The following is a 54,785-nucleotide window of genomic DNA, read 5'->3' as shown; positions in this document are numbered from 1 at the left end:
GCTGCGATCAAGAACGGATCCTGCCCGATCGTGATCATGTCATCTTCAGTCAGCGGGTCACCATAGCGAGCCAGCACGATCTGAACCGCATCCAGGTCGCTGCCCTCGGTAAGCATCAGCGCCTTCTTCGTCGCCGCGTTGTGCATCCATGCCGCCAGCTCGTCCTTGCCGGCCTCGACCTCAGCGTAAATTTCCTGCGGCATCTTGATTGTGCCCGCTTCGCCATGATGGAGCAGCCAGCGCCAGAACTCGGGGACGCGCCTGTGTCCGTACCAAGTGTTATGCGCGGTGATCAGCGCATTAGCATCCAGCAGGTAGAGCATCAGGCCGTCGCCCGCCGCGGTTCAGCGAGAAGCGGATAGACGTTCATCGGCTTCACCCCCAGCATCCTCGCCGCGCGCGTCGGCGTTAGGGAGCCATCGGCCATTCCCTGCCGTGCGACCTCTAGGATCGCCGAGCCGAGCCGGTGCCGGCGCACGACATACCAGTTGGGACCACCGTCCTTGTTGCGGTTCCGTTCGCGCTCACGGTCCTTCTGTGCGACCCAAAGGCGGCGGAACGTGTCGCGCAGCTCGGTCCAGCGACCCTCGTCGATCACGCCGACGCGGAACAACTGATAGGCAACCATAGACTGGCTAATGCGCGCTTGATCGGCGAACGTGCCGATCACCTTGATGTCGCCGTCGGCCCCGCGCAGGAGCCGCTGCAGATCGACAACCTCGGTGCGGTCGACCAGCACGGCTGCAGCAGCATCATTGCACAACTGCTCAACCCCAGCCGCCGGCGCCCCGCCGCTGACACCTGTCTCACCGAGAAGGAGGTGGGCCAGCTCGTGCAGCAGGGTGAACGCCCAAGCGGCCTTGGCGTCCTGATCGTTGATCACGATGAAGGGCGCCAGGCGGTCGGCAATCGCGAAGCCACGGAAGATGCCAACTTCGATCGCGGTGGACCAGTGCCCACAGTCACCCGCCAGCAGGACGAAAACACCCTTGGCCTCCACGAGCGTGCGGAGATACGCGAACGCCTCGTCATTCTTAGCGTGCGCGCGGTATACAGCTCGGTCGAAGCCTATCGCGCGGGCGATCGCGGCACCGAGGCCGGCGGCGTCTCGGATTCCTTTGGCGGAGCCGACGAGTTCGACCTCGACGGCGTCGTCATCGTCCTCAAGCGTTTCACGCACGAGCGCCTGCCTCGCCTTGACGTCGCGTAGCAAGGTCGCGAGCAACACGTTGGATTCGTCGCCCTGATCCGGCAGCGTGCGAAAATCTTGCCCCAACTCCGGCGGTGCAGGCACCTTCGGCAGGTAGAAGGTCAGGATCGGGCGGTGATACCTATCAGCCATCCGGCGAAGCAGCGGCGCGCTAGGCACCACGTCGCCGGCTTCAATAGCTGCCAGCCGCTCCGCCCCGGACAAGCCGCGCGCCGCGTTGAGCTGTATCTTGCGGGCAGCCGTCTCCAGATCAAGACCAGCGGTCTTGCGTGCCCAGATCAGGATCTCGGGGTTTATCCCTGCCACGGCGACACAATGCACAAGCAGCTGTTAACGCGCCACTGCGATTATCGAGGATCGTAATCTGAACGAACGGCGGCTTTCGGGATCGCTGGGATTGCCGCCGAACGTCCGAAACTAGGGCGCTGAGCCGCTATCCATCCCCCCTCAAAACACCGCGATCGCCGCGTGGAGCGTCAGCGCGACCAGCGCCAGCGTGGCGAGCGCGAACAACGCGAAGCGGACGATGACCCGGTTCGTCGTTACCTGGACGAGGCTGTGGGCGATGCGCAGCGCGACATAGGCCCAGGCAAGCGCGAGGTTGAACCCGCCGCCCCAGCCGGTCAGCGCCAGCACGATCGCCACCGCATAGAAGATCGTCGGCTGTTCGAGCAGATGGTTGTAATTGTCGGCGGGCCAGCCGGCGCGTGCGTCCAGCCGCTGGCGCAGGTCCGCGCCGGTGCCGCCGACCAGCGTGGTGGCATCGATGCCGGCGCGGCGCATCGCCGGGATGCGGCGGACGTACATCCATCCCCACATCACGAGCGTCCACGCGGCGAGCGCGACGACGGGCGCGAGGATCGGGCTGTGGCTGGTCATGGTGATGCTCCCCCCTTGTGTTCGGGGGCAGCGTGGCGGGATGCGTTGCGGATTGCAACGGGGTTTGGGGGTGGGGGTGCGGGTCCTTCGATAGCGCCCCTTCGACTGCCTGCCGGGGCAGGTGCTCAGGACAGGCCTCGCCAGGCGCAGTTGCCACTCAGGATGAGCGGACACCGATAACATGTTTGCCGTCGCCCCGGGGCTTGACCCGGGGCCTCGCTGCCTGTTCCGGCGCGAGAATCAGCGGGACCCCGGGTCAAGCCCGGGGCGACGCGATGGAGGAGTACGCCGATGGCGCTGTGACTGCTGCGCCGTGGACCCCGGCACGAGGCCGGGGTGACGGTTTGCGCTGATTTCGGTGGGGTTCGTCGATCCGGACAGGCCCCACCCGAACCCCTCCCCTGAACGGGAGGGGCTTGAGCGTCGCGCGATCAGGCGAACAGCTTGGCCCAGCCGCGCTTAGGGCGGTTCTTCCACGCGCCGCGGTGCCAGGCGTCGCTGGCGAGGAGCGGCATGACGCTGCCGGCTTCGGCAAAGACCATCTGTTCGTGCACGGTCTGGACCTTGCCCCAGCTCGCCGCTTCCTGAAGCGTCGAGGATGAGCACGCACCATCACGCACGTCGGCGACGGTGATCTGCACGGCGTATTTGTGCATCTCGACATCGTCGTGACCCAGAATCTCGGCGCAGACGACGGTGTCCTGGATGAAGTTCTTAGGGACCCCGCCGCCGATCATCAGCAGGCCCGAGGCGCCGGCCGCGATCTTGATGTCGGTCAGCTCGCGGAAGTCGGCGATCGCGTCGAGCATCATGTAGGGCTTGCCTTCCTTCATCCGCTCGACCTGGTGCTTGACCAGGCCGAACCCGGCGGAGGAGTCGACGAATGCCGGGCAGAAGATCGGCACGTCATGCTCATAGGCGAGCTTGACCAGGCTGTTGTCCTTCTTGCCGTGCTCGACGAGGTACTTGCCCATCGCGGCGATGAACTCGCGGCTGGAATAGCCGCGCGGATCGAGGCTGTCGGCGATGCGACCGATGGTGTGGTCGCAGTCCTGGAGCTGCTCTTCGTCGATATAGGTGTCGTAGATGCGGTCGATGTAGAGCGAGCGCAGCGTGTTGTCGTCAGGGATCTCGCGCGCCTGATAATGCTTGTGGCCGAGCCCTTCGAAGAAATCCATGTCGACGATGCTGGCCCCGGTCGCGACCACCGCGTCGACCATGTTGGAGCGCACGAGTTCGGCATAGAGGTCCATGCAGCCGCCCGCGCTGGTCGAGCCGGCGATGACCAGGAAGATGGTGCAGTCGGGATCCTCGAGCATCATGTTGTAGATGCCGGTCGCGCGCGCGAGGTCGCGGCTGGTGAAGCTCATCTTGCCCATCGATTCGATGATCGGGCGCGCGTCGAAGCTGCGGATGTCGACATGCTCGACCTGATGCGCGAGCAGTTCGGCCTTGCGCTGGTCGTTGACGGGGGCGGTGAGGGTGTCGGTCATGGTCATTCCCTATCAAACAGCGTCGCCCCGGCGCAGGCCGGGGCCGCTAAGTTCGTGGCACAGCGATCGCCAACGGTCCCGGATCGGCTGGCAATCCAGGAATGGCTAACGGCCCCGGCCATCGGGATCCCATCAAAGTACGACTTTGATGGGAACCCTTCGCCGGGGCGACGTTGATGGATCTGCGTTACAGGCTGAAGACGTTCGACGCCACCATCGGCGCGGCTTCATCCTCGACGTAAAGGCTGGTCATCGGTTCGTCGTCGACGACCACCGTGTCGCCGGCACCGAAGCCGTTGAATGCGGTGCGCATCGCCGCGCCATACGCGCCGAGCATGCCGACCTCCAGATAGTCGCCGGCGCGCACGTCGGCGGGCAGCATGAACGGACCCGTCATGTGATCGAGATCGTCGCAGGTGGGCCCGTAGAAGCTGAACGCCATGTCGCGCGCATTCGAATCCGGCTCGCGCAGCAGACGAACGGGGAAGCGCCAGCCGAGATGCGCCGCATCGAACAACGCGCCATAGGCCCCGTCGTTGATGTAGAGCTCGTCCCCGCGGCGCTGTTCGACGCGCACGACGATCGAGCTGTATTCGGCGCACAAGGCGCGGCCCGGTTCCGCCCACAATTCCGCCGAGTAGCTGATCGGCAGGCTTTCAAAGGCGCGGTGGATGGTCGCGAAATAACGGTCGAGCGGCGGCGGTTCCATGCCCGGATAGCTCGACGGGAAGCCCCCGCCGACATCGACCACGTCGACGGTGACGCCGGCATCGACGATCGCGATGCGCACACGCTCCATCGCGTTGGCATAGGCCTCCGGGCTCATCGCCTGGCTGCCGACATGGAAGCAGATGCCGAGCGCGTCCGCCGCCTGGCGCGCGGCCATCAGCAGCACGCGGGTGTCGCCCTGGCCGACGCCGAACTTCGACGCGAGGCTGAGCTTCGAATGGTCGGACGACACGCGCAGCCGCACGCACAGCGTGAGGTCGGTCGCGGCGTTGCCGGCTTCGTCGGTGGTCGCGCGGACGATCTTGTCCAGCTCCTCCATCGAATCGAGCGAGAAGACGCGCACGCCATGCGTGAAATAGGCTTCGCGGATCGCCTCGGGCGCCTTGACCGGGTGCATGAAGCACAGGGTCGCCTCGGGCGCGACGCCCGCGACCAGACGCACCTCACCGATCGACGCGACGTCGAAATGGGTGATGCCGGCATCGAACAGGATGCGGATCAGGTCGGGCGACGGGTTCGCCTTCACCGCATACATCGACCGGCCCGGAAACTTCTCGACGAAGTAACGGGCCGCACGACGGGCGGCGTGCGGGCGAACAAGCGTGACCGGCTGAACCGGCGCACGATTTGCGATGTCGATGCCGCGAACGGCAATCGAATGGGGAATCGCTAACCCCAGCGCGCTATGGTGCTTGGCCAATTCAAGGGACCTCCAATTGCCTTTCGGCATACGGTGACAAAAAGCTGCCTTGCGGTTGGAAGTCCCATGGGGCAGCGGAAGCGCCACATAGGGTTGACCCGGGGGTGTGTAAAGCGTTTTTGGACCCCGGAACGCCAGCCGAGGATCATTTGTGACGATTTTGCGACAGCCCACCCGCGCAGGGGTCCGCGACGCGGCGGCCAAGCTGGCGGCGGTGGTCCCGCCGACCCCGATCTTCGTCCATGAAATCAAGGGCGTGGCCGTCACGTTCAAGGCCGAATCGCTGCAGCCGATGGGGGCGTTCAAGCTGCGCGGCGCATGGCACCGGCTGACCGCGATCGAACCCGCGCAGCGCGCCCGCGGGGTCGTCGCCTTCTCCTCGGGCAATCATGCCCAGGGCGTCGCCTGGGCCGCGCGCCGGCTGGGCATGCCGGCGGTGATCGTGATGCCCGCCGATGCGCCGCGCGTGAAGCGCGAGTCGACGCTGGCGATGGGGGCCGAAGTGGTCGATTACGATCGCGCGACCGAAAGCCGCGAGAAGATCGCCGCGCACCTGGCCCATTCGCGCGGTGCGGTGCTGGTGCCGAGCTTCGACGATCCGTGGGTGATCGAGGGACAGGGCAGCGCGGGGATCGAGGCGGCGGAACAGATGCGCGCGATGGGCCTGGGCCTGCCCGCGCATGTCGTCACGCCATGCGGCGGCGGCGGGCTGGCGGCCGGGCTGGCGCTCGCGCTGCCCGACGCGCGGGTGACCGTGGTCGAGCCCGAAGGATGGGACGACATGCGCCGTTCGCTCGACGCGGGCTGGATCGAGCCGGTCGGGGCCGATGCCCCGCCGACCGCGTGCGATTCGCTCCAGACCAAGGAAGTCAGCCCGCTGACGTTCGAGGTGCTGGCACGGCGCGGCGCGACCGGCGTCGCCGTCAGCGAAATGCAGGTCCGCGAGGCGCAACGCTGGGCAGCGCGCCACCTGCGGCTGGTGGTCGAGCCGGGTGGCGCGGTCGCGCTCGCCGCGCTGCTCGGCGGACAGGTCCCGGTCGAGCCGGGGATGCTGGTGATCCTGTCGGGCGGCAACGTCGATCCCGATGCCTATGCCGGGGTGCTGGCGGGCGAAATCATGCAGCGCGCGCACGAGACGATTTGACGGTCGTCAAAGCGGTACGGCCGCGCCGACGCTAGGCCGCTTCCAACAAGAGGAGGCGTCCCATGACCCAGCACCATCCCAAAGCCGTCTTTGCCCAGGCCGACCTGATCGTCGCGCCGCCCCAGCCGCAGGTGCCGCCCGTCCCCGATCGGGCACAGCGCAGCTTTGACCTGCACCCGGCGATCTTTGCCGGCATCTTCGGATGCTTTGCGGCCTATCTCGGCATCATGGGCGCGACGTTCATGGGGCCGGAGCTGGTGATCCCGTTCGCCATTTTCGGCGTGTTCCTGGTGATGTTCTTTGCGCTGCCGATCTGCTGGGCGCGCGTCACCGGCGACAAACCGGGCACGCCGCAGGGCTGGCACGATTTCATGCGCGAAGGCGTGATGACCGGCAGCGGCCACGCGACCGCCGGCGCGGCGCTGGCGCAGATTTTCACCCTGTTGCTGTTGATGGTCGGTTGGGGCGTCGCCGTCGCGGTGATCGTGGCGACGTTGTAAAAACGGGACGGCGTGCAGCAACCCGCGCTGCATGCGACGCCGGGCGGCTGGCCATCAACCCAGGCCAGCCGCCCGGTGCAACATGCCGACATCGCAAATGACCAGGTGCCGCAAACCGTCACGGCGGACGATGCCTTCGGCTTCGAGCGCGCCGATCTGGCGGCTGATCGTCTCGATCGTGGTGCCGAGCAGTGCGGCAATGTCGCCACGCCCGAGCGGCAGTTCGAGCCGCAGGCCGTTATCTGCCGGACCGTCGCAATGCTGATCGACGAGCAGGCACAGCAGTCCCGCCAGCCGTGCGCGCGCATCATTGCGCCCGATCAGCTCGATCAGCGCGTGCGACTGGGCCAGCTGATCGGTCGTCGCGGCGAGCACCCGCGCCATAAACCCGGAATGCGCGTGCATTTCGCGCTCGACATCGCTGCGCGCGAACAGGCAGAGTTCGACATCGGTGAGGGCGATGGCGCTGCTGTCGAGCGTCGGCGCGAACAGCCGGGCGAGGAAGCCGGCGGGATAGACCAGCCCGAGCATCCGTTCGGTCCCCTGTGCGTCGATGCGCGCAAGCTTGAGCGTGCCGCTGACCAATGTCGCGCAGGCGATGCTGTCATCCCCGGCCGCGAATATCGTCCGCCCGCGCGCAAAGCGCCGCCGCCGGCCCAGCCGCGCCAGGTCGCGGCGCTCCGCTTCGCCCATCCCCGCGCAGACCGCGATGTCGCGGACCGGGCATTCGGCGCAGTGCAACGGGTCGTGTTCGGCCATGCGGGGGTGTTAGGACTGGCCGGTCGATGCGGCAATGGCTTCGCAAGCGGGGCGGGCGCGGCTAGTCGTGAGCCCGACGCCAAGCAATCGACAGGAACGACGCGCGATGAACGAGTTGCCCGCTATCGCATCCGCCGCGCTGGCGGTGATGATGATCGCCGTCTTTGCGCTGACGATCGGTGCGGTGGTGCTGATCCGGCGCGGCGATTGGCGCAAGGGCGGGCTGATGCTTGCGGCGGCGGCGGTGATGCTGGGCAATGTGCTTATCTGGACGGTGTGACGAGGCGGGCACCGGCACGGGCGAAGCCCGTGCCGTCGGTCGGCGCGTTGCGCCGCCGGCCGTGATCGTCGCCGAGATGCGGATTAGCTTCTGCTAATCCGCTGCGACGATCAACGGATCGGCGAGTTCGGGTCGAGACGCATGTCGAGATACTTGTCCACGCTGCCCATGAGCTGATCCATTTCATGTTCAAAGAAATGGTTGGCGCCGGGGATGGTGTCGTGGTGAATGGTGATGTGCTTTTGCGTGCGCAGCTTGTCGACCAACTTCTGCGTCGCGCTGGGCGTCACGACTTCGTCGGCGTCGCCCTGGATGATGATGCCCGAGCTGGGGCAGGGCGCGAGGAAGGTGAAGTCGTACATGTTGGCCGGCGGCGCGATCGAGATGAAGCCGCGGATTTCGGGCCGGCGCATCAGCAGCTGCATGCCGATCCATGCGCCGAAGCTGAAGCCCGCGACCCAGGTGGTCTGCGCCTCCGGGTGAAAGCTCTGCACCCAGTCGAGCGCGGCGGCGGCGTCCGACAGCTCGCCGATGCCGTTGTCGAACACGCCCTGGCTCTTGCCGACGCCGCGGAAGTTGAAGCGTAGCGTGGCGAAACCGCGGCGCTGGAACGTCTTGTAGAGATCCTGGACGATGCGGTTGTTCATCGTGCCCCCCGACTGGGGATGCGGGTGCAGGATCATCGCGACGGGCGCGCGCGGACGCGGGGCGGGCGCGAAACGGCCCTCGAGACGACCTTCGGGACCGGGGAAAATGACTTCGGGCATGGGGCTGGACGCTGACCTGTCTTGCAAGCGGGAACCGCGCTGGCGCGGATGGATTGCACGGCTATATAGACGCCAGGCGCAGCCGCGCAATCATTGGAGCCGAAGTTGAGCGATCGTCGATATTTCGATCATGCGGCGACCACGCCAATGGTGCCGGCGGCGCGCGACGCGGTGATCGCCGCGATCGGCGACTGGGCCAACCCGTCCTCTCCCCATGGCGAAGGCCGCGCCGCGCGCGCCGCGATCGAGGCGGCGCGGGCCGCAATCGCGCGCGGCTATGGCTGGCCGGGCGAGGTGATCTTCACCAGCGGCGCGACCGAGGCGATCGCGATCGGTATCGGCCGGGCACAGGTTGCCAGCCGGATGGTCGGCGCGACCGAGCATGACGCGGTGCTGCGCGTCGCGGGCGATGCGGTGCGGCTGCGCGTCGACCCCGATGGCGAGATCGACCTGGACGTGCTGACCGAGGAACTGGCGCGCGCCACCGCGCCGGCGCTGGTGTGCGTGCAATGGGGCAACAGCGAGACCGGGGTGCTGCAGCCGATCGCGGCGATCGCCGAGCGCGTGAAGGCGGCGGGCGGCGTCCTGTTCGTCGATGCGGCGCAGATGCCGGCGCATTGGGACGACGGCGACCGGCCGCAGGACCACGCCGACCTGATCGCGGTGTCGGCGCACAAGCGCGGCGGGCCGCCCGGGGTCGGCGCGCTGCTGGTGCGCGACCTGGCGCAGCTGCTGCCGAGCGGCGGGCAGGAGCGCGGCTATCGCGGGGGGACCGAGAATGTGCCGGGCGCGGTGGGGTTCGCGGCGGCGCTGGAGGCGCCGGAGGACCTCGACACGCTCGCCGAGCTGCGCGAGCGGATGGAGGACGCGATCGTCGAGGCGGGCGGCGAGGTGATCGCCGAGGAAGCGCGGCGCAGCCCGTTGGTCGGCGCGTACCGGATGCCGGGGGCGAAGGCGGCGGTACAGCTGATCCGGTTCGACGTGGCGGGGTTTGCGGTGTCGGCGGGCAGCGCGTGCTCGTCAGGCAGCATGCGGCCCAGCCATGTGCTGGCGCATATGGGCATCGACGCCGACCTGGCGGACGAGGTGATCCGGATCAGCTTCGGCCGGTCGACGACCGCCGAGGATGTCGATGCGCTGGTCGCGACCTGGACGACGATCGCCGAGGAGATCGCGCACGGCCCGACCGCGGGCGAGATGATCGCGTGACCTATCTCGACTATCAGGCGACGACGCCGCTCGCGCCCGAGGCGCTGGGGGCGATGCTGCCGTGGCTCGCGCAGCAGCACGCCAACCCGCATTCCGCGCACGCACCCGGCCGGGCGGCGAAGGCGGCGGTCGAGGCGGCGCGCGCCGACATCGCCGCGCTGTTGCCGCCGGGCGGCACGGTGAGCTTCACCAGCGGCGCGACCGAGGCGCTCAACTGGGCGATCAAGGGGGTCGGGCCGGGGGGCGTCGTCACCTGGGCGAGCGAGCATGCCGCGGTGCTGGACACAGTGCACGCGGCCGGCGCGGGCACGACGGTCCTGGGCGTCGGCGCGGACGGGCGCATCGACCTGAAGCTCGCGCGCGCGATGATCGAGCCGGGCACCGCCCTGGTCGCCGCGATGCTGGTCAACAACGAGATCGGGACGATCCAGCCGATCGCCGAACTGGCGGGAATCGCGCATGACGCGGGCGCGCTGTTCCTGTGCGACGCGGTGCAGGGCTATGGCCGGATTGCGGTGCCGGAGGGGCCCGACCTGATCGCGATTTCGGCGCACAAGATTCATGGGCCGAAGGGCATCGGCGCGCTGTGGGTGCGCGACGGCGTCGAGCTCGCGCCGCTGATGCATGGCGGCGGGCAGGAAAAGGCGGGACGGTCGGGCACCTTGTCGCCGGCATTGTGCGCTGGGTTCGGCGCGGCGGCACGGCTGGCGCGCGCGCAGATGGACGCCGACGCGGCGCATGTCGCGCGGCTGGCGGAGATGGCGCTGGCGCGGCTGGGGCCGGAATGGGTGCTCAACGGGTCGCGCGACCATCGTTATCGCGGCAACCTCAATCTGCGGCGCGCGGGGCTCGACGTCGCGCGGCTGATGAGCGAGCTGCGCGACATCGCGTTTTCGGCCGGCTCGGCGTGCGCCAGCGGATCGGGCCGGGCGAGCCATGTGCTGCGCGCGATCGGGCTGAGCGAAGGCGAGGCGCGCGCGTCGATCCGCCTGGGCTTTGGCCGATACACGACGGAGGAGGAAATGATGGCCGCGATCGACCGGATCGACAGCGCCGCGCGCGCCCAGCGGGTGGCGGCATGATCCGCGTGCGCTTCGTCAGCGCCGACGGCGGCGCGGTGCGCGAGGTCAGCGCCGAGCCGGGCGCGGTGCTGCTCGACGTGGCCCAGGCCGACGGCCAACCGCTGGAGGGCACGTGCGAGGGCCAGATGGCCTGTTCGACGTGCCACGTGCTGATCGCGGCGGAGGATTTCGACCGCCTGCCGCCCGCGCGCGAGGAAGAGGAGGACATGCTCGACCTGGCGGTCGGCGCGACGCGGCACAGCCGGCTGGCGTGCCAGATCATGCTCGACGCGACGATGGACGGCATGACGGTGCGGATGCCGCCCGCGCACCGCAACATGCAGGGGCGCTGACGCATGGCGGAGGTTTCACGCCGCGCGGTCGTCGCCGCCGGAATCGGTGCGGGTGCCGCGATGCTGCTGCCGCGCGCGCTTCACGCCCAGGCGCGCGACATGCTGGGCGACATCACGGCGGAGATCGGCGGGCGGCTGGGCGTGTCGGTGTTCGACACCGGGCGCGGCTGGCGGCTGGGGATCGACCCGGACACGCGCTATCCGCTGTGTTCGACCTTCAAGCTGCCGCTGGCCGCCGCGATCCTGGCGCGCGCGGACATGAGCCAGCTGCCGCTCAATCGGATGATCCGCTATTCGGAGGCCGACCTGCTCGATTACGCGCCGGCGGTGCGTGCCAACCTAGCGGCGGGGCAGATGAGCGTGCTCGAGCTGTGCGAGGCGGCGGTGGTGCTGAGCGACAACAGCGCCGCGAATCTTCTGCTGCCGCAGATCGGCGGGCCGGCGGGGCTGACGCGCTTTTTCCGCGCGCATGGCGACCGGCTGAGCCGGCTCGACCGCGACGAGCCGACGCTCAACATCTTTCGCCGCGAGGACCCGCGCGACACCACCACGCCGCTGGCGATGACGATGCTGATGGAGCGGCTGTTGATCGGCGAGGCGCTCCAGCCGGTCTCGCGCGGGCGGCTGATCGAGTGGATGGTGGCGAGCCAGACCGGCGCGAAGCGGCTGCGCGCCGGATTGCCCAAGGGCTGGCGGACGGGCGACAAGACCGGGACGAGCGGCGCGGGCCAGTATAACGACATCGCCATCACCTGGCCGCCGGGCGGGCGCAAGCCGATCCTGATCGCGGTCTATATCGACGCGCCGGGGCTCGCGGCGGAACGCGCCGACGCGGCGATGGCGCGGATCGGCGGGCTGGTGGGCGACGTGTTCGGGCGCGGGTGAGCCGCCGTCCGCGCGAACCTTGCGTCGCGGGGCGGCTTGGCCCATATGGCGCGCGGGAGTCGGGCGGACGGGATCGTCGCCAACCCGGTCAGGTCCGGAAGGAAGCAGCCGTAACGATTTCGTCCCGGGTCGTTCCGGCTCCCACCCTCATGACCTTTGGTTGCTGCGGAAGCCTGATCGAGCCGTCACCCGGGGTGACGGTTGGGGGCTGGGTGTGTTCAACATCTGGAGCTGCACGCGTGCGCACCGATTATCCAAAGAAATGCGCGGCGGCGTGGTGGACCCCGGCACAAGGCCGGGGTGACGACGAGCACGTGGCGGTCGTCGGTTTGAGTGGCCCGTCAGATCCCTGCGATCAACAATGGGCGGTCCCCTTCGACACGCTCGCTGCGACCGGCTAGGACGGAAGGGCCATGGAAGACGGATTCGATCTGGGCGAGCCGCCCCAGCCCAAAAAGGCCGAGGCCTATCGCGTGCTCGCGCGAAAATACCGGCCGCAGACGTTCAGCGCGCTGATCGGCCAGGACGCGATGGTCACGACGCTGGCCAACGCGATCAAGCGCGACCGGCTTGCGCACGCGTTTCTGCTGACCGGGGTGCGCGGGGTCGGCAAGACATCGACCGCGCGGCTGATCGCCAAGGCGCTGAACTGCATCGGGCCGGACGGGCAGGGCGGGCCGACGATCGATCCGTGCGGGGTGTGCGAGCCGTGCCGCGCCATCGCCGAGGGGCGCCATATCGACGTGATCGAGATGGACGCCGCCAGCAATCGCGGCATCGACGACGTGCGCGAGATTGTGGAGGGGGTGCGCTATGCTGCTGTCAGCGCGCGGTACAAGATTCACATCATCGACGAAGTTCACATGTTCACCAAGGAAGCGTTCAACGCGATCCTGAAGACTCTGGAAGAGCCGCCGGGGCATGTGAAGTTCCTGTTCGCGACGACCGAGGTGAACAAGGTGCCGGTGACGGTGCTGTCGCGATGCCAGCGGTTCGACCTGCGCCGGATCCCGGCCGAATTGCTGGCTGCGCATTTCACCGAGATCGCGCGCGCCGAGGGGTTCGAGGCCGAGCCCGAGGCACTCGCGCTGATCGCGCGCGCGGCAGAGGGGTCAGCGCGCGACGGGCTGTCGATCCTTGACCAGGCGATCGCGCATGCCGACATGGACGGCAGCGGCGTGCGCGCCGACGCGGTGCGCGCGATGCTGGGCCTGTCCGATCGCGGCGCGATCCGGACGCTGTTCGAACGCGTCATCACCGGCGATGCGGCGGGTGCGCTGGCGGGGCTGCGCGATCAATATGATCTGGGCGTCGACCCGGTCGCGGTGCTGCGCACGCTGCTGGAGACGGTGCACGCGGTCACGCTGACCCGGATCGGCGCGGACCTGGGCGCGGGCGTGTCGCGCGAGGAGCGCGCGGCGTTCGAGGGCTGGGCGGAGAAGCTGTCCTTTCCGGCGCTGCACCGGCTGTGGCAGCTGCTGCTGCGCGGCCATGACGAGGTGGCACACGCCGCCATGCCGATCGAGGCGTGCGAGATGGCGCTGTTGCGCGTCATCCATGCCGCATCTTTGCCCGATCCGGGCGAGCTGGCGCGTCAGTTGGCGGCCGGCGGGCCGGTAGCGGTGTCCGCCCCGGCACCCGTGGCAGCAAGTCCCGAGCCGGCCCCGGCAGCGGCCTTGCCTCAGTCGGTTGTGGAAATCGCCGAGCTGCTGGGGCGGCACAATCGCCATCATCTGGAGGCGCAGGTGCGCAACCTGGTGCGGCCGATCCGCTGTGCGCCGCCCGCGCTGGAGATGAGCGGCGCCCGGCCCTTGCCGGCCGAGTTCAGCCGCGACCTGGCGGCCGCGCTGCGCGAGCTGACCGGGACGGCGTGGACGATCACGGTCGGACGCGAGGAAGGCGGCGCGACGCTGCGCGAGCTGGAGGAGCGGCGTCAGGTCGACGAAAAGGCGGCGGTGCTGGCATCCCCCGTGGTCGCCGCCGCGTTTGAAGCATTTCCGGATGCCGAACTGATCGGCTGGACCAACACCAAACGGAGTGGCTGAGATGAAGAATCTCGATGAAATCATGGCGATGGCGCAGAATGTCCAGAACGAGCTGCAGAAGGCGCAGGCCAATCTGGACACGATCGAGGTCGAGGGGGCCGCGGGCGGCGGCATGGTCAAGGTGCGCGCCAGCGCCAAGGGCCGGGTGATCGGCGTCGACATCGACGAGTCGCTGTTGCAGCCGTCGGAAAAGAACATGGTCGAGGACCTGATCGCCGCCGCGTTCAACGACGCGCGTGCCAAGGCCGATGCGGCATCCGCCACCGAAATGTCGAAGATGACCAGCGGCCTGCCGCTGCCGCCGGGGTTCAAGCTGCCGTTCTGAGACGGTTTTCGATCAAGCCGGTCCTTTCAAGCCCCTCCCCTGAAGGGAAGGGATGAGCCGGATTGATCGACCGCGGTTCCGAACCGTCTTTGCCTACTCGGCTCAGTGCTGGGGGCCGTACTGCCCCTCGATCTGGCGGAGGCATTCGGCCAGCGACCGTTCGGCGGCGGGCGTGAAGCGTTCGCCGGTGCAGGCCAGCGCGGTCATGCGATCGATGCGGAACATGCGGAAATCGGCGCGTGTCTCGCACCAGCCGACCATCGTCCAGACCTTGCCCCAGAACCACAGCCCGAGCGGATGGACGCGCCGCGACGTCGCCACCTCATTGCGGTCGCGATAGTCGAAACGCAGGATGTCGAGCGTGTCGATCGCGCGCTGGATCAGATCGATCAGGTCGCGCACGTCCCGGGCCAGACCCATGGGCGGCGCGAAGACGCTGGTCCGTGCGACGCGGCTGCGATCTGCCTCGGGCAGGACAAGTTCGATCTTCACCAGGGCCTCGGTCGCGGCGCGCGCCATGTCGATGCCGCCCCAGGACCGGACCATCCGGATGCCGGCGACGAGCGCCGCCACCTCGTCGCGCGAGAACATCAGCGGCGGCAGGTCGTAGCCGCTGCGCAGGATATAGCCGACACCGGGCTCGCCATCGATCGGGACCCCGGTGCTCTTCAGGTCGGCGACGTCGCGATAGATCGTCCGTTCGGACACTTCGAGCCGGTCGGCGAGCGTCGCCGCGGTGACGAGCCGACCGCCGCGCAGATACTGGACGATCTGAAACAGGCGGTCGGCGCGTCGCATCAGCGCTTGTACCGGAACAGCCCCAGGCTGTTGCCCTCGCTGTCGATCGCGTAGAAGAACGCGCCGCTCGGGATGTCGATCACCTCCGACACCACTTCGCCGCCGCCGCGCCGGACGCGGTCCATCGCGTCGCCCAGATCATCGGTGACGGCGAAGTGCGCGGTCATCCCCGCGCCATGCTGCGCAGGGGTGCCGGGATAGAGATGGCCGATGGGGTGACCTTCCGCGCCATGCGGGAACATCCAGACGGGGTTGGGGCCTTGGTCGTCATGGATGAGCGGGGCACCAAACAGGGTCTGATAGAAGTTGCAGGCTCTTTGCGCGTCCGCAACCGGAATCTCGGTGAAGACGATCGCGACGGGCGTGACATCGGGCATGGGTCCGTTTCCTTTCATGTTGGCGATCGCGTCTTGCCACAGCGGTCCTGACAGCGTTCTGTCAGCAGTCTCTTCGACGCCGGCCCGGCCGCCGGACCTGCGCGCGCGCGGTCGCGCCGTTGCGCGGACGGAACCTTCGGGACGCGTGCGTCGTTCGATGCCGCGTCGGAAATTTGGAGGAGTTCGTCACATGACCACGGAACGCGTCGATATTCAGGGCACCAGCGCCACCCCCGCGGGCACCCAGCCCACGACCACGATCGTCGAGCATCGCAGCGGCGGCGGGTTCGGAACGGTGCTGATCGGGTTGGCGCTGCTGATCGGCGTGGTCTTCCTCGCCTATTTCCTGGTGCTGCGTCAGGACAATGAGAATATCGAAACGCGCGCGGTGACCGAAGCGGCCGCCGCGGTCGGCGAAGGCGCGCAGAAGGTCGGCGATGCCGCCGAAAAGGCCGGCGACAAGCTCACCAGCGAGTAAGCCGATGCCGACAGGCGGGACCGGCGACGGGCCGCCCGTTTGAAACAGGAGCGCCCGATCGGCCGATGGCGGATCGGGCGCTTTCCGTTCGGGGCGGGCCGGCGCGCCAAGTTGAGTCAGTGCAAAGTCATCATGCTCTAACGCAGGCAGGCGTCCAGACCGTCGTCGCGCACGACGTTCATCCGTGCGGCGATCGAGTTGCCGTAGCGGCGGGTGAAGCCGCGGGGCGAGATGCCGGCGCGCTTCTTGGGGAGCGGCAGGACGGCGGCGATCTGGGCGGCCTCGCGTTTGGTGAGGCTGGTCGCGCCGTGCTTGAAATAGCGGCGTGCGCCCGCGTCGACGCCATAGGTGCCGATACCGGTTTCCGCCACGTTCAGATAGACTTCCATGATCCGGCGCTTGCCCCACACGCCCTCGATCAACAGGGTGAACCAGGCCTCCAGCCCTTTGCGGAAGAAGCCGCCATTCTGCCACAGGAACACGTTCTTCGCGGTCTGCTGGCTGATCGTCGATCCGCCGCGGATGCGACCGCCCTTGGCATTGCGCAGCGCGGCGGCGGCGATCGCCTTGTAATCGAAGCCGCCATGCGCGCAGAAATTGGCATCTTCGCCCGCGATCACCGCGCGCGGCATGTCGGGGTCGATGCGGTCGAGCGCGACCCAGTTCTTGGTCGCGCCATGCCCCGCGATCACGTCGCTGAGCATCGTCAGCGTGATCGGCGGCGGCACGAAGCGATAGAGCAGGACGAGCAGCACCGACACCAGGACGAAGCCGAAGACCAGCCGGCCGAGCCAGCCGGCGATGCGCCGCCCGATCGAGCGGCGCGGCCGTTTTGCCCGACGCGCTGCACGCATGGCGGCGACTCCGTCCATGTCCAGTTCGCGCAAGGGGACCGCCCCCGCGCCCGATCCGCCCCGATCCGTCATCGCGGCGTGGTGATGCCCGATCAGCCGGCGGTCAGCAACCGCTTCTCGCCCGCCAGCCGCATCATCGCCTTTTGCAGCTTTTCGAACGCGCGCACCTCGATCTGGCGGACGCGCTCACGCGACACGCCGTAGACCTGGCTCAATTCCTCGAGCGTCTTGGGATCGTCGGTCAGCCGGCGCTCGGTCAGAATGTAGCGTTCGCGCTCGTTCAAATTCTCCATCGCCTCGACCAGCATGTCGTGGCGGACATCGGCCTCCTGCGCGTCGGCGACGCGTTCGTCCTGAAGCGGCGCATCGTCGGCCAGCCAGTCCTGCCACTGGCTTTCCGAATCGTCGCGCATCGGCACGTTCAACGACGTGTCGCCGCCCATCGACATGCGCCGGTTCATGCTGGTGACCTCTTCCTCGGTCACCCCCAGATCCTTGGCGATCTTGGCGAGGTGTTCGGGCGTCAGGTCGCCATCCTCGAACGCGTCGAGCTTGGCCTTCATGCGGCGCAGGTTGAAGAACAGCTTCTTCTGGGCGGCGGTGGTGCCCATCTTCACCAGGCTCCACGAGCGCAGGATGAATTCCTGGATGCTCGCGCGGATCCACCACATCGCATAGGTGGCGAGGCGGAAGCCGCGATCGGGCTCGAACTTCTTCACGCCCTGCATCAGACCGATATTCCCTTCGGAAATCAGCTCGCTGACCGGCAGGCCATAGCCGCGATAACCCATCGCGATCTTGGCCACGAGGCGCAGGTGCGAGGTGACGAGCTGGGCCGCGGCCTCCGGATCGCCATGCTCCTGAAAACGCTTGGCGAGCATATATTCCTGCTCGGGCGCCAGGATCGGGAATTTCTTGATCTCGGCCAGATAGCGGTTGAGGCTCGCCTCGCCGCCGAGCGCGGGGATCGTCGCGGGGACGTTGCTGCCGGTTGCCATGATCGTGTCTCCCTTCCCGGAACCGCGTGTGCGGCCCCGCATATTCATACGAGAAGCTTATCGAACAGTTCCTGCATGTCAGCAGGCAGTTCGCTATCGAACGCCAAAGCGTTACTTGTCAGGGGGTGGATGAACCCCAGCCGCGCCGCGTGCAAGGCCTGGCGACGGAAACCCAGCGTTTCGAGCAATCCGCGCTGGTTTCCCCGATTTCGCGCATAGACCGGATCCCCCAGCAGCGGGTGGCCGATCGATGCCATGTGGACGCGCACCTGATGCGTGCGGCCGGTTTCCAGCCGGCATTCGACGAAGCTGGCGTCGCGCAGCGGCCGGAGCAGCCGGTAATGGGTGACGGCGCGCTTGCCGCCCGACACGATCGCGACCTTCTTGCGGTCGTGCGGCGACCGGGCAAGCGGCGCGTCGATCGTGCCGCTGGCCGGCATGACCCGCCCGGTGGCGATCGCCTTGTAACGGCGGTCGATGCTGTGCGCCTTGAACTGGCGGGCCAGCCCCTCATGCGCGCGATCATGCTTGGCCGCGACCATCAGGCCCGACGTATCCTTGTCGATCCGATGGACGATGCCGGGGCGCGCGACGCCGCCGATGCCCGACAATTGCCCCGCGCAGTGGTGAAGCAGCGCGTTGACCAGGGTGCCGTCGAGGTTGCCCGCGGCAGGATGAACGACGAGCCCGGCCGGCTTCTCGATGACGATCAGATGCTCGTCCTCGAACACCACATTCAGGTCGATCGCCTGCGCCACATTGTGCGCGGGCGTCGGTGCCGGCACCTCGACCCGGAACAGCGCGCCGGCCACCGCCTTGCGCGCGGGGTCGCGCGCGGGCGTCCCATGGGCATCGACGACGCGACCGGCGGCGATCAGCGTCTTCAGCCGCTCGCGCGAAAGGGTGGGGACGGCGTCCGCCAATGCCCGGTCGAGCCGCCAGCCATTGGCCGCCGCGTCGATCCGTGCTTCGATGGTAGAAATCCCTGAATCCATTTTTCATCTAGATGGGCGCAATGGCGGTTTTTTCAACACGGGTGATCGACCATGTCGCCCGCGCGGCGCGCGCCGATCCGCAGGTCGAGATCTGCGGGCTGCTGCTCGGGCGTGACGACCATGTCACCGAGGCGGTGGTCGCGCGCAACGTCGCCGACGACCCCGCCGCGCGGTTCGAGATCGACCCCGCGACGCTGATCGCGGCGCACCGCGATGCGCGGGCAGGCGGTCCGGAGGTGGTCGGCTGGTTCCATTCGCATCCGCGCGGCGACAACCGGCCGTCGGCGACCGACGCGGCGATGGCGCCACCCGATGGCCGGCTGTGGCTGATCCTGGGCGGGCCGCCCGACCATGCCCCGGCATTGTGGCGCGCGGTGCGCGACGGGCCGGTGCACGGCCGCTTCGAGCCGGTGGCGCTGCGCATCGACCCGCAGGCTGCATAGCTTGCGCGCCCGTCGCGGCTGCTCCAAAAGGCGCACGACCGCGGCGTCCGCCCTGGGCCGACGCCTCATCCGGAGTGAATTGATTGAACATCAGCCCGACCGATTTCGCCAGCATGCTGTGCTCGCGCCTGTGCCACGACCTGCTGAGCCCGGTCGGTGCGCTCAACAACGGGCTGGAGCTGCTCGCCGACGAGCATGATCCCGAGATGCGGGCGCGCTGCCTGGAACTGCTGGCCGACAGCGCGCGGGCGTCGGCGAGCAAGCTCAAATTCTTCCGCCTGGCATTCGGCGGCGCGGGCGGTTTCGGCGAGACGATCGACACGCGCGAGGCGCACGCCGCGTTGCAGGGGCTGTTCGGCGACAACAAGCGGCTGGTGCTGGGCTGGATGGTCGACGAACCGGTGCTGCCCAAGACCGCGATCAAGGTGCTGCTGAACCTGGCGCTGATCGGCGGCGATGCGCTGATCCGCGGCGGGCAGCTGGATGTCGGGGCGGAGAATGTCGACGGCGTGACCGAAATCGTCATCCGCGCCGACGGGCCGCGCATCGTGCTCGACCCTGAACTGCGCGCGGCGCTGGAGGGCGAGATTGAGGAGAGCAGCGTGTCGCCGCGCGCGGCCGCGGCGCTGCTGGTCCATGCGCTGGTGGTGCAGAGCGGCGGGATGCTGCGCGTGTCGCCGCCCGATGCCGAAGTGCTTCTGTTCGGCGCATCTTTCCGCGCCGGGTAAACTCCGCCTTAACCCTGACCGGCGCAAGGTCCCTGCGTGCAGACCGCGAGGACAGCCGCCGGGGACCCATGGACGACCTTCTTCAGGAATTCATTCTCGAGACCCGCGAGACGCTGGAGGCGCTGTCCGGCGAGATCGTCGCGTGGGAGGCGGACCCGTCCGACACCGCGAGGCTCGACGCGATTTTTCGCTTCGTCCACACCGTCAAGGGGAGCTGCGGCTTCCTGGACCTGCCGCGCCTCGCCCGGCTGAGCCACGCCGCTGAAGATGTGCTGGCGCAGGTGCGCAGCGGCGAGCGCAAGCCCGACCGCGCGCTGGTCAACGCGGTGCTGGCGATCGTCGACCGCATTTCCGAGCTGGTCGAGGCGATCGACCAGGGCGTTTCCCTGCCCGATTCGGGCGAGGAGCTGCTGATCGCCGCGCTGGCGGCGGGCAGCGACGAGGTGGCGGCCACCACCGCCGCCCCGGCGGTGCGCGCGGCATCGCGCAGCGTCCGGCTGGGCGTCGAGCTGCTCGACCGGATGATGAGCGGCATGTCGGACATGGTGCTGGCGCGCAACGAACTGGCGCGGCGGCTGCGCGACGTCGATGCGGACCCCGCGCTCGACGCCTCGCTCGAGCGGCTGTCCGCGACCGTCGCCGAGATGCGCGACACGGTCACGCGCACCCGCATGCAGAAGATCGACGCCCTGTTCTCGGCATTGCCGCGCATGGTGCGCGACACCGCCGCGACGCTGGGCAAATCGGTCACGCTGAGCCTCGACGGCAGCGACGTCGAACTCGACCGCGAGATGATCGAGGTGATGCGCGACCCGCTGGTCCATATCGTGCGCAACGCGATCGACCACGGCATCGAGAGCCCGCAGGAGCGGCGTGCCGCGGGCAAGCGCGAGAACGGCCGCCTGTCGGTCGCGGCGCGCCAGTCGGGCAACCAGATCATCATCGAGATCGCCGATGACGGGCGCGGCATCGATACCGACCGGCTGATCCGCAAGCTGGTCAAGAACGGCTCGCGCAGCGAGCGCGAGCTGATGGAACTGAGCGCGCGCGCGCGGATCGACCTGGTCTTTGAACCCGGATTGTCGAGCAAGGACGAGGTGACCGCGATTTCCGGGCGCGGCGTCGGCATGGACGTGGTCCGCGCGTCGATCGAGCAGATCGGCGGGCGCATCGACCTGCAGAACCGGCCGGGCCAGGGCCTGCTGATCGCGATCCGCGTCCCGCTGACGCTGTCGATCATCCCGACGATCGTCGTCGGGGTGGGTGGACTGGAACTGGCCATTCCGCGCCAGCCGATCGAGGAGATCGTGCGCGACCGGGGCGACGCGATCCGCATCGACCTGATCGGCGACACGAGCGTGGCGACGGTGCGCGACCGGCGCCTGCCGCTGGTCGACCTGGCGCGCCTGCTGGGGACCGAACGGACGGGCGCGGACGCCCAGATGATGCTGGTGATCATCAATCTGGGCAGCATTTCCTTTGCGATCGCGGTCGATTCGGTGCTCGACAACGAGGAACTGGTGATCAAGCCCGCCGCTCCGGCGGTGATGGCGACCGGCATCTATGCCGGCCAGACCCTGCCCGACAGCGGTCGCCCGATGCTGATGCTCGATTGCGCGGGCGTCGCGCGCGCGGCGGGAATCAGCGGTGCGACCGTCGTGGATCGCGACGCCGAAGCGGTCGATGCCGAGGCCGCGGCTGCCGAGGGCATCCGCGTGCTGCTGTTCGAGGATCTGGACGGCGTGCGGCGCGCCATGCCGCTCGCCATCGTCGATCGCGTCGAAAAGGTCGACGCGATCGCGATCCGCCACAGCGCGGGGCGGCTGCGCCTGGCCGTCGACGGATCAATCGTGGCGCTCGCCGCAGTGGCGCCGCCGCCGCCGGGCGAGGAAGTCCTGGTCCTGCGCCTGCGCGACGAGGCGTCCGAGCTCGGCTATGCCGTCGCCGAAACGGGCGACATCGTGACCCTGGCCGGCGACATCGCGCCGCCCGCCGCGCCGGGCATGGTCGCCGGCGTCGCACTGGTCGACAACGACCCGGTCGAGCTGCTCGACCCGCACTGGCTGTTCACGCATCACGGCGCGGAAGCGATCGAGGGCGATCGCGCGCCCATCTGTCTGATCGGGGCGGACCCGAGCGGGTGGATCGGCACGTTCCTGCGCCCGATGCTGGAGGGTTATGGCTACCGCGTCACCCAGCGCCTCGGCCCGGAGGAGCAGCCCGCGATCGTGCTGACGCTCGACGCGCCGCCCCCCGACATCGTCGCGCCCGCCCCGGTGGTGCGGCTGACCAGCGATCGCGGTGCCGCGGAAACCGGGCAGATCTATCGTTATGACCGGGCGGCGCTGATCGACGCCCTGCAGCGCGCGGTAACGGGGGGACGCCGGTGAACAAGCTGTTTCTGGTCGCGCATATCGACGGCCGCGCAATCGCGATCGACGCGGACCAGGTGGATTCGGTCGTCGATCTGGGGCCGGTCACGCCGGTGCCACTGGCCAGCCGGCAAGTGCGCGGCCTGGCGGCGCTGCGCAGCCGGGTCGTCACCGTCATCGACACCAAGGCTGCGCTGGGCATGCCGGCGCACGGCGCGCCGCGCCGCGCGGTGATCACGCGGATCGACGGCCATCATTATGCGCTGCTGGTCGACGCGCTGGACGACATCGTGGCGATGACGCTGCTGCCCCTGTCGCCGGCGATCCCGCTCGAGCCCCTGTGGCGCGAGGCCGCGCGCGGCGTCGTCGAACGGGACGGCGAGCCCATCCTGGTGATCGATGCTGCTGCACTGATTCCGCAGAGCGCGGCCGCAGCATGATGTGTGGATTAACGCCACGGTTACGGACTTGTGCCAAAACCCTACTCCTCGAGTGCAAAATGAAAGCGTGTTCATGAAAACCTGTCTGGTGGTCGACGACTCAAAGGTCATTCGCAAGGTTGCGCGACATATCCTCGAGACCCTCGATTTCGAGGTTCGCGAGGCCGGCGACGGCCGCGAGGCGCTGGACGCGTGCATCGCCGACGCGCCTGACGTGGTGCTGCTCGACTGGAACATGCCCGTGATGAGCGGCATGGATTTCCTGCGCGCGCTGGGCGAGAGCAGCCTGCCGGCAAAGCCCAAGATCGTCTTCTGCACGACCGAGAACGGCATCGCCTACATCCGCGCCGCGATCGAGGCGGGCGCCGACGAATATGTGATGAAGCCGTTCGATCGCGAAACGCTGCAGAGCAAGCTTCAGATCGTCGGCATGGCCTGAACGCCGTTCAGGGGAGAGCGGCGGTGGGCGAGATGACGCACCAGGCAAAAATCGACAGAAGGGGCGCCGCCGCCGCCAAGGTCGTGCGCGTGCTGGTCGTCGACGATTCGGTCGTCGCGCGCACCGTCATCTCGCGCATGGTCGACGCCATCCCCGGTTTCATGGTTGCGAACGCGGTCAACAATGCCGCGCGGGCGATCGACTTTCTGCGCCGCGAGCGCGTCGACATCATCCTGCTCGACATCGAGATGCCGGGGACGGACGGCCTGTCCGCGCTGCCCGACATGCTGCTGATCGGCGCGGGCGCCCGCATCCTGGTCGTCTCCTCGATCTGCGAGGAGGGCGCGGCATCGACCATCCAGGCGCTGTCGCTGGGTGCCGCGGACACACTGGAAAAGCCGATGGCGGGGGCGCTGGCCGGGCGCTTCGCGGCGACGCTGCACGAAAAGCTGACCCGGCTGGTCGCCCCGGCGGGCGACATCCAGCAACCGACGCTCGCGCATGAGCGCCCGGGTACGCCGGTTCCGGTCGGCGCGCGTCCGTTCGACATCGTGGCGATCGGGGCGTCGACGGGCGGCATCCACGCGCTCACCCAGCTGCTGCGCGAGCTGCCGGCGGGGCTGCAGACCCCCATCCTGATCACGCAGCATCTGCCGGATTCGTTCATGAGCTATTTCGCGGCGCAGATCGCGGTACTGGCCGCGCGCCCGTGCGACGTCGCGACCGAACGCCTGCTCATCCGGCCCGGCCGGGTCATCGTCGCGCCCGGCAACGCGCACATGGAATGCGTGCAGGTGGCCGGCGGGATCGGCGTCACCCTGACCCACGAACGGCAGTCGTCGGGCTGCATGCCGTCGGTCGACCCGATGTTTGCATCGGTGGCGCGCGTTTACGGCGACCGGGCACTCGGCATCGTGCTGAGCGGCATGGGTCGCGACGGCGTGCGCGGCGCGGAACAGCTCGCCGCAACGGGCGCGAACGTGGTCGCACAGGACGAGCGCAGTTCGGTGGTGTGGGGCATGCCGGGCGCGGTCGTCGCGGCGGGTGTCGCGCGCACCATCCTGCCCCCGTCGGAGATCGGCCGGCTGGTCGCGCGCGGGCGCGCAACCGCATGATCACGGGCCACGCCAACGCGATCGGATCCCCCCGCGCCACCGGCATCATCCTTGGCCTGCTCGAACAGCGGACCGGCCAGCGCATCGACTCCAGCCGGTCGTGGCGGATCGAAACCGCGCTCAAGCCGCTGCTGCGCGACCTGGGGCTGGCGAGCATCGACCAGCTTGCCAGCGCGCTGGGGGACGGCACGTCGCCGGGGCTGTCCGATTCGATCGTCGACGCGCTGCTCAACCAGGAAACGTCATTCTTTCGCGACGCCAACGTGCTGGAGATGATCGCCGACGTCGTCGCCAGGCTGCAGGCCGAGGAACCGGACCGGCGGATGCGGGTGTGGTCGGCGGGGTGCTCGACGGGTCAGGAGCCGCTGTCGCTGGCGATGCTGTTCGCCGAAGCCGAGACGAAGGGCGGGGCGGCCGCGCCGGAAATCCAGGCGTCGGATATTTCGGCGCAGGCGATCGAACGCGCGCGGCGCGGCACGTTCAGCCAGTTCGAGATCCAGCGCGGGCTGCCCGTGCGGCGCATGGTGACATGGTTCGACGATCGCGACGGCCATTGGGTCGCCAAGCCCGAGTTGATGCGCCGGATCAGCTTCCGGCGACACAATCTGGTCGATCAGCCCCCGCTGCCGGGCCGGTTCGACCTGATCCTGTGCCGCAACGTGCTCCTCTACTTCGCAGCACCCGTGCGTCAGCGCGTCCTCGCCAGCCTGGCGAGTGCGCTGCGGCCCGGCGGGCTGCTCGTGCTCGGCGCGGGCGAGACCGTGATCGGCCAGACCGACCTGTTGCAGCCTAGCGTCACCTATCGCGGGCTCTACGAACTCTCCCGCTGAGCCGGATGCCTCAGCGCGGCTCGGGCACGCGGATCTTCGACCCGAGCCGTTCGACGACCTGTCGCGCATCGAAGGCCCGGACATTGTCGGCCGGCTTCGGCCCGCGCCCGACGACGATCTCCGCGATCGCTTCGTAACGGTCGACCGAGCGCACGTCGAACCCGGGGCCGAAACCGCCGCCGAACCCGCCCGCGAAGAACGGGTCATAATAGCGCCAGCCATAGCCGCGGCCGAAGTAACGCCAGCTCGGGCCCCACAAGCCGCCGCCGTAGAAACCGCCATAGCCACCGAAGAAATTGCCGGTCGTGTAGGTCTGCGTCTGGCGTTCGGTATCGCGGTCGACGAGGATGAAATGGTCGTAACCGCGCTCCAGCGTCAGCTGGGCCGCGCGGTAGAGGAGATACCGCTCGACCACCTCGCGCGAGGTCAGGCTGTTGCCGCTGAAGCTGACGCGGAAGCGCGCGTCCTCGATCTGCTCGTCGGCATAGCCGGCGCGCGAGAAGCCGCGCCCCGATGCGGGCTGATAGGGGGTCGGCGTCGCACACGCACCGAGCGTCGCCGCCATCAGTACCGCCGCCACGGCCGGCCGCAGCCGACGCCGTTGTGCAACCAATCCCACCATTTTCGTTCTCCAATCAAACCGATCCGGCGAATATGCGGCGAATCGTGCGGCTGCCACGTTACAAGCCGACATGGAACCAGAACATCCATTGCTTGTTGCTGAACGCGACATGACGGGGACCGCTCCGTCGACCCGGCAACAAATTTTCCACGGCGTTACACATTGCGACAAAAGGCCGCATTGACATCCGCGACGTTGTCCGGTCGTAGGCGCATCCTGGAGCGCGCCGGCGTTCCGTCTTCTCCATCATTGCGGAGGCAGGGCTTGGCCACGTCCGACACACCAGGGATCGCGACGCGGTGCAACCGGGCCGGCCGGATAAAGTCGAGGCGATGAGGTTGAATATTCCGGTTACCCGCCGCGGCGCGCGGCGCGGCCTTGCCATCCTCCTGATCGTCAGCCTGCAGGCCTGCGGCGCTTCCGAAGGCGAGCAGGCGGGCGGGCGGGCGCAGCGCACGCCGACCGTCGGCTATGTCACCGTCCAGCCGGTCAGCGCGCCGATCGAGGTCGAGCTCGCGGGACGGACCGCGCCGTTCGCGATGTCGGAGGTGCGCCCGCAGATTTCGGGGGTGATCGAGCGGCGGCTGTTCACCGAGGGTGGCCTGGTCCGCGCCGGGCAACCGCTCTATCAGATCGATCCGAGCCTGTATCGCGCCAGCGTGAGCGAGGCGGAAGCCGCTGTCGCGATCGCGCGCGCCAATGCGGAGGCGACACGCATCCGCGCCGAGCGGCTCAAGCCGCTGGCCGACATGGAAGCGGTGAGCCGCCAGGACTATACCGACGCCGCTGCCGCCGCGCGCCAGGCGGCCGCGACGGTCCAGCAGGGCCGGGCGCAGCTCGACACCGCGCGCATCAACCTGCGCTTTACGCGCGTGCCTGCGCCGATCACCGGGCGGATCGGCCGGTCGCTGTTCACCCAGGGCGCGCTGGTCACGGCCAACCAGGCGCAGCCGCTCGCGGTGATCGAGCAGCTCGATCCGATCTTCGTCGACATCCAGCAGTCGAGCGCCGATCTGCTCGAGCTGCGGCGGTCGCTGGCGCGCGAAGGGGTGATGCCGACCCAGGCCGTGGTCAAGCTGACGCTCGAGGACGGCAGCGTCTATGGACCGACGGGGGTTATCCAGTTTTCCGAGGTGATCGTCGATCCCGCGACCGGTACGGTCACGCTGCGGGCGCGCTTTCCCAACCCCGAACAGCTGCTGCTGCCCGGCATGTTCGTGCGCGCCAGCTTTGCCCAGGCGATCAACACCCGCGCGTTCATGGTGCCGCAGTCGGGGCTGACCCGCGATCCGCGCGGCCAGGCGACGGTGCTGGTCGTCGGGCGCGACGGCAAGGTCGCCGAGCGCAAGGTGACGGCCGACCGGACGATGGGGACCAACTGGGTGGTGACCAAGGGGCTGGAACCGGGCGACCGCGTGATCGTGCAGGGGACGAACGGGCTGAAGCCGGGCCAGGCGGTGAAGGCGGTGCCGGCGAGCGCGCCGCAGCCGGTCAGGCGCCCCGCCGCCGGCAAGACCAAGGGCTGATCGCCACATGATCTCGCGCATCTTCATCGATCGGCCGATCTTTGCCTGGGTGATCGCGATCCTGATCATGCTGCTGGGCGTCGGATCGATCTTCATCCTGCCGACCGAACAATATCCCGACGTCGCGCCGCCCCAGGTCAATATCCGCGCCAGCTATCCCGGCGCGTCGGCGGAGACGCTGGAAAGCAGCGTGACGCAGGTGATCGAGCAGCAGCTCGCGGGCATCGACGGGCTGATCTATTTCAGTTCGGAATCGAACGCGCGCGGGCAGGTGACGGTCACGGTCACGCTCGACAAGGGCACCGACCCCGACATCGCGCAGGTCCAAGTCCAGAACCGCGTGCAGCAGGCGCTGCCGCGATTGCCCGGCCCCGTCCAGCAACAGGGGCTGACCGTCACCAAGTCCAATTCCGATTTTCTGATGATCGTCGCGGTCTATGACGCGACCGACCGGGTGACCAACCAGGACGTGTCGGATTATCTGGTGTCGAACCTGCAGGACCCGATCGGCCGGCTGCCCGGCGTCGGCGACACCAATGTGTTCGGCGCGCCCTATGCGATGCGCATCTGGCTCCGGCCCGAAAAGCTCGCCGGGGTGGGGCTGATCCCCGCGGACGTGATCGCCGCGATCCAGGCGCAGAATACCGAGGTCGCGGCCGGCGAGGTGGGCGGATTGCCGTCGCCGCCGGGGCAGTTGCTCAACGCCACCGTCACCGCACAGTCGCGGCTGCAGACCGCGGACCAGTTCCGCCGCATCGTCCTGAAATCCCAGTCCGACGGGTCGATCGTCACGATCGGCGACGTCGCGCGCGTCGAGCTGGGTGCCGAAAGCTATGCGGTGCGCACGCGCGTCAACGGGCATCCGGGTGTCGGCCTCGCCATCTCGCTCGCCCCCGGCGCCGACGCGCTGGCGACCGCGGAACTGGTCAAGGCCGAGGTCGAGCGCCAGGCAAAGAGCTTTCCTGCCGGGTTTCAATATGCCTATCCGGTCGACAGCACCGAGTTCATCCGCCTGTCGGTCAAGGAAGTGGTCGAGACGCTGATCGAGGCGATCATCCTGGTCGTCATCGTCATGTTCGTATTCCTGCAAAGCTGGCGCGCCACGCTGATCCCGACGATCGCGGTTCCGGTCGTGCTGCTCGGCACCTTTGCCGTGTTCGCCATCGCGGGCTTTTCGATCAACGTTCTGACATTGTTCGGGCTGGTGCTGGCGATCGGCCTGCTGGTCGACGACGCGATCGTCGTGGTCGAGAATGTCGAACGCGTCATGCACGAGAACCCCGGCATGAGCCCGCGCGACGCCACGATCGAGTCGATGAACGAGATCCAGGTCGCGCTGATCGCGATCGCGCTCGTCCTGTCGGCGGTGTTCCTGCCGATGGCGTTCTTTGGCGGGTCGACGGGCGTGATCTATCGCCAATTCTCGATCACGATCATCTCCGCGATGGTCCTGTCGGTCGTCGTCGCGCTGGTGCTCAGTCCCGCGCTGACCGCGACGCTGCTGAAGCGGCGCGAGGACGAGCGGCCCGGCTTCCTCGCGCGGCGCGCGCCGGGCGTGGTTGCGTGGGGCCAGCGGGCCGGCGAGCGGTTCAACCATGGCTTCGCGCGGATGACCGACCGCTATATCGGCATGGCCGAGACGGTGGTGAACCGGAAGCTCCTGTTCCTGCTGATCTATGCGGGCGTCGTCGCGATCCTGGCGCTGCTGTTCTTCCGCCTGCCGACCAGTTTCCTGCCGACCGAGGACCAGGGGCGCGCGATCGTCCAGTTCCGCCTGCCCGCGGGCGCGACGATCGAACGCACCGTCGCGGTGCAGGATGCGGTCGAACGCTATTTCCTGACGCAGGAAAAGGAGAATGTCTCGACCATGCTGAGCGTTGCCGGCGGCGGCGGCGGCGCGTCGGGCCAGAATACCGGGCGCGGCTTCGTCTCGCTCGCGCCATGGGAAGACCGCAAGGGCGCGGAAAGCAGCGCCGACGCGATCGCCGAACGCGCCGCCGCCGCGTTGGGCGGGCTGCGCGATGCCCAGGTATTCGCGCTGATCCCCGGTGCGGTGCGCGGTCTGGGCCAGTCGAACGGCTTTACCATGGAGCTGCAGAACAGCGGCGGGCTGACGCGCGCGCAGTTCCAGGCGGCGCGCGACAAGCTGCTCGCCGCCGCCGCGCAGGACCCGATGCTCGCGTCGGTGCGGCCGAGCGACCTGCCGCCGCTCGCCACGCTGAAGGTCGATCTGGATTCCGAGAAGCTGGCCGCGCTCGGGCTGAGTCAGACCGACGTCAATTCGACGCTGTCGACCGCGTGGGGCGGCCGCTATGTCAACGATTTCATCGACCGCGGGCGGGTCAAGCGCGTCTATGTGCAGGGCGACGCCGAATATCGCGACGCGCCCGAGGATTTGAGCCAGTGGTTCGTGCGCACCGACAGCGGCGGGATGGCGCCGTTCTCCGCCTTTGCGCGGTCGAGCTGGTCGGTCGCACCCGCCTCGCTGCTGCGCTTTTCCGGCCTGCCCGCCTATGAGATCGAGGGCCAGGCGGCCCCAGGCGTCAGTTCGGGCCAGGCGATGGAGCGGATCATGGCGCTGGCGGCCGAGCTGCCCGGCACGACGGTCGCTTGGAGCGGCCTGTCCTATCAGGAGCGGCTGTCTTCGGGCCAGGCGCCGTTGCTCTATGGCCTGTCGCTGCTGGTCGTCTTCCTGTGCCTGGCGGCATTGTACGAAAGCTGGTCGATCCCGGTTGCGGTGCTGCTGATCATCCCGCTCGGCCTGGTCGGCGCGGTGTTCGCGGTGACGCTGCGCGGCCTGGAGAACGACGTCTATCTGCAGATCGGGCTGCTGACGACGATGGGGCTGGCGGCGAAGAACGCGATCCTGATGATCGAGTTCGCCGAGCAGGAAGAGAAGAAGGGCGTGCGCATCATCGAAGCCGCGGTGTCGGCCGCGCGGCTGCGCCTGCGGCCGATCCTGATGACGTCGTTCGCTTTCATCTTCGGCGTGCTGCCGCTGGCGATCGCGACCGGGGCGGGGGCCAACAGCCGCATCGCGATCGGCACCGCGGTGATGGGCGGGATGATCACCGCGACGATCCTGGCGATCTTCTACATCCCGCTGTTCTTCGTGCTGGTGCGGCGCGGCACGCGCGACGCGATGAAGAAGCTGCGCGGCGGCGACAGTGCGTCCGGCACGGGGGCGGCGGCATGAGGCGCGCGATCGGCCTGATGCTGGCACCGCTGGCGCTGGCAGGATGCTCGCTCGCCCCGAAATACGAGCGGCCCGCGCCGCCGGTCGCGCCGTCGTGGCCGGTGGGCGATGCCTATCTGCGCCAGTCGGAGGCCGAGCTCGCCAGCCTGAAGTTCGATCAGGTGTTCCGCGACGCGCGGCTGCGCACGCTGATCGAGACCGCGCTCGCCAATAACCGCGACCTGCGCGTCGCGGCCGCCAATATCGAGGCGGCGCGCGCGCAATATCGCATCCAGCGCGCCGAGCTGTTGCCGGTGGTGTCGACGGGCGGCACGGTCAACCGCAACCGCGGCGGCGCGTCGCGCGCGACCCAGGGCGCGGCGGGCGGCGCGAGCGTTACCACCTTCTACACCGTCAATGCCGGGATCACCGCGTTCGAGCTCGACCTGTTCGGACGCATCCGGTCGCTGAGCGATGCCGCGCTCAACCAGTTTTTCGCGACCGAGGCGGCGGCGCGCGCGACGCGGCTGACGCTGGTCGGCGATATCGCCACCGCGTGGCTGACCTATGCCGCCGACCTGAAGCTGCTGGAGATCGCGCAGGAGACCGAGCGCAGCGCGCTGCGCAGCGTCGAGCTGACCCGCGCGCGACTGGCGGGCGGGATCGCGCCACGCACCGACCTGCGTCAGGCCGAGCAGATCCTGGCGCAGGCGCAGTCGGACCTGGCCGAAAGCCGCACCGCACTGGCGCAGGACGTCAACGCGCTGACCCTGCTTGTCGGCGCGCCGGTCGATCCGTCGCTGCTGCCGCCGACGATCGAGCAATTGGACGGCGCGCTGGCGGAAGTGCCGGCGGGGCTCGATTCCTCGATCCTGCTGCGCCGCCCCGACGTGGTGCAGGCGGAATATCAATTGCGCGCCGTCAATGCGCGGATCGGCGCGGCGCGCGCGGCGCTGTTCCCGCGAATCTCGCTCACCACGACGCTGGGATTTGCGAGCCGCGCGCTGAGCACGTTGTTCGACAATAATTCGTTCAACTGGTCGGTGGCACCCAATGTCGATTACGACATCTTCGCGGGCGGCCGCGCGACCGCCGGCGTGCGCCAAAGCAGGGCACAGCGCGACGCGGCGCGCGCAACCTATGAGGGCGCAATCCAGACCGCATTCCGCGAGGTGGCGGACGCGCTGGCGCGGCGCGGCACGATCGACGACCAGCTGCGCGCCGACACCGCGGGGGTGGAGGCAGCCGGCGACACCGCGCGGCTGACCGAGGCGCGCTATCGCGGCGGCATCGACCCGTTCCTCAGCAGCCTCGACGCGCAGCGCGCGCTCTATGCGGCGCAGCGCACGCTGGTGACGACGCGGCTGGCGAAGGCGGCCAATCTGGTGACGCTGTACCGCACGCTGGGCGGCGACCCGGAACTGGACGCGCGCGCGGTGGGGGCGGCGGGGGAGTGAGCGGGCAATGGTGCCGCGTGTCCGACTCGAACGGACGACCTACTGATTACAAATCAGTTGCTCTACCAGCTGAGCTAACGCGGCCCTGCGGGGCGCTATTGCGTCAGATCACGCCGAAGGTCCAGCCCTCGCTGCGGGCGATTTCGGGCGTGAGCGCCGGCGGTGCCCACAGGTCCGGGCGGTGGGCGTTGGCGCGCAGCCACGCGGCGGTGACGAGCGCGTCGGTGGCGTGATCGTCATAGCGCGCGAGCGGGGCGTGGGGCGCACTGTCGAGCGCGGCGAGCGCGGCATCGAGCGCGGCAGGGTCGCGCACCTTGCTCAATCCCTTGCGCAGGCCGGCCGCGCGCGCGGCGATTGCGGTATAGATCTCGACGATGACGCTGCCGCCACGGGGCAGGGGGTCGATCGGCCAGACGGGCAGGGCATCGCCGACATGGTGGAGCAGCCGCATCCCCGCAAAGCTGGCCTTCGCGACCTGGGCCGCGCCGATCGCGTCGTAGACGGTCGACGGCTTGCTGCCGCCGCGCGCGTTGAAATGCGCCTCGCACCGGCGAAAATGCATGAATCGGGCCTTGGGGCCATCGGCCGCGCCCAGATAGAAATGGCGGCCGCGCCGCCGCTCGAGGAAAGAGGCCGCGCCGAGATCGGCATCGTCGCAATCGCGATCGACATAGGCCCAGAAGGCGCGCGCATGGTCGGGCGTGGCTTCGCCGGGAAGATAGGCGCCGCGTTCGATCCGCGGCGGGGCGAAGCTGAAGTCGAAGCCGATCAGCATATTGCCGTCCGCGCGGCCGCGGACCCAGTCGAGCGCGGCGCGGCGCGACCAGACGCCGTCCGGCGCGTCGATCAGGCGCGGGGGCCCGCCGCCAGCATCCGCCACCGCTACCGCGATGCCGGGGTGGCGCGCGCCCTTCGCCCCCGACCAGTCGATCGCGACGAAATGGGCGAACGGTTCACGGCCGCTGGCCATCGCCCCGCTGCGCGCGCAAAGCAGGGGTCGCGCGGTCCCACCAGCTGCGTTCGATATAGGCGACGATGCGATCGCGCGCCGGGGTGCCGTAGCGGACGAGCACGGCGGCATAGCCGTCATAATGCGGGGTTTGCCAGAAGGTGTCGGGATCGGTCGCCATCAGCATCTGTTTCTCGACGCTGGAGACCATCAGCACGAAACTGCCGGCCTCGCGCCCCGGCGCCAGGATCGGCTTGCCCGCCACCTTGGGCACGGGCACGCCGTAATAGGGGTCCATCGCCACGCCGGGCAGCGCGAGTGCGGTCGCGCAGGCATCGTCCCAGTCCCTCATCCGCCGCTCCCCCCTATTTCAATGCCGCGATCACGTCGGCGGCGAAGCGTTCGACCTCGAACCCATTGCCGACGGGGTCCTCGCCGCGCCGCACGATGACCAGCCGATGCTGCGGCACGACCATGACGAACTGGCCGCGATTGCCCTGGGCCGAAAAGGTGCCGGCGGGCAGCCCCTGTTGCGGGCCGAACAGCCACATCGTCGCGCCATAGCGCGGGCCGTTGCCCGCGGGCTGCGGGCCCACGGGCGTCGTCATCGTCCGCATCCAGCCGGCGGGCAACAGGCGGCGGCCCTGCCACACCCCGTCCTGGAGCCAGAACTGGCCGAGCCGGGCGAGGTCGCGGGCGGTCGTATACACCTGTGACGACAGCACGAAATTGCCCTGCCAGTCCGCACCCGCCGTCGTGTGGCGCATGCCCAGCGGGGCGAACAGCCGGGTCGCCGGATAGGCGTGATACCGCGCATCGTCGGCCATCGCGGCGCGGATCGCCCGCATCGCCAGCAGGATGTCGTTATTGGCGTAGCGAAAACGCGTGCCCGGCGGCGCGATCAACGGCCAGCCGGTCGCCTGTTCGGTGACGGTGGTGCCGCCGAAATAGATCGCGTCGGTGCGGTTGCCCGCGGTGTCGCTGTGCAGCCCGGACGACATGCGCAGCAGGTTTTCGAACGTGATCGCGGCGCGCGGATCGCCGGGCGTGCGCCATTCGGGCACCAGGGCGGGCGCGCGCGGATCGACCAGCCGGTCGGCGACCGCCAGCCCCGCGACGGTGCCGGCGATGCTCTTTGCCACCGACCAGGTGCGGTTGGCGGTGAAGGGCCCGAACCCCTCGGCATAGCTTTCGGCGATGATCCGGCCGTCGCGCACGATGACGATGCCGGTCGTCCGCCCGCGATAGAACGCGGTCATCGCCGCAGTCACGCGGACGGCGAGGGCATCCGATGGCCTGGGCGCGATGCCGCGATCGCCCATCGGCCACGGGCGGGGATCGGCAGGCGCAGGCAGCGGCGCGTTGCCTGGTTCGCCGGCCAGGGGAATCCGTTCGCCGCCGATAGGCGCGAGCATGCAGCCGAAGCGCGGCGACCAGGCAGCGACGCGCGGCTTCAGTGCCAGATCGAAGACGACGCTCACGCGGCGCGCCGGCCGGTCGATGCGCGCGGGAAGCTTTGCGACCATCGCCTCATATTCGGGATAGATGCCGGTCAGTTCGAGCGCGGCAACCGCTGCCTCGCTGCGTCCGGCGGCGATCACGCCCTCGCACAGCGCCAGCGCCTTGTAGCCGGCGGCAATGGCACGATGATGGGCGGAAGACGTCGGCGGGGTCGAGACCTGTTGCGCGGCCGCGGGCACGGCCGCCAGCATCAACCCCAGGCTAATCGCGCGTCGCACCCCGTCGTTCTCCCCACCAGGCCAGCCGTTCGGCCACGCGCTTCTCATAACCACGATCGGTCGGGATGTAATAGCTTTCGGCACCCATGCCGTCGGGCCAGTAATCCGCCCCCGAAAAGCCGTCGGGCGCGTCATGGTCATAGGCATAGCCCGCGCCGTAGCCGATGTCCTTCATCAGCCGGGTCGGCGCGTTGAGGATGTTTGCGGGCGGCATCAGCGATCCGGTCGCCTTGGCTGATTTCCACGCGGCTTTTTGCGCGCGATACGCGGCGTTGGATTTGGGGGCGGTGGCGCAATAGAGGCACGCCTGGACGATCGCGAGTTCGCCTTCGGGCGAGCCCAGGAAATCATAGGCGTCCTTGGCGGCGAGGCATTGGACCAGCGCCTGCGGATCGGCCAGGCCGATATCCTCGCTGGCGAAGCGCGTCAGCCGGCGCAGCACGTAGAGGGGCTCCTCGCCCGCGGTGAGCATCCGCGCGAGATAGTAGAGCGCGGCGTCCGGGTCCGATCCGCGCAGCGATTTGTGCAGCGCGGAGATGAGGTTGTAATGCCCCTCGCGGTCCTTGTCATAGACCGGCATTCGCCGGTGGAGCAGCGCCGACAAGGCGGCCGGGTCGAGCGGTTCCGCGATCTCGACCGAGAACAGCGTCTCGACCTGGTTGAGCAGGAAGCGGCCGTCGCCATCGGCGCTGGCGATCAGCGCGGCGCGGGCATCGTCGGTCAACGGCAGCGCGCGGCCGGTCTCCCCCTCCGCGCGTGCGATCAGCGTGGCGAGTGCCCCTGCGTCCAGCCGGCGCAGGATGAGCACCTGTGCGCGGCTGAGCAATGCGGCGTTCAATTCGAACGACGGATTCTCAGTCGTCGCCCCGACCAGGATGACGGTGCCGTCCTCGACATAAGGCAGGAAACCGTCCTGCTGCGCGCGGTTGAAGCGGTGGATTTCATCCACGAACAGCAGCGTACGCTGGCCGATCCGCGCATGGTCGCGTGCTTCGGCGAACATTTTCTTGAGGTCGGCGACGCCGGAAAAGACCGCCGAAATCTGGGCGTAGCGCAGGCCGACCGCGGCGGCGAGCAGCCGCGCGATCGTCGTCTTGCCGGTGCCGGGCGGCCCCCACAGGATCATGCTGGACAGCTTGCCCGCCGCCACCATCCGCCCGATCGCGCCGTCCGCGCCGGTCAGGTGATCCTGCCCGACGACCTCGCCCAGCGTGCGGGGACGGAGCCGGTCGGCAAGCGGCGCGTCGGGGGCTGGGATGTCCTGCGCAGAGGGCGGGGGATCGTCGGCGAACAGGTCGGGCATGATGCGCAAGATAGGGCGTGACGCGATGCCTGCCTATGCCCGGTGACTGGCAAGCCCCGCCATCGGGTCAAACAATCTATGCATAATGTTATCTAAAATTGACACAACGTCGAGTTTGGCATACATCGCCCCTACACATAGCCAGGATTGTGGGGGGAGCAGGACATGCCGTTCCGGGAAAAGATCGCGTGGATCACGCTGGGCGCGGTGTTGCTGCTCGCCACCATCTATTTTGGCGGCCTGATCGGCAGCCATGCCGGTCCGGCAGTGCTGAGAATCCACAGCATCGTCCTGTTGATCGGCGCAGTGATCATCGCGACGCTGTATTCGATCATCGCGACGACCATCGTCGCGCTGCGTGGCCGCGACGAGGCGACGGCACCCGCCGACGAGCGCGACCGGATGATTTCGACGCGCGCGGCGTCGATCGCCTATCCCGTGCTGATCCTGGCGATGCTGGCGGCGGGGATCAGCGCGCATCTGGGCAACAGCCTGATCGGCGTGCTCAACGCGCTGCTCGGCGCGCTGGTGGTGGCCGAACTGGTCCGCTGCGCGGCGGAGATCATCGGCTATCGGCGCAGCTGATGGCCCGGCCACCGATCCGCAACGACATCCGCACGCTGCGCTTCCTGGCGGGCGAGATGACCCAGGCGGACCTGGGGCAGCAGGTCGGGGTAACCCGCCAGACGATCGCGGCGATCGAGCAGGGGCGCTATTCCCCGACGCTGGAAACCGCGTTCCGCATCGCGCGCGTGTTCGACAAGCCGCTGGAGGCGGTGTTCCAATGGGCAGAGGAGGCCGGTTCGGACGATTGACCGGGCATGGCCCGACCTCGACCGGTCGGCCGCGTCAGTGCAGGACGACCCCGGCATCGACCAGGCGCACGTCGTGCATCTGGTTGAGATACGCCTCGTAATAGCCCTTGTGCGATGCGCCGACGATCGCGAGCAGCCGCGTGCCCGGCTGGCGGCCCAGCACGTCGCGGAGATTGGCGACCATCCGCAGGTTGCGCGTTTCCCAATAGCCGACATAGCCGCGGCCGAATTGCTGGGGGGACGGCTCGACCAGCGCCGCGCCGAAATCGGAGCGATAGGCGCGGTCGGGATAGGACGGCGCATTATAGGCGCGGTACATGGCCAGCACGCCATCGGGCTGCGCAAGGCCGGCATTGAGCCGCTCGTCCTCCGCCTGACGCGCGCGGGTGTCGGGGTTGTCCCAGGCGCGCATGATCGCCTCGCCGGCGGCCTGGCGCTCGGCGGGATCCGCGCTGTCGGGCGCATCCGCGCTATGGTCGTCGACGCTCCATACGCGTTCCAGTCCGAGCCGTGCCGCCAGGGTCGCGCCGATCAGGACCGATTCATTGCGCCGCCGGGCCAGCGCGGCAAGTTCGTTCACCAGCGCATCGTCCAGACCGTCGCCGGCGTGCTGCTCCTGCTCCGGCAGGCGCAGCCATTGCACCAGCGCCGAATGACGCTCGCCCGCCGCCAGAAACACCGCAGCCAGGCGCCGCCGGTCGGCCGCACCCGGCGCGGCCGGCCACGCGGCGAGCAGGCGCTCGGCCTCCGCATTTGCCGCGGGCACGTCGAGCCCGGTCGCGCGGGCGGCGGCGGTGACGTCCGGGCAATAATCGTCGACGGTGGCGGCATAGCGCGCGGGATAGCGGCGCAGCGCGTCGCATTGCAGGCCCGACAGATCCTCTGTCGCGATCGCGGTGGGACGCCATGCCGCCAGGCGATCGAGCAGCGGATCGAGCATCGACGGCGTGAAGAAGTCAGGTGCGCCCGACAGATGCGGTGAGCCGAGCGTGAGCACCTCGTTCGGTGCGCCGGCGGGCGGCCCCTTCAGCGTGTCCGGGCGGAACGCCGGCCGATAATCCTGGGCGAGTGCGGCACCGGAAGCCAGGACCGACAGCGCCGAAATGCCACGCAAGACGCAACGGAGGCTCCGCGACAGATTGAAAATGCGCATATCGCGGGCTTAACGCAGGTGCCTTATATTGGCAATACACTCGATGCCGGCACGCTGTTCAGGCGCGGCAGTCAACCGATTGTTGCGGCGCCAGCACCTCCAGATACGCCTCCAGCGCCGCCTGGTTGGCGCTTTCCCAGACATAGCGCTGCGCGGCGCGGTGGCCGGCCTCGCCCGCCGAGCGGCGGAGTGCGGGGTCCTCGACCAGCTGCTGGATCGCGTCGGCATAGGCGCGGATATCGGTCGGGGGCACCAGAAAGCCGGTGACGCCCTGCTGCACCAGATCGACCGCGCCGGTCGCGCGGGCGGCGACGACTGCGACGCCCGCCGCCATCGCTTCGGTCGTCACATTGCCGAAGGTTTCGGTGACGCTGGGCATGAAGAACACGTCCATGCCGGCAACCGCGCGGCCGAGATCGTCGCCCGACTGGAAGCCGGTGAAGATCGCCTCGGGCACCCGTTCGGTGAACCAGCCGCGTGCCGGGCCGTCGCCGATCACCAGCACCTTGTGCGGCACGCCGCGCCGTTTCAGCTCCGCGATCACGTCGGCGAAGATGCCCAGCCCCTTTTCGAGCACCAGCCGCCCGAGAAAGCTGACCGCAACGTCGTCGTCGCCGATGCCGAGCGATCGCCGCCACGCCGGATCGCGGCGGGCGGGATTGAAGCGCGCATGGTCGATGCCGCGCGACCAGATCGAGATCGGCGTCGTCACCCCCCAGCCGCGCAGCACTTCGCCCATGCTGGGGCTGGGCACCAGCACGCGATCGACGCGGTTGTAGAAGCGCTTCGACAGCCCGATCATCAGCGGCTCGAGCATGCCCAGGCGGTAATAGCGCGCATAGGTTTCGAACCGGGTGTGGAGCGAGGCGACCGTCGCGATGCCATTGCGCCGCGCCCAGCTGACCGCGCGGTGGCCGGTGATTTCGGGTGCGGCGACGTGGACGAGGTTGGGAGCAAAGGCGGCAAGGTCGCGCCTGACCCCGCCCGACAGGCCAAGCCCCAGGCGATATTCGTCGCGCCCGAGCGGCAGCGCGAGCGCGGGTACATCGACCAGGTCGCCGGTCGGCTCGAACGCGGGACGTGCGACCGTTGGCGAATAGACGCGCAGGGTGACGCCGGCATCGAGCAGGTGGCGCGCAAGCTTGTTCAGCGCCTGGTTCGCGCCGTCGCGGACATAGTTGTAGTTCCCGCTGAAGATCGCGACGCGGATGTCGGAGGGCTGCATCGGCGAGCGCATAGCCGTCGCCGCGCGGCTTGCCAACGGAACGCGCACAGGCGGTGCGGGTTGTCACGCCGTCAGCACGGGAGCGCGAAGATGGCGAACAGCTTCAAAAAGGGTCAGGCGGTGACGTGGCACTGGGGCAGCGGCACGGCGAAGGGCAAGGTGGCCGAACGCTTCGACCGCCGCGTCCAGCGCACGATCAAGGGCAGCAAGATCGCCAAGAACGGGACGAAGGACAATCCGGCCTATCTGGTCGAGCAGGAAGACGGGGGACGCGCGCTGAAGCGCGGGAGCGAGTTGAGCGCGGGGTGAGGTCTCAAAAAGGGTAATCGCGCGAAGGCGCGAAGGCGCGAAGGAAAGGTATTTTCACGCAGAGACGCGAAGGACGCAGAGCGGTTTCGCCGCGCAGCGGCTGTCCCTCTCCTGCAATCGGGGCGGGACGGGCCAACACGTCAATTCCCCTCCGCGTCCTCTGCGCCTCCGCGTGAAAACAGCTTCTTTGCGCCTTCGCGCCTTCGCGTGAACAAATCCCCGAGCGCCAACGAACCGAACGCCGCTTCGGCTATTCCCTTTTTGTTCCGCGCATCCTACACTCCTCGCATGGCGAAGCCCCGCAAGCGTTATGTCTGTCAGCAATGTGGTTCCGCGACGTCGCAATGGCAGGGCCAGTGCGCGGATTGCGGGGAGTGGAACACGCTGGTCGAGGATGCCGGCGCGGTGGTGACGCCGTTCCAGGCGCGACACAATCTGCAATCGGGCGGGCGGGCGATCCTGATGTCGGGGCTGGACACCGACGTGCCGCTGCCCGAGCGGATGGGCACCGGCATCGCCGAACTCGATCGCGCGCTGGGCGGGGGCTTTGTCGAGGGATCGGCGACCCTGATCGGCGGCGATCCCGGCATCGGCAAGTCGACCCTGCTGCTCCAGGCGGCGGCCAAGCTGGCGCTGGCGGGCAAGCGCGTCGCCTATGTTTCGGGCGAGGAAGCGGCCGACCAGGTGCGGCTGCGCGCACGGCGGCTGGGGCTTGGCAATGCGCCGGTGCAACTGGCGGCGGCGACGTCGGTGCGCGACATCCTGACCACCGTCGGCCAGGGGGCTGCGCCCGACCTGCTCATCATCGATTCGATCCAGACGATGCACAGCGACCTGATCGAAGGCGCGCCGGGCACGGTCAGCCAGGTGCGGGCGAGCGCGGGCGAGCTGATCCGCTTTGCCAAGGAACAGGGCACCGCGGTCGTGCTGGTCGGCCACGTGACCAAGGACGGCAGCATCGCGGGCCCGCGCGTGCTGGAGCATATGGTCGACACGGTGCTGGCGTTCGAAGGCGAGCGCAGCCACCAGTATCGCATCCTGCGCGCGGTCAAGAACCGCTTCGGCGGCACCGACGAGATCGGCGTGTTCGCGATGGACACCGGCGGGCTGGCGGAAGTCGGCAATCCGTCCAGCCTGTTCCTGACCAGCCGCGACGAGAGCGTCACCGGCGCGGTGGTCTTCCCCGCGCTGGAGGGCACGCGGCCGGTGCTGGTCGAGGTGCAGGCGCTGACCGTGCGGCTGGCGAGCGGGGCGACGCCGCGCCGCGCGGTGGTCGGCTGGGACAGCGGACGGCTGGCGATGGTGCTGGCGGTGCTGGAGGCACGCTGCGGCCTCAGTTTCTCGACCGCGGAGGTCTATCTGAACATCGCCGGCGGCTATCGCGTGCAGGACCCCGCCGCCGATCTCGCGGTCGCGGCCGCGCTCGTCTCGGCGCTCGCCGAGCGGCCGGTCGCCGCCGACATGATCGCGTTCGGCGAGATCGCGCTGTCGGGCGAGATCCGCCCGGTCGCGCACGGGGCGCTGCGCATGAAGGAAGCGACCAAATTGGGCTTTGGCCGTGCGCTGGCTCCGGCGAGCCAGCAGCGCGAGGGCACCGGCATCGAGCTGGCGGGGTTTCGCACGCTGCGCCAATTCGTTGACCATATGCTCGGACGCGGCTAGCCGTCGAACGCACGGCGGATCGTCCGCCGTTCCCGCATGACATGGATTTCTGCGCTCGCATGGACCTGACCGCGCTCGACATCATCGTGCTGATCGCAGTCGGGGGCGCGGCGGTGCTGGGCCTGTGGCGCGGCTTCGTCACCGAAGTCCTGTCGCTGATGGCGTGGATCTTCGTGGTGTTTGCGCTCAAGGTCGCGCACGCGCCGCTGACCGAACTGCTGGTCGGCGGGGTCGGCACCGCGTCGGGCGCGGCGGTGCTCGCCTTCGCGATCCTGGCGGGGGGAACCTATTTCGGCGGGCGGATGGTCGCCAACGCGGTCGGCCGGCGCACGCGCACGTCGGTGCTGGGACCGATCGACCGGGGCCTGGGCTTCGGCTTTGGCGCATTGAAGGGCCTGGTTTTGGCCAGCCTGGGCTTCCTGCTCGTCGTGCTGGTCTATGACACGTTGGGCGGCGGTCCGGCGGGGCGGCCGCAATGGATGGTGACGTCGCAGACCTATCCGCTGCTTAATTCGACGAGCGCGTCGATCGCCGACCTGGTCGATCGCCGCCGTCGCGGCGAGCCGCTGTTCGACGCCGCGCGCGCGCCGGACAAGGCGACCGCGAGCCGGGCACGACCGAAATGAGCGCGCCGCTCTATAATGCACGCATCCTGCGGCTCGCAGCATCGATTCCGCACCATGCACCGCTTGCCGATCCGATGGCCGTGGTCGAGCGCCGCTCGCCGGTGTGCGGCAGCCGGATCAGCGTCGAGGTCCGCGTCGATGCGGCGGGGCGGCTGACGGCGCTCGGCCTCGACGTCGGCGCCTGTGCGCTTGGCCAGGCGTCGGCGGCGCTGATGGCGGCGCATGCGATCGGGCGGGGGGCCGACGAACTGGCCGCGGTGCGCGATGCGTTGGCAGCATGGCTGGCGGGCGAGGGTGCGTTGCCCGACTGGCCCGAGCTCGAGCTGTTCGACGCGGCACGCGCGCATGCCGCGCGTCACGCCTCGATCCGGCTGCCGTTCGAGGCGGTTGCGGCGGCGGCGGCGCAGGCGTGCCCTGCCCCGGTGGAGGCGCGCTGACAATGGAAAGCCATGGCCCCAGCATGATCACCGAGGGCGCGCCGCTGCTCGGCTTCGGCCTGGTCTTCGTCCTGCTGTTCCGCAAGCTGGGGCTCGGGGCGACGCTGGGCTTCCTGGTCGCGGGCGCGGTCGTCGGTCCGCAGGTGCTGGGGCTGGTCGGCGAGGCGGAATCGAAGCTGGTCATTGCCGAGCTCGGCATCATCCTGCTGCTGTTCCTCGTCGGGCTGGAGCTGAGCCCGTCGCGATTGTGGCGGATGAAGCAGGACATTTTTGCGCTGGGGCTGCTGCAGGTCGTGCTGTGCGGCGTCGCGATCGCGGCGCTGGTGTGGGGCGTCGCGCAATTTTCGCCCGCCGCCGCGATTGCGCTCGGCCTGCCACTGGCGCTGTCGTCGACGGCGCAGGTGCTGCCGATGCTGCAATCGGCCGGGCGGCTGCGCACCCCGTTCGGCGAGCGCGCCTTTGCCATCCTGCTGTTCCAGGACCTGTCGATTGTGCCGCTGATCACGATCGTCGCGGCGCTGTCGCGCAATCCCGCCGATGCGGGCGGGCCGCCGGGCTGGCTGCTGGGGCTCTATACCGTGCTGGCGATCGGGGGGCTGGTGCTGTCGGGGCGCTTCCTGCTCAGGCCGCTGTTCCGGCTGATCGGCAACCTCAACGAGCGCGAGATGTTCGTGTTCGCCGGGCTGTTCACCGTGCTGGCGAGTGCCGCGATCATGCAGGCGCTGGGGCTTTCGACCGCGCTGGGCGCGTTCGTCGCGGGCGTGATGCTGGCGGACAGTCCCTATCGCCACGAGCTGGAAGCCGATGTCGAGCCGTTCCGCACCATCCTGCTCGGTCTGTTCTTCCTGGCGGTGGGCATGATGCTCGACCTGGGCGCGATCGCCGAGCGACCGGCGTTCGTGATCGGCATGGCGGCGCTGCTGATCGTCACCAAGACCGCGGTCATCACCGGGATCGGCATGGCGTTCCGGATGGAGTGGCGCCCGGCACTCGCGCTCGGCCTGCTGCTCAGCCAGGGCGGCGAGTTCGGTTTCGTCCTGTTCACCCAGGCGCAGAACGCGCTGCTGATCGCGCCGGAAGCCGCCAGCCTGTTCGGGGCGATCGTCACGCTGTCGATGGCGACCACGCCGTTCCTGATGATGTTCACCCGCCGTTTCCGCGCCGATGCCGCGACCGGACCGACCGGCGAGGGGCTGGAGACGCCCAGCCATGACGGGGCGAGCGCGATCGTGATCGGTTATGGCCGGTTTGGGCAGACGGTGGGCCAGATGCTGATCGGCCAGGGGCTGGCGGTGACGCTGATCGATACCGATCCCGAGACGATCGAGGTCGCGGGCAGTTTCGGCATGAAGGTCTATTACGGCAACGGCACGCGGCTGGAACTGCTGCGCCAGGCGGGGGCGGCGGATGCCGACCTGCTGCTGTTCTGCCTCGACGGCGACCAGCTCGATGCCGACGCGCTGCATGCGGTCAAGCACGCCTTTCCCCACGCCGCCATCATGCTGCGCGCCTATGACCGCCGCTCGGTCGTGAAGCTGAAGGGCGCGCCGGTCGAGCGGATCACGCGCGAAGTCTATGAATCCGCAATCGCGATGGCGCGCGACGCGATGCGCTGCGTCGGCGTCGACGAGACCGAGATCGAGCGCACCGAGGACGAATATCGCAAGATGGACGCCGATCGGCTGGGCATCCAGGTCGAGACCGGCGACCTCTATGCCGCGTCGGAAAAGCTGTTCTGGCGCCAGCGCCAGCGTGCCCGGACGGAAGAGCAGCCGACGTGAACGTGCTGCTGGGGCTTGCCGCGCTCTCGGGCGGACTTGCAGTGGCGGCGGGCGCGTTCGGTGCGCATGGCGCGAGCGGGCAGGCACAGGAATGGCTGCGCACCGGCGGCATCTATCAGATGGTCCACGCCGTCGCCGCGATCGTCGCGGTGCAGGCGGGGGCGCGGGGCGCGGGCTGGCTGTTCGTCATCGGCGGGCTGGTCTTCGCCGGCACGCTCTACGCAATGGCGCTGGGCGCGCCGCGCTGGTTCGGCGCGATCACGCCGATCGGCGGCCTGCTGATGATCGGCGGCTGGCTGTGGCTGGCGTGGGTGGCGTTGCGGGGGTAGGGGAGCGGCTTTCCGCGTGGCTCGTCTGTCGTCGTGACCACGCCGTTCGTGACCAAAATACAGGCGCAGCAGCCGATGGCGCTGGCAAAGTGGTCGTGCGGCTTACGGCACCCTTCGCGAAATCGGTCGCGATTAACGCCTGCTGAAATCAGAGCCTCGTTACTTTAGTCTTGGCCGTTGCCGCATCAGGACGAAAGGCCGATACGTCGGGAAATGGACGGCAGAAAGCTGCAAAGTCATCGCTAGATGCAGCGGTATTCGTCACGTTACATTCTCGTTCAGGAAGCGCTCGGTGCGGCCCATTTCCTCGCGCACCCAATCGGCAAAGGCGCGGACGTGCGGAGAGGTCCGACGTCCGGCGGGGAGCGCGAGGTAATAGCTCCACGGCGAGGCATGGCGCGGGCCCGACACCGTGACCTCGCGGTTGGCGATCCGGTCGGACATCAGGATCAGATCGAGCACGCCCATACCCGTCCCCGCCATCACCGCCCCGATCACCAGTTCGCGCGACATCACGCGAATCTCCTGCCCGCCGTGCTGCAACTGCGGCCAAGGGTCCCAGTCGTCCTCGCACCCGACCCACAAGATTCGCGGGATCGTCGCGCCATCCGCCCGGTCACTGCGCACCAGCGGGCCGAAATACTGCGGCACCAGCAGATGCGCATCGATGCCCGGCCAGCCGCCCGGGCCGAGCCGGATCGCACAATCGATCCGTTCACGCTCGAGATCAAGCAGGCGCGGCGAGGTCGCCAGACGCACGTCGATCTCAGGCCGAGATTCGGTGAAGCGGGCGAGGCGCGGCAGCAGCCAATTGACCGCAAAGCTGTCATAGGCACTGATCGTCATCACCTGCCTGGCGCTGCGCATATCGTCGACGGCATCGTCAATCGCGGCGAAGGCCCCGCCCAGTTGTGCGGCAAGTTTCGCGCCCTGCACGGTCGGCACCGCCCTTCGCCCCTCGCGTCGAAGCAGTGGCAAGGGCATGGCAGCGTCCAGAGCCTTGAGCTGGTGACTGATCGCAGAGGCGGTCAGTCCCAGCTCGGCGGCCGCCGGGTTCACTCCGCCCAGCCGCACCACGGCTTCGAACACCCGCAGGGCGTTTAGCGAGACGTTGAGCGATGCGCGCGGATTCATTGTTTAGATTTCATCATATGTGATGCGGATGAAGTTGATGGTCATCGCAGCATTTGCGGGGAAAACAAGCACCCATTCAATGGGCCGGAAATTCATATTACATGAAAAATTCAACAATCATGCGACTCGCTGCGGGGCTGCTTGCGGGTATCGCCGCGGGGCCGCTGCACGCCCAGCGCTCCACCGAAAACGCGCTTCAGGCCGCCGAGGATGCGTTCGGCACCAGCATCGGTCGCGAGAACATCGGGCTCTATAGCACGGACGATGTGCGCGGCTTTTCGGCGGTGGACGCGGGAAATGTTCGGCTGGAGGATCTCTATTTCGACCCGGTGACGCTGCCTTCCCCGATACTGCGGTCAACCACCACAATCCGCGTCGGGATCGCGGCGCAGGGCTTTGCCTTTCCGGCCCCCTCGGGCGTCGTCGACATCCGGCTGCGCAGACCTGCCAGAGTTCCCGGTCGCAGCCTGTTCGCCTCGGCCGACACCTTCGGCTTTCTGGTTTCGGAGGCGACCGCCGATGTCCGGTTTTCCCAACGTGTCGGCGCAGCGCTGGGCGCTGGGGCGTATCGCGAGCGCTATGGCAACGGCACCACCGACTGGATCGCCTCAGGCAGCGCCACCTTCGAATGGAAACCGACCGAAACGATAGAGGTGGTGCCCTTTGTCTCCTATGTCGCAATGCGCGAGGCGCAGAGTCCGCCGGATTACATCACCGCGGGCGAATACCTCCCCCCGCGCGTCTCGCGTTTGTTGTTCACCGGGCCGGAGTGGGCCGAGAACTCGCGCAACCGCTACAATTTCGGCGTCATCTTCAAGTGGCAGGAGGGCGGCTGGCGGCTGCGGGCAGGGCTGTTCCGTTCGGTCTCGAACGCGCGCGCGAGCTTTGCCAATCTCTATCTCGACGTGACCCCTGATGCGACTGCGAGTCAGCTGATCGTCACCGATCCGCCCGCGCGCAACGGTTCGACCAGCGGCGAGCTGCGGCTGGACCGCGCCTTTGGCAGCGACGTTCTGCGGCACACGCTCACGCTGTCGCTGCGCGGGCGCCTGCGCGAGCGCCTGTTCGGGGGGAGCCAGTTCGTCGATCTGGGCCGGATCGCGATCGGTGCGCCGCAGCCCGCGCCGCGCCCGGACCGCGCTTTCGGAGCGCAAGACCTCAACCAGATCCGGCAGGGGACGATTGCAGCGGGGTATGCCCTAAACTGGCGGGGCGGCGTCAACCTCAATCTCGGTCTTCAAAAGACTGGCTACCGCCAGCGCGCCGTGCCCGGCAACGGGGCGGCGCTGGTCGGCAGGTCGAGCCCTGTACTGCTCACCGCCACCGGTTCCCTGCGGCTCAGCGAGCGCGTCTCGGCCTATGCCAGCTACGCCGAGGGGCTGGAGGACAGCGGCGCCGCGCCAGGCAGCGCGACCAACCGCAACGCCCCGCTGCCTGCGAGCCGCACCCGTCAGTACGATATTGGCTTGCGCTGGAAGGTGAAGCCCGATCTCAGCCTGGTCTTGGGTGCCTATGATCTGAGCCGCCCCTACTTCCAGTTCGACCCGCAAGGCGCGTTCAGCCAGCTCGGCAGCACCGCGAACCGGGGCATCGAGGTGAGCCTGTCGGGCGCGATCACCCCGCGGCTCGATGTGGTGGGCGGGGCGATCATCGGCGACTCCAAGGTACGCGGCTCGGCAGTTGAGGCAGGACTGGTAGGGACCGAAGCGGTCGGGCGGCCGGACCGGCGCTTCAACCTCGCCTTCGACTGGAGACCGCCCTTGGCCGAAGGCGTCACCCTGTCGCTCGGGGTACGGACACAATCCTCGATCATCGCAACCAGCAGCAACGCCGTTCGCGTACCCGCGCGGACCCTGTTCGATGCGGGCGTGCGCTACGGCTTCCGGCTTGGCGAACTTCCGGCGCAGGCGCGGCTGAGCGCCACCAACCTAGCCGACACCTTCGGATGGGACGTTTTCGGGAGCGGCGTTTACGGCTTTATTGATGGGCGCGCGGTGCAGCTTAGCTTGGGGATCGATTTCTAGGTCGCACGGCATGCAACCACGTCCGATTAGCCGCGTGGCGAGCTGCGAGCACTGCAGGTCGAGATCGGTCGCCGGGCAAAACACCGGCATGTCCGCTCCCCAACCAATATGCGGCCTTCGCGACGGGCAATCCGGGACCAGCCGACCATCCCCTACCGCCCCGTCATCCGGCAACGATCGGAGCAGTAGACCACATTCTCCCAGTCGCGCGCCCATTTCTTGCGCCAGGTGAAGGGGCGCTGGCAGACCGGGCAGGTCTTGGTCGGCAGGTCGCGCTTGCTGACGCCGTTGGGCATCAGCGCGGCTGGCGGTTCAGGAAGTCGGCGATGGCGGCGAGGTCGACGGTCTTGTCGAGATAGGTCCGGCCGATGCCGCGGGCGAGCAGGAAGGGCAGCGTGCCGCCCGCCATTTTCTTGTCGTGGCGCATATGCGCGACCAGGGCCTCGCCCGACGCGGTGATGCCCGCCGCTGCCAGCCCGTCGGGCAGGCCGACCGCGCTGAGGTGCGCGGCGACGCGGGCGGCGTCCTCATCCGCGCACAGGCCCTGATCGGCGGAAAAGGCGAAGGCGAGCGCCATGCCGGCCGCCACCGCCTCGCCATGCAGCAGCCGGTCGGTAAAGCCGGTCTCCGCCTCCAGCGCATGGCCGAAGGTGTGGCCGAGGTTGAGGAGTGCGCGGGTGCCGGTCGTCTCGCGCTCGTCCGCGCCGACGATCCGCGCCTTGGCCGCGACCGAATGCGCGATCGCGGTCGCGCGCGCGGACGCGTCGCCGGCCAGCAGCGCCGCACCCTGCGCCTCGCACCAGGCAAAGAAGCCGGCATCGTCGATCAGCCCGTATTTGACCACCTCGGCATAGCCCGCACGCAGCTCGCGCGGCGGCAGCGTGGCAAGCACGTCGGGGTCGATCAGCACCAGGGCGGGCTGGTGAAACGCGCCGACCAGATTCTTGCCCGCGCGCGCGTTGATCGCGGTCTTGCCGCCGACCGAGCTGTCGACCTGGGCGAGCAGCGTCGTCGGCACCTGAATGAAGTTGCAGCCGCGCTTGAGGATGGCGGTGACGAAGCCGACCAGATCGCCGATCACCCCGCCGCCCAGCGCGATGACATGGTCGTCGCGCTCGACCCCCAGCGACAGCAGCGTGTCGGTGAGCTGTTCGAGCATCGACCAGCTCTTGCTCGCCTCGCCCGGCGGCAAGATGATGGGTTCCGCGGCGACGCCGGACTGGGCCAGCGATGCGCGCAACGTCGCGAGATGGGGGCCAAGGTTGCTGTCGGTGACGATGGCGACGGGGCGCTTGCCCGCCAGCGGCGCGATCAGATCGCCGGCACGGGCGAGCAGGCCCGGCGCGATCCGCACATCATAGCTGCGATCGCCGAGCGAAACCGGAATGACGGTCAAGGATACAGGGCCTTCAGGATAGCGTTGACGGTGGCATCGTGCGGCGTGCGGTTGCTGGCCACGCGGATCGGGGCCATCGCATAGAGCGGGTTGCGCTGGTTGGCGAGGTCGCTCAGCACCGCCAGCGGATCGCGATTGCGCAGCAGCGGCCGGGTGTCGCGCTTCCTGACCCGTTCCGCCAGCACGTGCGGATCGGCGTCGAGCCATACGGCGAGCGCGTGATCGAGGATGAGTTCGCGCGTCTGTTCGTTGACGAACGCGCCGCCGCCGGTCGCCACCACGCGCGGGCTGCCGTCGATCAGCCGCGCGATCACGCGGCGTTCGCCATCGCGGAAATGGGGTTCGCCATAGCGTTCGAAAATCTCAGCGATGGTCATCCCCGCCGCCTTCTCGATTTCGACATCGGCATCGACGAAGGGCAGGTCGAGCCGCGCGGCCAGCCGGCGGCCGATCGTCGATTTGCCCGCGCCCATCAGCCCGATCAGCACGATCGGCTTGCCGGTCCAGCGAGGTTGCGGTGCGAGTTGGGTCGACATCATTGCGGGGGGCTATACAGCGACGCCGCCTGTCGGGCAAAAGGCCCCCGATTCAATCTCGTTCCATTCCGGTCCACACCGGTTGCAAGGATGCCGCCTGCCCATGTCCCGTTTGCTGTTGTTGCTGATCGTCATTGTCGTGCTGGTGGTCGGCGGGTTGTTCGTGCTGGCTGGCCGCGATTCGGCGAAGGAACCCGTGCGCGTCGAAAAGGTGGTCTCGATTGAAAATCTCTCGAACTAGCGCGATCTGCGTCACCGTCGCGCTGGGCGCGATGGTCGCCGCGCTGCCCGCGCTCAGTCAGGATACGCCCGAATCGCTGCTGCCACCGGGCTTCAATGACCCGGTCGAGCCGGCACCGTCGCCGACGCCCGCGCCCGCCGCGACGCCGCAGGGCGGAGAGACCCTCGTCCGGCCCGCCGGTCCGCCCGACGACCTGACCGGCAACGCGGCGCTCGGCAATGACAGCCTTGGCGAGGCGGTGGCGGAAGAACTGACGCCCGAGGAGCTGGAGCGTTACGAACTGCCCGCATTTGCCCGCCGGTCGCTCAACCGTGTCGGTTTCGCGGCGGCGGGGCGCGGCGGACTGCCCGCCAACGCGTTCGGCGGCGACAATGGGCGCTTCCTGGAAGTGCTGATGCGCCGGCTGGACGCGCCGATCGCGTCGCGCTGGCTGTCGATCGCGCTGCGCCGCGCGCTGGTGAGCGAGGTCGACACGCCCGCCGGGGTCAACGGTGCCGATTTCGCCGCCGAGCGCGCGTGGCTGCTGATCCGGATGGGCGAGGCCAATGCCGCGCGTGGCGTCGTCCAGTCGGTCGATGTCGCCGACTATACCCCCAAGATGTTCCAGATCGCGCAACAGGCGGCGCTCGCCACCGGCGACCCGGCCGGGATGTGCCCGCTGGTCGACGGGGCGATGCGGGTCAGCGCCGAACGCGGCTGGCGGGTGGCGGAGGCGATGTGCGCGGCACTGGCCGGCCGGCCCGAGGAGGCCGGGCGGCTGATCGACGCGGCGCGGCGGCAGGGCGCGGCACGCGGCATCGACCTGGTACTGGCCGAAAAGATCGTCGGCGCGGGGGCGCAGGGCCGGCGCGCGGTGACGGTCGAATGGGACAATGTCGACCGGCTGGATGCGTGGCGCTGGGGGCTGGCGGCGGCAACCGGCGAGGTGGTGCCCGCGCGGCTGATCGACACGGTGGGGCCGCAGGTGCGGCTGTGGCAGGCGCTCGCCCCGGCGCTGCCCGCGGCCGACCGGCTGGCGTCGGCGGAGCTGGCGGCGGTGCGCGGCGTCTATTCGGGCGCGGCCTATCGCGATCTGTTCGCGCTGGTCAGCGAGGCACAGGACGTCGCGGGTGCCGACGCGACGGTGATCGAGGGGCTGACCGACGCCTATGCCGCCCAGTCGATCGAGGGTCGGCTGACCGCGCTGCGCAACCTGTGGCAGGGATCGACGCCGATCCAGCGCCACGCGCGACTGGTGCTGACCAGCGATGCGGCGGCGCGCATCCCGGCCGCCGAAGCCTATGTCGGCGATGCCGACGCGCTGATCGCGTCGATGCTGACCGCGGGCAAGGACCTCCGCGCGTTGCGCTGGCGCGGCCTGGTGCCGGCACGCAGCGATGGCTGGGCGATGCTAGCGCTGGCCGATCCGGGCGGCCGCATCGCGGTCGATGGCGGCGACCTGTCGGACTATGGCGGCGCGGAATCGCGCAAGGCGCAGCTTCTGTTCGCCGGGCTGGCCGGGCTGGGCCGCCTGCCCGAAAACCAGGTCGCCGACATCGCCCAGGCGCTGGCGGTGCCGATCAATACCGACAATAGCTGGACCGATGCGATCCGCACCGCCGCGAGCCGCGGCGAGCCGGGCACCGTCCTGCTGCTCGCCGCGGTGGGCATGCAGACCGGCGACTGGCGCGGCGTGTCGCCGGTGGCGCTGTTCAACATCGTCGCGGCGCTCGACGCAGTGGGGCTGAACGGCGAGGCCCGGATGATCGCTGCGGAAGCGATCGCGCGCGCGTGAGCGCGCCGGGCGATCCCGCGCTGATCGACCGGTTTCTGGAAATGATGGCGGCCGAGGCGGGGGCGGCGCGCAACACCATCGCGGCCTATGCCAGCGACCTCCGCCTGGCGTCGGAGGCCGCCGGGGGGCAGCTTGCGGCGGCCGACCGGGCGGCGATCGAACGGGTGACGGGCGACTGGGCGCCGCTGGCCCGCGCGACAGTGGCGCGCAAGTCGGCGGCGCTGCGCCGCTTTTTCGATTTTCTGGTCGACGAGGGATTTCGCGCCGACAATCCCGGCGCGGCGCTGCCCCGCCCGGGCGCGGCGCGGCCATTACCCAAAATCCTGTCGACCGGCGATGTCGACCGGCTGTTCGCGGTGATCGCCGAACGGCTGGCGCGCACGCCGGTCGACCCGGCGGATCGGCGCCTGTCCGCGCTGGTCGAGCTGCTCTACGGGTCGGGATTGCGCGCGACCGAGCTGGTGTCGCTGCCGCGCAATGCGGTGTCGCCCGATCGCCCATTCGTCATCCTGCGGGGCAAGGGCGGGCGCGAGCGGCTGGTGCCGATTTCGGATCGCGCGCGTGCCGCCGTGGCGGCGTGGCGCGGCGAGGTGCCGGCGGCCAGCGCGTGGCTTTTCCCGTCGCGCGCCGGGCATCTCAGCCGGGTGCGGCTGTTCCAGCTGATCCGCGCACTGGGTGCGGCGGCGGGCATCCCGCCCGACCGGATCAGTCCGCACGTGCTGCGCCACGCATTTGCCACGCACCTTCTGGAAGGGGGCGCGGACCTGCGCGCGCTCCAGGCGATGCTGGGGCATGCCGACATCGCGACGACCGAAATCTACACCCATGTCGACAGTCGCCGGCTGGTCGAGCTGGTCAATGCGCGCCATCCGCTCGTTGACGTAAAGCCCCGTCGGCCCTAGCCCGCGCGCCATGGTGATGTTTCTGGATTTCGAAAAGCCGATCGCCGAGCTTCAGGCTCGCATCGACGAACTGCGCGATACCGCGAGCAGCGGCGAGCTCGACATCGGCGCGGAGATCGCGCGGCTGGAGGCCAAGTCGGAACGGCTGCTGCGCGAGACCTATCAGCGGCTGACGCCGTGGCAGAAGACGCAGGTCGCGCGCCACCAGGACCGGCCGCATTTCAAGCATGTCGTCGCCGCGCTGTTCGACGATTTCATGGCCTTGGGCGGCGACCGCGCCTTTGCCGACGATCAGGCGATCCTGGGCGGCTTCGCCCGGTTTCGCGGTCAGCGGGTGGTGGTGATCGGCCATGAAAAGGGCGACGATACCGCCAGCCGGCTGCGCCACAATTTCGGCATGGGCAAGCCGGAAGGCTATCGCAAGGCGATGCGCCTGATGGAGCTGGCCGACCGGTTCGGCCTGCCCGTCGTGACGCTGGTCGACACGCCCGGCGCGTTTCCCGGCGTCCAGGCGGAGGAGCGCGGCCAGGCCGAGGCGATCGCGCGTTCGACTCAGGTCAGCCTGAAGCTGGGCGTGCCGATGGTGTCGGCGATCCTGGGCGAGGGCGGATCGGGCGGCGCGATCGCGCTGGCGGCGGGTAACCGAGTGCTGATGATGGAGCACGCGGTCTATTCGGTGATCTCGCCCGAGGGGTGTGCGTCGATCCTGTGGCGCACCGCCGACAAGGCGGCCGATGCAGCCGAGGCGATGAAAGTGACGGCGCAGGAGCTGAAGGCGCTCAAGGTCATCGACATGGTCGTGCCCGAGCCGATGGGCGGCGCGCATCGCGACCCGGCGGCGGCGATCGGTGCGCTGGGTGACGCGATTGCCGCGGCACTGGCGGGACTGTCGGGCAAGCCGGCGGATGTGCTGCGGCGCGACCGGCGACAGAAATTCCTGGCGATGGGGCGGATTTAGGAGCGTTGAGAGCGAACTGACTCTTCTCAAGCACCTCCCCTTCAGGGGAGGGGCTTGGAACATGTCGCTGCCACAGGCCCCGGCTTCCGCCGGGGCAACGTCCATGAATCGCATGACGCCACAAAACGAAAAGGGCGGCGTGACCGAAGCCACGCCGCCCCCCATCGGAGAATGATGTTTGCGGATCAGCCGCCGGTCGAGGCCGCCGGAGCCGCAGCACCACCGCCGGCGCCCGTCGCCGTGGTCATCGTGCCCGACACGTTCTCGAACGTGCTGGTCAGGCTGCTGCCCAGACCCTGCATGGCGGCAATGGCGGCAACGGCGATCAGCGCGGCGATCAGGCCGTACTCGATCGCGGTGGCGCCCTTGTTGTTCTTCAGGAAAGCGCGAATCTTCTGCATACCGGTCTCCATCTTCAAATAAACTGACTTCAATCACCCGACTGCTCCGGGGAGAGCCCGGTCCAGTAATTGCGTGTATCGGCGATCAGGGTTGAAAAATACTTAAGTGAACAAGGTTATAATCGCGTTAACCACCATTTTGGGGGGAATTTTCGCTGACCTTGGTCGACACATTATTCCAGATTTCCGACGTGACGCTGCCGACGCTGCTCAGGCTGGCGACCATTGCGATCACAACCAGGGAAACGATCAGGCCATATTCGATCGCGGTCGCGCCCTTTTGATCGGCGATCAACCGACGGACCTGGTTTTTCATCCCGCGTGTCAAGATGCCGAACTCCCGCTAATACTGCCCGGTCTACTGCCAAAGGAGTTAATGAATGCTCACCGCCGCGCCCGACGCACTGCCGCTGATGCTGGTCTGCGCGGCGGCGATGGTCGACGGCGACGGCCGCGTGCTGGTCCAGCAGCGGCCGCCGGGCGGTGACATGGCAGGATTATGGGAGTTTCCCGGGGGCAAGATCGAGGCGGGGGAAACACCCGAGGCCGCGCTGATCCGCGAGCTTGGCGAGGAACTGGGCATCAACGTCGAGGCATCGTGCCTGGCCCCGGCGGTCTTTGCCAGCGCGCCGCTGGGCGCGCGCCATCTGTTGCTGCTGGTCTTCGTGCTGCGCAAATGGACGGGCGTGCCGACGGCCCGGCATGCGACCGCGCTCAGATGGTTGCGCCCCGTCGAACTCCACGCCCTGCCGATGCCGCCGGCCGACCGCCCGCTGATCGGGCTGATCGAGGCGTTGATTTAAGGAGGGATGATCTTGTGAGCGGCCCCGGCCGACGCCGGGGTCGCTTGCCAGTTGCGCACGCTAATCTTCACACGAAGCTGTAGGGATCGACGTCGACGCTGACCCGGACGCGCGCCGGCCATGCGAGCGTGCCCAGCCATGCGCGAATTTCGTCCTGAACCGCCAGGCCGCGGGTCGCGTGGACGAGCAGACGGAAGCGGTGGCGCCCGCGCAACATCGCGAGCGGGGCGGGGGCGGGGCCATAGACGTGCATGCCCTCGCGATCGGGCGCAGAACGGCCGATCGCGCGCGCGGTGTCGTCG

Annotated in this window: 58 protein-coding genes, 1 tRNA gene, 1 other RNA gene and 2 pseudogenes (1 of these 62 running past the window's edge); 35 read left to right on the top strand and 27 right to left on the bottom strand. The window is 68.8% G+C overall.

The window, feature by feature from the left end; all coding sequences use genetic code 11:
- The 5 genes from AX709_RS17185 to AX709_RS17165 form a co-directional block, all read right to left on the bottom strand.
- Positions 1-323, bottom strand: partial view of a DUF4411 family protein gene (locus AX709_RS17185; protein ID WP_066551167.1) — the 5' portion only. The gene continues 187 nt to the left of window position 1, outside the view; 323 of the gene's 510 nt are visible here — the first part of the coding sequence; it begins with the start codon at positions 321-323; the stop codon falls past the left edge of the window.
- On the bottom strand, positions 323-1,516 hold the full coding sequence (locus AX709_RS17180) for an ImmA/IrrE family metallo-endopeptidase (RefSeq protein ID WP_066551166.1): 1,194 nt from the start codon (positions 1,514-1,516) through the stop codon (positions 323-325). The genes AX709_RS17185 and AX709_RS17180 overlap by 1 nt, the downstream gene beginning before the upstream one ends.
- Positions 1,517-1,657: 141 nt before the next feature.
- Positions 1,658-2,089 (bottom strand): MAPEG family protein, encoded by a 432-nt coding sequence (locus AX709_RS17175; protein ID WP_066544396.1) that lies wholly within the window; start codon positions 2,087-2,089, stop codon positions 1,658-1,660.
- A 431-nt stretch (positions 2,090-2,520) separates the two neighbouring features.
- Positions 2,521-3,582 carry a 1,9-bis(guanidino)-5-aza-nonane synthase gene (locus tag AX709_RS17170; RefSeq protein WP_066551186.1) on the bottom strand — a complete coding sequence of 354 codons (1,062 nt, stop codon included), beginning with the start codon at positions 3,580-3,582 and terminating at the stop codon, positions 2,521-2,523.
- Between the two features lie 187 nt (positions 3,583-3,769).
- Complete coding sequence (locus AX709_RS17165) at positions 3,770-5,011, bottom strand: decarboxylase (protein ID WP_066551164.1); 1,242 nt, start codon at positions 5,009-5,011, stop codon at positions 3,770-3,772.
- A gap of 151 nt (positions 5,012-5,162) precedes the next feature.
- On the opposite strand from AX709_RS17165, the gene AX709_RS17160 reads away from it, so the two are divergent.
- Both AX709_RS17160 and AX709_RS17155 read left to right on the top strand, forming a co-directional pair.
- Positions 5,163-6,155 carry a threonine ammonia-lyase gene (locus tag AX709_RS17160; protein WP_066551162.1) on the top strand — a complete coding sequence of 331 codons (993 nt, stop codon included), beginning with the start codon at positions 5,163-5,165 and terminating at the stop codon, positions 6,153-6,155.
- A 62-nt stretch (positions 6,156-6,217) separates the two neighbouring features.
- Positions 6,218-6,655 carry a hypothetical protein gene (locus AX709_RS17155; protein ID WP_066480087.1) on the top strand — a complete coding sequence of 146 codons (438 nt, stop codon included), beginning with the start codon at positions 6,218-6,220 and terminating at the stop codon, positions 6,653-6,655.
- A gap of 54 nt (positions 6,656-6,709) precedes the next feature.
- On the opposite strand, the gene AX709_RS17150 is transcribed toward AX709_RS17155, so the two are convergent.
- Positions 6,710-7,414, bottom strand: a complete 705-nt coding sequence (locus tag AX709_RS17150; RefSeq protein ID WP_066480085.1) for a Crp/Fnr family transcriptional regulator — start codon at positions 7,412-7,414, stop codon at positions 6,710-6,712.
- A 106-nt stretch (positions 7,415-7,520) separates the two neighbouring features.
- Between AX709_RS17150 and AX709_RS19035 the strand changes: the two genes are divergently transcribed.
- Positions 7,521-7,694 carry a hypothetical protein gene (locus tag AX709_RS19035; RefSeq protein WP_197418944.1) on the top strand — a complete coding sequence of 58 codons (174 nt, stop codon included), beginning with the start codon at positions 7,521-7,523 and terminating at the stop codon, positions 7,692-7,694.
- A 110-nt stretch (positions 7,695-7,804) separates the two neighbouring features.
- Here the strand turns inward: AX709_RS19035 and AX709_RS17145 are convergent, their stop codons facing one another.
- Complete coding sequence (locus tag AX709_RS17145) at positions 7,805-8,461, bottom strand: alpha/beta hydrolase (protein ID WP_066480083.1); 657 nt, start codon at positions 8,459-8,461, stop codon at positions 7,805-7,807.
- A 105-nt stretch (positions 8,462-8,566) separates the two neighbouring features.
- Here AX709_RS17145 and AX709_RS17140 point away from each other — a divergent pair, with 105 nt between their 5' ends.
- From AX709_RS17140 to AX709_RS17110, 7 genes are all read left to right on the top strand, one after another.
- On the top strand, positions 8,567-9,670 hold the full coding sequence (locus AX709_RS17140) for a cysteine desulfurase family protein (protein ID WP_156454313.1): 1,104 nt from the start codon (positions 8,567-8,569) through the stop codon (positions 9,668-9,670).
- Positions 9,667-10,752, top strand: a complete 1,086-nt coding sequence (locus tag AX709_RS17135) for a cysteine desulfurase family protein (protein ID WP_066551160.1) — start codon at positions 9,667-9,669, stop codon at positions 10,750-10,752. Before AX709_RS17140 ends, AX709_RS17135 begins: the two co-directional genes overlap by 4 nt.
- Positions 10,749-11,084 (top strand): 2Fe-2S iron-sulfur cluster-binding protein, encoded by a 336-nt coding sequence (locus AX709_RS17130; RefSeq protein WP_066480080.1) that lies wholly within the window; start codon positions 10,749-10,751, stop codon positions 11,082-11,084. Before AX709_RS17135 ends, AX709_RS17130 begins: the two co-directional genes overlap by 4 nt.
- Before the next feature lie 3 nt (positions 11,085-11,087).
- Complete coding sequence (gene bla / locus AX709_RS17125) at positions 11,088-11,969, top strand: class A beta-lactamase (protein ID WP_082730874.1); 882 nt, start codon at positions 11,088-11,090, stop codon at positions 11,967-11,969.
- Between the two features lie 51 nt (positions 11,970-12,020).
- An RNA gene (gene ffs, locus AX709_RS17120) (signal recognition particle sRNA small type) lies at positions 12,021-12,118 on the top strand.
- Positions 12,119-12,382: 264 nt separating this feature from the next.
- Positions 12,383-14,014 (top strand): DNA polymerase III subunit gamma/tau, encoded by a 1,632-nt coding sequence (locus AX709_RS17115; RefSeq protein WP_066551158.1) that lies wholly within the window; start codon positions 12,383-12,385, stop codon positions 14,012-14,014.
- A gap of 1 nt (position 14,015) precedes the next feature.
- On the top strand, positions 14,016-14,339 hold the full coding sequence (locus tag AX709_RS17110; protein ID WP_066551156.1) for a YbaB/EbfC family nucleoid-associated protein: 324 nt from the start codon (positions 14,016-14,018) through the stop codon (positions 14,337-14,339).
- Positions 14,340-14,441: 102 nt separating this feature from the next.
- On the opposite strand, the gene AX709_RS17105 is transcribed toward AX709_RS17110, so the two are convergent.
- The gene (locus tag AX709_RS17105) at positions 14,442-15,137 is read right to left on the bottom strand and encodes a helix-turn-helix transcriptional regulator (protein ID WP_066551152.1); all 696 of its coding nucleotides are present in this window, start codon (positions 15,135-15,137) and stop codon (positions 14,442-14,444) included.
- The gene (locus AX709_RS17100) at positions 15,137-15,514 is read right to left on the bottom strand and encodes a VOC family protein (RefSeq protein WP_066551150.1); all 378 of its coding nucleotides are present in this window, start codon (positions 15,512-15,514) and stop codon (positions 15,137-15,139) included. Before AX709_RS17100 ends, AX709_RS17105 begins: the two co-directional genes overlap by 1 nt.
- Before the next feature lie 190 nt (positions 15,515-15,704).
- Here AX709_RS17100 and AX709_RS17095 point away from each other — a divergent pair, with 190 nt between their 5' ends.
- The gene (locus AX709_RS17095; RefSeq protein ID WP_066551148.1) at positions 15,705-15,992 is read left to right on the top strand and encodes a hypothetical protein; all 288 of its coding nucleotides are present in this window, start codon (positions 15,705-15,707) and stop codon (positions 15,990-15,992) included.
- A gap of 137 nt (positions 15,993-16,129) precedes the next feature.
- Here AX709_RS17095 and mtgA read toward each other — a convergent pair whose 3' ends face one another.
- The 3 genes from mtgA to AX709_RS17080 form a co-directional block, all read right to left on the bottom strand.
- Entirely contained in the window at positions 16,130-16,846 is a 717-nt protein-coding gene (gene mtgA, locus AX709_RS17090; RefSeq protein WP_066551183.1) for a monofunctional biosynthetic peptidoglycan transglycosylase, read from the bottom strand.
- A 92-nt stretch (positions 16,847-16,938) separates the two neighbouring features.
- A complete protein-coding gene (gene rpoH / locus AX709_RS17085) occupies positions 16,939-17,844 on the bottom strand; it encodes an RNA polymerase sigma factor RpoH (protein ID WP_066480235.1) in 906 nt (301 codons plus the stop codon).
- A 44-nt stretch (positions 17,845-17,888) separates the two neighbouring features.
- Positions 17,889-18,839, bottom strand: coding sequence for an RluA family pseudouridine synthase (locus AX709_RS17080; protein WP_066551146.1), 951 nt, complete (start codon positions 18,837-18,839; stop codon positions 17,889-17,891).
- Positions 18,840-18,859: 20 nt separating this feature from the next.
- On the opposite strand from AX709_RS17080, the gene AX709_RS17075 reads away from it, so the two are divergent.
- The 7 genes from AX709_RS17075 to AX709_RS17045 all read left to right on the top strand — a co-directional run bounded on the left by AX709_RS17075 (position 18,860) and on the right by AX709_RS17045 (position 25,206).
- Positions 18,860-19,282 (top strand): Mov34/MPN/PAD-1 family protein, encoded by a 423-nt coding sequence (locus AX709_RS17075; RefSeq protein WP_066551182.1) that lies wholly within the window; start codon positions 18,860-18,862, stop codon positions 19,280-19,282.
- A gap of 83 nt (positions 19,283-19,365) precedes the next feature.
- Complete coding sequence (locus AX709_RS17070) at positions 19,366-20,010, top strand: histidine phosphotransferase family protein (RefSeq protein WP_066480063.1); 645 nt, start codon at positions 19,366-19,368, stop codon at positions 20,008-20,010.
- A 68-nt stretch (positions 20,011-20,078) separates the two neighbouring features.
- Entirely contained in the window at positions 20,079-22,400 is a 2,322-nt protein-coding gene (locus tag AX709_RS17065) for a chemotaxis protein CheA (protein ID WP_066551144.1), read from the top strand.
- On the top strand, positions 22,397-22,822 hold the full coding sequence (locus tag AX709_RS17060) for a chemotaxis protein CheW (RefSeq protein WP_066480056.1): 426 nt from the start codon (positions 22,397-22,399) through the stop codon (positions 22,820-22,822). The genes AX709_RS17065 and AX709_RS17060 overlap by 4 nt, the downstream gene beginning before the upstream one ends.
- Before the next feature lie 73 nt (positions 22,823-22,895).
- Complete coding sequence (locus AX709_RS17055) at positions 22,896-23,261, top strand: response regulator (RefSeq protein ID WP_066480233.1); 366 nt, start codon at positions 22,896-22,898, stop codon at positions 23,259-23,261.
- A 32-nt stretch (positions 23,262-23,293) separates the two neighbouring features.
- Complete coding sequence (gene cheB, locus AX709_RS17050) at positions 23,294-24,376, top strand: chemotaxis-specific protein-glutamate methyltransferase CheB (RefSeq protein ID WP_066551181.1); 1,083 nt, start codon at positions 23,294-23,296, stop codon at positions 24,374-24,376.
- The gene (locus AX709_RS17045) at positions 24,373-25,206 is read left to right on the top strand and encodes a CheR family methyltransferase (RefSeq protein WP_066551142.1); all 834 of its coding nucleotides are present in this window, start codon (positions 24,373-24,375) and stop codon (positions 25,204-25,206) included. Before cheB ends, AX709_RS17045 begins: the two co-directional genes overlap by 4 nt.
- Before the next feature lie 10 nt (positions 25,207-25,216).
- Here AX709_RS17045 and AX709_RS17040 read toward each other — a convergent pair whose 3' ends face one another.
- Positions 25,217-25,828, bottom strand: coding sequence for a CC0125/CC1285 family lipoprotein (locus tag AX709_RS17040; protein ID WP_066480050.1), 612 nt, complete (start codon positions 25,826-25,828; stop codon positions 25,217-25,219).
- 332 nt (positions 25,829-26,160) lie between these two features.
- Between AX709_RS17040 and AX709_RS17035 the strand changes: the two genes are divergently transcribed.
- The 3 genes from AX709_RS17035 to AX709_RS17025 are packed head-to-tail and all read left to right on the top strand — an operon-like array spanning position 26,161 to position 31,986.
- Positions 26,161-27,354, top strand: coding sequence for an efflux RND transporter periplasmic adaptor subunit (locus AX709_RS17035; protein WP_082731846.1), 1,194 nt, complete (start codon positions 26,161-26,163; stop codon positions 27,352-27,354).
- Between the two features lie 7 nt (positions 27,355-27,361).
- Positions 27,362-30,550, top strand: coding sequence for an efflux RND transporter permease subunit (locus AX709_RS17030; protein WP_066551138.1), 3,189 nt, complete (start codon positions 27,362-27,364; stop codon positions 30,548-30,550).
- Positions 30,547-31,986, top strand: a complete 1,440-nt coding sequence (locus AX709_RS17025; protein ID WP_066551134.1) for an efflux transporter outer membrane subunit — start codon at positions 30,547-30,549, stop codon at positions 31,984-31,986. Before AX709_RS17030 ends, AX709_RS17025 begins: the two co-directional genes overlap by 4 nt.
- A gap of 8 nt (positions 31,987-31,994) precedes the next feature.
- Here AX709_RS17025 and AX709_RS17020 read toward each other — a convergent pair.
- The 5 genes from AX709_RS17020 to AX709_RS17000 form a co-directional block, all read right to left on the bottom strand.
- A tRNA-Thr gene (locus AX709_RS17020) sits at positions 31,995-32,070 on the bottom strand.
- 19 nt (positions 32,071-32,089) lie between these two features.
- A complete protein-coding gene (locus AX709_RS17015; protein ID WP_066551132.1) occupies positions 32,090-32,956 on the bottom strand; it encodes a hypothetical protein in 867 nt (288 codons plus the stop codon).
- A complete protein-coding gene (locus tag AX709_RS17010) occupies positions 32,940-33,287 on the bottom strand; it encodes an MmcQ/YjbR family DNA-binding protein (protein ID WP_066551130.1) in 348 nt (115 codons plus the stop codon). The genes AX709_RS17015 and AX709_RS17010 overlap by 17 nt, the downstream gene beginning before the upstream one ends.
- A 13-nt stretch (positions 33,288-33,300) precedes the next feature.
- A complete protein-coding gene (locus tag AX709_RS17005; protein WP_231727562.1) occupies positions 33,301-34,674 on the bottom strand; it encodes a serine hydrolase domain-containing protein in 1,374 nt (457 codons plus the stop codon).
- Positions 34,658-35,977 carry a replication-associated recombination protein A gene (locus AX709_RS17000; protein ID WP_066551127.1) on the bottom strand — a complete coding sequence of 440 codons (1,320 nt, stop codon included), beginning with the start codon at positions 35,975-35,977 and terminating at the stop codon, positions 34,658-34,660. The genes AX709_RS17005 and AX709_RS17000 overlap by 17 nt, the downstream gene beginning before the upstream one ends.
- 165 nt (positions 35,978-36,142) lie before the next feature.
- Here AX709_RS17000 and AX709_RS16995 point away from each other — a divergent pair, with 165 nt between their 5' ends.
- The gene (locus AX709_RS16995) at positions 36,143-36,562 is read left to right on the top strand and encodes a hypothetical protein (protein ID WP_066480018.1); all 420 of its coding nucleotides are present in this window, start codon (positions 36,143-36,145) and stop codon (positions 36,560-36,562) included.
- Positions 36,562-36,792 (top strand): helix-turn-helix transcriptional regulator, encoded by a 231-nt coding sequence (locus AX709_RS16990; RefSeq protein ID WP_066551125.1) that lies wholly within the window; start codon positions 36,562-36,564, stop codon positions 36,790-36,792. The genes AX709_RS16995 and AX709_RS16990 overlap by 1 nt, the downstream gene beginning before the upstream one ends.
- Positions 36,793-36,826: 34 nt before the next feature.
- On the opposite strand, the gene AX709_RS16985 is transcribed toward AX709_RS16990, so the two are convergent.
- Positions 36,827-37,906: a DUF5694 domain-containing protein gene (locus AX709_RS16985; RefSeq protein ID WP_231727561.1), complete on the bottom strand. Its 1,080-nt coding sequence runs from the start codon at positions 37,904-37,906 to the stop codon at positions 36,827-36,829.
- Positions 37,907-38,003: 97 nt separating this feature from the next.
- Positions 38,004-39,170, bottom strand: a complete 1,167-nt coding sequence (locus AX709_RS16980; protein ID WP_066551178.1) for a glycosyltransferase family 4 protein — start codon at positions 39,168-39,170, stop codon at positions 38,004-38,006.
- A 90-nt stretch (positions 39,171-39,260) separates the two neighbouring features.
- Between AX709_RS16980 and AX709_RS16975 the strand changes: the two genes are divergently transcribed.
- The 6 genes from AX709_RS16975 (at position 39,261) to AX709_RS16950 (ending at position 44,314) form a co-directional block, all read left to right on the top strand.
- Entirely contained in the window at positions 39,261-39,479 is a 219-nt protein-coding gene (locus tag AX709_RS16975) for a DUF2945 domain-containing protein (RefSeq protein ID WP_066551123.1), read from the top strand.
- Positions 39,480-39,767: 288 nt separating this feature from the next.
- A complete protein-coding gene (gene radA, locus AX709_RS16970) occupies positions 39,768-41,141 on the top strand; it encodes a DNA repair protein RadA (protein ID WP_066480009.1) in 1,374 nt (457 codons plus the stop codon).
- Between the two features lie 59 nt (positions 41,142-41,200).
- On the top strand, positions 41,201-41,767 hold the full coding sequence (locus tag AX709_RS16965; protein WP_066551175.1) for a CvpA family protein: 567 nt from the start codon (positions 41,201-41,203) through the stop codon (positions 41,765-41,767).
- Positions 41,764-42,204, top strand: coding sequence for an iron-sulfur cluster assembly scaffold protein (locus tag AX709_RS16960; protein ID WP_066551120.1), 441 nt, complete (start codon positions 41,764-41,766; stop codon positions 42,202-42,204). The genes AX709_RS16965 and AX709_RS16960 overlap by 4 nt, the downstream gene beginning before the upstream one ends.
- 2 nt (positions 42,205-42,206) lie before the next feature.
- Positions 42,207-43,985: a cation:proton antiporter domain-containing protein gene (locus AX709_RS16955; RefSeq protein WP_066480003.1), complete on the top strand. Its 1,779-nt coding sequence runs from the start codon at positions 42,207-42,209 to the stop codon at positions 43,983-43,985.
- Positions 43,986-43,987: 2 nt separating this feature from the next.
- Positions 43,988-44,314 (top strand): DUF423 domain-containing protein, encoded by a 327-nt coding sequence (locus AX709_RS16950; protein ID WP_443026161.1) that lies wholly within the window; start codon positions 43,988-43,990, stop codon positions 44,312-44,314.
- Between the two features lie 261 nt (positions 44,315-44,575).
- Here the strand turns inward: AX709_RS16950 and AX709_RS16945 are convergent, their stop codons facing one another.
- On the bottom strand, positions 44,576-45,448 hold the full coding sequence (locus AX709_RS16945) for a LysR substrate-binding domain-containing protein (protein ID WP_066551113.1): 873 nt from the start codon (positions 45,446-45,448) through the stop codon (positions 44,576-44,578).
- Positions 45,449-45,567: 119 nt separating this feature from the next.
- On the opposite strand from AX709_RS16945, the gene AX709_RS16940 reads away from it, so the two are divergent.
- Entirely contained in the window at positions 45,568-47,472 is a 1,905-nt protein-coding gene (locus AX709_RS16940) for a TonB-dependent receptor domain-containing protein (RefSeq protein WP_066551111.1), read from the top strand.
- Positions 47,473-47,624: 152 nt separating this feature from the next.
- Here AX709_RS16940 and AX709_RS18425 read toward each other — a convergent pair whose 3' ends face one another.
- Genes AX709_RS18425 through AX709_RS16930 form a run of 3 tightly spaced genes read right to left on the bottom strand, consistent with a single transcriptional unit; the run spans position 47,625 to position 49,407 of the window.
- The gene (locus AX709_RS18425) at positions 47,625-47,768 is read right to left on the bottom strand and encodes a DUF2256 domain-containing protein (RefSeq protein WP_082730879.1); all 144 of its coding nucleotides are present in this window, start codon (positions 47,766-47,768) and stop codon (positions 47,625-47,627) included.
- Positions 47,768-48,868, bottom strand: a complete 1,101-nt coding sequence (aroB, locus tag AX709_RS16935; protein WP_066551109.1) for a 3-dehydroquinate synthase — start codon at positions 48,866-48,868, stop codon at positions 47,768-47,770. The genes AX709_RS18425 and aroB overlap by 1 nt, the downstream gene beginning before the upstream one ends.
- Positions 48,865-49,407 (bottom strand): shikimate kinase, encoded by a 543-nt coding sequence (locus AX709_RS16930; protein WP_066479991.1) that lies wholly within the window; start codon positions 49,405-49,407, stop codon positions 48,865-48,867. The genes aroB and AX709_RS16930 overlap by 4 nt, the downstream gene beginning before the upstream one ends.
- 100 nt (positions 49,408-49,507) lie before the next feature.
- Here AX709_RS16930 and AX709_RS19030 point away from each other — a divergent pair, with 100 nt between their 5' ends.
- From AX709_RS19030 to AX709_RS16915, 4 genes are read left to right on the top strand one after another with little or no spacing between them, the layout of a single operon-like run.
- Entirely contained in the window at positions 49,508-49,645 is a 138-nt protein-coding gene (locus AX709_RS19030; protein WP_197417106.1) for a hypothetical protein, read from the top strand.
- Positions 49,626-51,419 (top strand): hypothetical protein, encoded by a 1,794-nt coding sequence (locus tag AX709_RS16925; RefSeq protein WP_082731843.1) that lies wholly within the window; start codon positions 49,626-49,628, stop codon positions 51,417-51,419. The genes AX709_RS19030 and AX709_RS16925 overlap by 20 nt, the downstream gene beginning before the upstream one ends.
- Positions 51,416-52,321, top strand: a complete 906-nt coding sequence (locus tag AX709_RS16920) for a tyrosine-type recombinase/integrase (protein ID WP_269450291.1) — start codon at positions 51,416-51,418, stop codon at positions 52,319-52,321. Before AX709_RS16925 ends, AX709_RS16920 begins: the two co-directional genes overlap by 4 nt.
- A gap of 10 nt (positions 52,322-52,331) precedes the next feature.
- Positions 52,332-53,279, top strand: coding sequence for an acetyl-CoA carboxylase carboxyltransferase subunit alpha (locus tag AX709_RS16915; protein WP_066551105.1), 948 nt, complete (start codon positions 52,332-52,334; stop codon positions 53,277-53,279).
- A 245-nt stretch (positions 53,280-53,524) separates the two neighbouring features.
- On the opposite strand, the pseudogene AX709_RS16910 reads toward AX709_RS16915, so the two are convergent.
- Both AX709_RS16910 and AX709_RS16905 read right to left on the bottom strand, forming a co-directional pair.
- Positions 53,525-53,680, bottom strand: a pseudogene (locus AX709_RS16910) (Flp family type IVb pilin); the annotation flags it as partial.
- A gap of 127 nt (positions 53,681-53,807) precedes the next feature.
- Positions 53,808-54,008: a Flp family type IVb pilin gene (locus AX709_RS16905; protein WP_231727560.1), complete on the bottom strand. Its 201-nt coding sequence runs from the start codon at positions 54,006-54,008 to the stop codon at positions 53,808-53,810.
- A 52-nt stretch (positions 54,009-54,060) separates the two neighbouring features.
- Between AX709_RS16905 and AX709_RS16900 the strand changes: the two genes are divergently transcribed.
- The gene (locus AX709_RS16900) at positions 54,061-54,483 is read left to right on the top strand and encodes a (deoxy)nucleoside triphosphate pyrophosphohydrolase (RefSeq protein WP_066551101.1); all 423 of its coding nucleotides are present in this window, start codon (positions 54,061-54,063) and stop codon (positions 54,481-54,483) included.
- A 67-nt stretch (positions 54,484-54,550) separates the two neighbouring features.
- Here the strand turns inward: AX709_RS16900 and AX709_RS16895 are convergent.
- A pseudogene (locus tag AX709_RS16895) lies at positions 54,551-54,785 on the bottom strand (primosomal protein N'); the annotation flags it as partial.

The organism is Sphingomonas sp. CCH15-F11, from assembly GCF_001557005.1.
GTDB lineage: Bacteria > Pseudomonadota > Alphaproteobacteria > Sphingomonadales > Sphingomonadaceae > Sphingomonas.
The sequence above is the reverse complement of the archived record's forward strand: the minus strand, read 5'-3'. Positions and strand labels throughout refer to the sequence as shown.

Coding starts and splice junctions, on each gene's coding strand:
- AX709_RS17015 (WP_066551132.1), bottom strand. CDS start 32,956: ATGGCCAGCGGCCGTGAACCGTTCGCCCATTTCGTCGCGATCGACTGG.
- AX709_RS17095 (WP_066551148.1), top strand. CDS start 15,705: ATGACCACGGAACGCGTCGATATTCAGGGCACCAGCGCCACCCCCGCG.
- AX709_RS17045 (WP_066551142.1), top strand. CDS start 24,373: ATGATCACGGGCCACGCCAACGCGATCGGATCCCCCCGCGCCACCGGC.
- AX709_RS17170 (WP_066551186.1), bottom strand. CDS start 3,582: ATGACCGACACCCTCACCGCCCCCGTCAACGACCAGCGCAAGGCCGAA.
- AX709_RS17105 (WP_066551152.1), bottom strand. CDS start 15,137: ATGCGACGCGCCGACCGCCTGTTTCAGATCGTCCAGTATCTGCGCGGC.
- AX709_RS17155 (WP_066480087.1), top strand. CDS start 6,218: ATGACCCAGCACCATCCCAAAGCCGTCTTTGCCCAGGCCGACCTGATC.
- AX709_RS16975 (WP_066551123.1), top strand. CDS start 39,261: ATGGCGAACAGCTTCAAAAAGGGTCAGGCGGTGACGTGGCACTGGGGC.
- AX709_RS17065 (WP_066551144.1), top strand. CDS start 20,079: ATGGACGACCTTCTTCAGGAATTCATTCTCGAGACCCGCGAGACGCTG.
- AX709_RS16945 (WP_066551113.1), bottom strand. CDS start 45,448: ATGAATCCGCGCGCATCGCTCAACGTCTCGCTAAACGCCCTGCGGGTG.
- AX709_RS16995 (WP_066480018.1), top strand. CDS start 36,143: ATGCCGTTCCGGGAAAAGATCGCGTGGATCACGCTGGGCGCGGTGTTG.
- AX709_RS17010 (WP_066551130.1), bottom strand. CDS start 33,287: ATGAGGGACTGGGACGATGCCTGCGCGACCGCACTCGCGCTGCCCGGC.
- AX709_RS16930 (WP_066479991.1), bottom strand. CDS start 49,407: ATGATGTCGACCCAACTCGCACCGCAACCTCGCTGGACCGGCAAGCCG.
- mtgA (WP_066551183.1), bottom strand. CDS start 16,846: ATGCGTGCAGCGCGTCGGGCAAAACGGCCGCGCCGCTCGATCGGGCGG.
- AX709_RS17035 (WP_082731846.1), top strand. CDS start 26,161: ATGAGGTTGAATATTCCGGTTACCCGCCGCGGCGCGCGGCGCGGCCTT.
- AX709_RS16940 (WP_066551111.1), top strand. CDS start 45,568: ATGCGACTCGCTGCGGGGCTGCTTGCGGGTATCGCCGCGGGGCCGCTG.
- rpoH (WP_066480235.1), bottom strand. CDS start 17,844: ATGGCAACCGGCAGCAACGTCCCCGCGACGATCCCCGCGCTCGGCGGC.
- AX709_RS17150 (WP_066480085.1), bottom strand. CDS start 7,414: ATGGCCGAACACGACCCGTTGCACTGCGCCGAATGCCCGGTCCGCGAC.
- AX709_RS16965 (WP_066551175.1), top strand. CDS start 41,201: ATGGACCTGACCGCGCTCGACATCATCGTGCTGATCGCAGTCGGGGGC.
- AX709_RS16955 (WP_066480003.1), top strand. CDS start 42,207: ATGGAAAGCCATGGCCCCAGCATGATCACCGAGGGCGCGCCGCTGCTC.
- AX709_RS17110 (WP_066551156.1), top strand. CDS start 14,016: ATGAAGAATCTCGATGAAATCATGGCGATGGCGCAGAATGTCCAGAAC.
- AX709_RS17000 (WP_066551127.1), bottom strand. CDS start 35,977: ATGCCCGACCTGTTCGCCGACGATCCCCCGCCCTCTGCGCAGGACATC.
- AX709_RS17115 (WP_066551158.1), top strand. CDS start 12,383: ATGGAAGACGGATTCGATCTGGGCGAGCCGCCCCAGCCCAAAAAGGCC.
- AX709_RS16990 (WP_066551125.1), top strand. CDS start 36,562: ATGGCCCGGCCACCGATCCGCAACGACATCCGCACGCTGCGCTTCCTG.
- AX709_RS16915 (WP_066551105.1), top strand. CDS start 52,332: ATGGTGATGTTTCTGGATTTCGAAAAGCCGATCGCCGAGCTTCAGGCT.
- AX709_RS17080 (WP_066551146.1), bottom strand. CDS start 18,839: ATGGATTCAGGGATTTCTACCATCGAAGCACGGATCGACGCGGCGGCC.
- AX709_RS18425 (WP_082730879.1), bottom strand. CDS start 47,768: ATGCCCAACGGCGTCAGCAAGCGCGACCTGCCGACCAAGACCTGCCCG.
- AX709_RS16900 (WP_066551101.1), top strand. CDS start 54,061: ATGCTCACCGCCGCGCCCGACGCACTGCCGCTGATGCTGGTCTGCGCG.
- AX709_RS19035 (WP_197418944.1), top strand. CDS start 7,521: ATGAACGAGTTGCCCGCTATCGCATCCGCCGCGCTGGCGGTGATGATG.
- AX709_RS17100 (WP_066551150.1), bottom strand. CDS start 15,514: ATGCCCGATGTCACGCCCGTCGCGATCGTCTTCACCGAGATTCCGGTT.
- AX709_RS17075 (WP_066551182.1), top strand. CDS start 18,860: ATGGCGGTTTTTTCAACACGGGTGATCGACCATGTCGCCCGCGCGGCG.
- cheB (WP_066551181.1), top strand. CDS start 23,294: ATGACGCACCAGGCAAAAATCGACAGAAGGGGCGCCGCCGCCGCCAAG.
- AX709_RS16980 (WP_066551178.1), bottom strand. CDS start 39,170: ATGCAGCCCTCCGACATCCGCGTCGCGATCTTCAGCGGGAACTACAAC.
- AX709_RS16960 (WP_066551120.1), top strand. CDS start 41,764: ATGAGCGCGCCGCTCTATAATGCACGCATCCTGCGGCTCGCAGCATCG.
- AX709_RS17055 (WP_066480233.1), top strand. CDS start 22,896: ATGAAAACCTGTCTGGTGGTCGACGACTCAAAGGTCATTCGCAAGGTT.
- AX709_RS17025 (WP_066551134.1), top strand. CDS start 30,547: ATGAGGCGCGCGATCGGCCTGATGCTGGCACCGCTGGCGCTGGCAGGA.
- AX709_RS17145 (WP_066480083.1), bottom strand. CDS start 8,461: ATGCCCGAAGTCATTTTCCCCGGTCCCGAAGGTCGTCTCGAGGGCCGT.
- AX709_RS19030 (WP_197417106.1), top strand. CDS start 49,508: ATGTCCCGTTTGCTGTTGTTGCTGATCGTCATTGTCGTGCTGGTGGTC.
- radA (WP_066480009.1), top strand. CDS start 39,768: ATGGCGAAGCCCCGCAAGCGTTATGTCTGTCAGCAATGTGGTTCCGCG.
- AX709_RS17040 (WP_066480050.1), bottom strand. CDS start 25,828: ATGGTGGGATTGGTTGCACAACGGCGTCGGCTGCGGCCGGCCGTGGCG.
- bla (WP_082730874.1), top strand. CDS start 11,088: ATGGCGGAGGTTTCACGCCGCGCGGTCGTCGCCGCCGGAATCGGTGCG.
- AX709_RS17130 (WP_066480080.1), top strand. CDS start 10,749: ATGATCCGCGTGCGCTTCGTCAGCGCCGACGGCGGCGCGGTGCGCGAG.
- AX709_RS17030 (WP_066551138.1), top strand. CDS start 27,362: ATGATCTCGCGCATCTTCATCGATCGGCCGATCTTTGCCTGGGTGATC.
- AX709_RS17175 (WP_066544396.1), bottom strand. CDS start 2,089: ATGACCAGCCACAGCCCGATCCTCGCGCCCGTCGTCGCGCTCGCCGCG.